This is a genomic window from Candidimonas sp. SYP-B2681 (genome assembly GCF_003971065.1).
In the GTDB taxonomy this organism is placed as follows: Bacteria; Pseudomonadota; Gammaproteobacteria; order Burkholderiales; family Burkholderiaceae_B; genus Pollutimonas.
Map to the genome: position 1 here is coordinate 288,099 of NZ_RYDV01000005.1, position 57,671 is coordinate 345,769.

50 protein-coding genes (1 of these 50 only partly in view) are annotated in these 57,671 nt (G+C 55.2%); 16 read left to right on the top strand and 34 right to left on the bottom strand.

Features of this window, described 5'->3' with window-relative positions; translation table 11 throughout:
- Positions 1 to 16 precede the first annotated feature (16 nt).
- From kdsA to ftsB, 5 genes are all read left to right on the top strand, one after another.
- Positions 17 to 859: a 3-deoxy-8-phosphooctulonate synthase gene (gene kdsA / locus EKL30_RS12565; RefSeq protein WP_126707564.1), complete on the top strand. Its 843-nt coding sequence runs from the start codon at positions 17 to 19 to the stop codon at positions 857 to 859.
- Between the two features lie 193 nt (positions 860 to 1,052).
- Positions 1,053 to 2,675 carry an MFS transporter gene (locus EKL30_RS12570; protein WP_126707565.1) on the top strand — a complete coding sequence of 541 codons (1,623 nt, stop codon included), beginning with the start codon at positions 1,053 to 1,055 and terminating at the stop codon, positions 2,673 to 2,675.
- Entirely contained in the window at positions 2,672 to 3,121 is a 450-nt protein-coding gene (locus EKL30_RS12575) for a MarR family winged helix-turn-helix transcriptional regulator (RefSeq protein ID WP_126707566.1), read from the top strand. The genes EKL30_RS12570 and EKL30_RS12575 overlap by 4 nt, the downstream gene beginning before the upstream one ends.
- A 201-nt stretch (positions 3,122 to 3,322) precedes the next feature.
- Entirely contained in the window at positions 3,323 to 4,609 is a 1,287-nt protein-coding gene (gene eno, locus EKL30_RS12580) for a phosphopyruvate hydratase (protein ID WP_126707567.1), read from the top strand.
- Between the two features lie 49 nt (positions 4,610 to 4,658).
- Entirely contained in the window at positions 4,659 to 4,988 is a 330-nt protein-coding gene (gene ftsB, locus EKL30_RS12585) for a cell division protein FtsB (protein WP_126707568.1), read from the top strand.
- Here ftsB and EKL30_RS12590 read toward each other — a convergent pair.
- From EKL30_RS12590 to EKL30_RS12655, 14 genes are all read right to left on the bottom strand, one after another.
- Complete coding sequence (locus EKL30_RS12590) at positions 4,985 to 6,082, bottom strand: TadE/TadG family type IV pilus assembly protein (protein WP_126707569.1); 1,098 nt, start codon at positions 6,080 to 6,082, stop codon at positions 4,985 to 4,987. The genes ftsB and EKL30_RS12590 overlap by 4 nt on opposite strands.
- An 84-nt stretch (positions 6,083 to 6,166) precedes the next feature.
- Positions 6,167 to 7,090 (bottom strand): Hsp33 family molecular chaperone HslO, encoded by a 924-nt coding sequence (locus tag EKL30_RS12595; protein WP_126707570.1) that lies wholly within the window; start codon positions 7,088 to 7,090, stop codon positions 6,167 to 6,169.
- Positions 7,091 to 7,148: 58 nt separating this feature from the next.
- Positions 7,149 to 8,828, bottom strand: a complete 1,680-nt coding sequence (locus EKL30_RS12600) for an acyl-CoA synthetase (RefSeq protein ID WP_126707571.1) — start codon at positions 8,826 to 8,828, stop codon at positions 7,149 to 7,151.
- Positions 8,829 to 8,938: 110 nt separating this feature from the next.
- Positions 8,939 to 9,466 (bottom strand): RDD family protein, encoded by a 528-nt coding sequence (locus tag EKL30_RS12605; RefSeq protein WP_126707572.1) that lies wholly within the window; start codon positions 9,464 to 9,466, stop codon positions 8,939 to 8,941.
- 126 nt (positions 9,467 to 9,592) lie between these two features.
- Positions 9,593 to 9,778 carry a hypothetical protein gene (locus EKL30_RS12610; RefSeq protein ID WP_126707573.1) on the bottom strand — a complete coding sequence of 62 codons (186 nt, stop codon included), beginning with the start codon at positions 9,776 to 9,778 and terminating at the stop codon, positions 9,593 to 9,595.
- Positions 9,779 to 9,867: 89 nt separating this feature from the next.
- Positions 9,868 to 11,343: a class I SAM-dependent RNA methyltransferase gene (locus EKL30_RS12615; protein WP_126707574.1), complete on the bottom strand. Its 1,476-nt coding sequence runs from the start codon at positions 11,341 to 11,343 to the stop codon at positions 9,868 to 9,870.
- A 13-nt stretch (positions 11,344 to 11,356) separates the two neighbouring features.
- On the bottom strand, positions 11,357 to 11,773 hold the full coding sequence (locus EKL30_RS12620) for a CopD family protein (protein ID WP_126707575.1): 417 nt from the start codon (positions 11,771 to 11,773) through the stop codon (positions 11,357 to 11,359).
- Positions 11,774 to 11,777: 4 nt separating this feature from the next.
- Positions 11,778 to 13,076 carry a glutamate-5-semialdehyde dehydrogenase gene (locus tag EKL30_RS12625; protein ID WP_126707576.1) on the bottom strand — a complete coding sequence of 433 codons (1,299 nt, stop codon included), beginning with the start codon at positions 13,074 to 13,076 and terminating at the stop codon, positions 11,778 to 11,780.
- A gap of 77 nt (positions 13,077 to 13,153) precedes the next feature.
- Positions 13,154 to 14,212, bottom strand: a complete 1,059-nt coding sequence (gene holA / locus EKL30_RS12630) for a DNA polymerase III subunit delta (RefSeq protein ID WP_126707577.1) — start codon at positions 14,210 to 14,212, stop codon at positions 13,154 to 13,156.
- Positions 14,213 to 14,216: 4 nt separating this feature from the next.
- Positions 14,217 to 14,888 (bottom strand): LPS assembly lipoprotein LptE, encoded by a 672-nt coding sequence (gene lptE, locus EKL30_RS12635; RefSeq protein WP_126707578.1) that lies wholly within the window; start codon positions 14,886 to 14,888, stop codon positions 14,217 to 14,219.
- A 7-nt stretch (positions 14,889 to 14,895) separates the two neighbouring features.
- Positions 14,896 to 17,553: a leucine--tRNA ligase gene (gene leuS, locus EKL30_RS12640; protein WP_126707579.1), complete on the bottom strand. Its 2,658-nt coding sequence runs from the start codon at positions 17,551 to 17,553 to the stop codon at positions 14,896 to 14,898.
- Positions 17,554 to 17,760: 207 nt separating this feature from the next.
- Positions 17,761 to 17,928: a 50S ribosomal protein L33 gene (gene rpmG / locus EKL30_RS12645; RefSeq protein WP_073108878.1), complete on the bottom strand. Its 168-nt coding sequence runs from the start codon at positions 17,926 to 17,928 to the stop codon at positions 17,761 to 17,763.
- Between the two features lie 32 nt (positions 17,929 to 17,960).
- Positions 17,961 to 18,197, bottom strand: coding sequence for a 50S ribosomal protein L28 (gene rpmB, locus EKL30_RS12650; protein ID WP_073108873.1), 237 nt, complete (start codon positions 18,195 to 18,197; stop codon positions 17,961 to 17,963).
- A gap of 113 nt (positions 18,198 to 18,310) precedes the next feature.
- Complete coding sequence (locus EKL30_RS12655; RefSeq protein WP_199748557.1) at positions 18,311 to 19,507, bottom strand: Bcr/CflA family multidrug efflux MFS transporter; 1,197 nt, start codon at positions 19,505 to 19,507, stop codon at positions 18,311 to 18,313.
- Positions 19,508 to 19,623: 116 nt separating this feature from the next.
- On the opposite strand from EKL30_RS12655, the gene EKL30_RS12660 reads away from it, so the two are divergent.
- From EKL30_RS12660 to EKL30_RS12675, 4 genes are all read left to right on the top strand, one after another.
- Positions 19,624 to 20,880, top strand: coding sequence for a class I SAM-dependent methyltransferase (locus EKL30_RS12660; RefSeq protein WP_126707580.1), 1,257 nt, complete (start codon positions 19,624 to 19,626; stop codon positions 20,878 to 20,880).
- Between the two features lie 425 nt (positions 20,881 to 21,305).
- Positions 21,306 to 22,286: an ABC transporter substrate-binding protein gene (locus EKL30_RS12665; RefSeq protein ID WP_233583087.1), complete on the top strand. Its 981-nt coding sequence runs from the start codon at positions 21,306 to 21,308 to the stop codon at positions 22,284 to 22,286.
- Positions 22,287 to 22,392: 106 nt separating this feature from the next.
- Positions 22,393 to 23,244 carry a proline/glycine betaine ABC transporter permease gene (locus EKL30_RS12670; protein WP_126707582.1) on the top strand — a complete coding sequence of 284 codons (852 nt, stop codon included), beginning with the start codon at positions 22,393 to 22,395 and terminating at the stop codon, positions 23,242 to 23,244.
- Between the two features lies 1 nt (position 23,245).
- Positions 23,246 to 24,517, top strand: coding sequence for a glycine betaine/L-proline ABC transporter ATP-binding protein (locus tag EKL30_RS12675; RefSeq protein ID WP_126707583.1), 1,272 nt, complete (start codon positions 23,246 to 23,248; stop codon positions 24,515 to 24,517).
- Here EKL30_RS12675 and EKL30_RS12680 read toward each other — a convergent pair.
- The 15 genes from EKL30_RS12680 to EKL30_RS12750 all read right to left on the bottom strand — a co-directional run bounded on the left by EKL30_RS12680 (position 24,514) and on the right by EKL30_RS12750 (position 42,439).
- Positions 24,514 to 25,938: an MATE family efflux transporter gene (locus EKL30_RS12680; protein ID WP_126707584.1), complete on the bottom strand. Its 1,425-nt coding sequence runs from the start codon at positions 25,936 to 25,938 to the stop codon at positions 24,514 to 24,516. The genes EKL30_RS12675 and EKL30_RS12680 overlap by 4 nt on opposite strands.
- The gene (locus EKL30_RS12685) at positions 25,938 to 27,689 is read right to left on the bottom strand and encodes a glycosyltransferase family 39 protein (protein WP_126707585.1); all 1,752 of its coding nucleotides are present in this window, start codon (positions 27,687 to 27,689) and stop codon (positions 25,938 to 25,940) included. Before EKL30_RS12685 ends, EKL30_RS12680 begins: the two co-directional genes overlap by 1 nt.
- Before the next feature lie 95 nt (positions 27,690 to 27,784).
- Positions 27,785 to 28,054 carry a type B 50S ribosomal protein L31 gene (locus tag EKL30_RS12690; RefSeq protein WP_126707586.1) on the bottom strand — a complete coding sequence of 90 codons (270 nt, stop codon included), beginning with the start codon at positions 28,052 to 28,054 and terminating at the stop codon, positions 27,785 to 27,787.
- A 221-nt stretch (positions 28,055 to 28,275) separates the two neighbouring features.
- Positions 28,276 to 29,934: an FAD-dependent monooxygenase gene (locus tag EKL30_RS12695; RefSeq protein WP_126707587.1), complete on the bottom strand. Its 1,659-nt coding sequence runs from the start codon at positions 29,932 to 29,934 to the stop codon at positions 28,276 to 28,278.
- A 12-nt stretch (positions 29,935 to 29,946) separates the two neighbouring features.
- Positions 29,947 to 30,840 carry a sulfurtransferase gene (locus tag EKL30_RS12700; protein ID WP_126707588.1) on the bottom strand — a complete coding sequence of 298 codons (894 nt, stop codon included), beginning with the start codon at positions 30,838 to 30,840 and terminating at the stop codon, positions 29,947 to 29,949.
- A gap of 31 nt (positions 30,841 to 30,871) precedes the next feature.
- Entirely contained in the window at positions 30,872 to 31,807 is a 936-nt protein-coding gene (locus EKL30_RS12705; protein ID WP_126707589.1) for an ABC transporter substrate-binding protein, read from the bottom strand.
- A 15-nt stretch (positions 31,808 to 31,822) separates the two neighbouring features.
- The gene (locus tag EKL30_RS12710; protein WP_158618414.1) at positions 31,823 to 32,608 is read right to left on the bottom strand and encodes an ABC transporter ATP-binding protein; all 786 of its coding nucleotides are present in this window, start codon (positions 32,606 to 32,608) and stop codon (positions 31,823 to 31,825) included.
- A 2-nt stretch (positions 32,609 to 32,610) separates the two neighbouring features.
- Positions 32,611 to 33,363: an ABC transporter permease gene (locus tag EKL30_RS12715; RefSeq protein WP_158618415.1), complete on the bottom strand. Its 753-nt coding sequence runs from the start codon at positions 33,361 to 33,363 to the stop codon at positions 32,611 to 32,613.
- Positions 33,364 to 33,580: 217 nt separating this feature from the next.
- Entirely contained in the window at positions 33,581 to 34,258 is a 678-nt protein-coding gene (radC, locus tag EKL30_RS12720; protein WP_126707592.1) for a DNA repair protein RadC, read from the bottom strand.
- 119 nt (positions 34,259 to 34,377) lie between these two features.
- A complete protein-coding gene (locus EKL30_RS12725) occupies positions 34,378 to 35,925 on the bottom strand; it encodes a M81 family metallopeptidase (protein WP_126707593.1) in 1,548 nt (515 codons plus the stop codon).
- Between the two features lie 17 nt (positions 35,926 to 35,942).
- Entirely contained in the window at positions 35,943 to 37,535 is a 1,593-nt protein-coding gene (locus EKL30_RS12730; RefSeq protein WP_126707594.1) for an ABC transporter substrate-binding protein, read from the bottom strand.
- Between the two features lie 46 nt (positions 37,536 to 37,581).
- Entirely contained in the window at positions 37,582 to 39,465 is a 1,884-nt protein-coding gene (locus EKL30_RS12735) for a dipeptide ABC transporter ATP-binding protein (RefSeq protein ID WP_126707595.1), read from the bottom strand.
- Positions 39,466 to 39,468: 3 nt separating this feature from the next.
- Positions 39,469 to 40,302, bottom strand: a complete 834-nt coding sequence (locus tag EKL30_RS12740; protein WP_126707596.1) for an ABC transporter permease — start codon at positions 40,300 to 40,302, stop codon at positions 39,469 to 39,471.
- A complete protein-coding gene (locus EKL30_RS12745) occupies positions 40,302 to 41,243 on the bottom strand; it encodes an ABC transporter permease (protein ID WP_126707597.1) in 942 nt (313 codons plus the stop codon). The genes EKL30_RS12740 and EKL30_RS12745 overlap by 1 nt, the downstream gene beginning before the upstream one ends.
- A 296-nt stretch (positions 41,244 to 41,539) precedes the next feature.
- Positions 41,540 to 42,439, bottom strand: a complete 900-nt coding sequence (locus tag EKL30_RS12750; protein ID WP_126707598.1) for a LysR family transcriptional regulator — start codon at positions 42,437 to 42,439, stop codon at positions 41,540 to 41,542.
- Between the two features lie 103 nt (positions 42,440 to 42,542).
- On the opposite strand from EKL30_RS12750, the gene EKL30_RS12755 reads away from it, so the two are divergent.
- Genes EKL30_RS12755 through maiA form a run of 3 tightly spaced genes read left to right on the top strand, consistent with a single transcriptional unit; the run spans position 42,543 to position 44,634 of the window.
- A complete protein-coding gene (locus EKL30_RS12755; protein WP_233583070.1) occupies positions 42,543 to 43,019 on the top strand; it encodes a peptidylprolyl isomerase in 477 nt (158 codons plus the stop codon).
- Positions 43,019 to 43,987: a 4-hydroxy-3-methylbut-2-enyl diphosphate reductase gene (gene ispH / locus EKL30_RS12760; RefSeq protein ID WP_126707599.1), complete on the top strand. Its 969-nt coding sequence runs from the start codon at positions 43,019 to 43,021 to the stop codon at positions 43,985 to 43,987. The genes EKL30_RS12755 and ispH overlap by 1 nt, the downstream gene beginning before the upstream one ends.
- Positions 43,987 to 44,634 (top strand): maleylacetoacetate isomerase, encoded by a 648-nt coding sequence (maiA, locus tag EKL30_RS12765; RefSeq protein ID WP_126707600.1) that lies wholly within the window; start codon positions 43,987 to 43,989, stop codon positions 44,632 to 44,634. Before ispH ends, maiA begins: the two co-directional genes overlap by 1 nt.
- Here maiA and EKL30_RS12770 read toward each other — a convergent pair.
- Positions 44,622 to 45,242 carry a 2-hydroxychromene-2-carboxylate isomerase gene (locus tag EKL30_RS12770; RefSeq protein WP_126707601.1) on the bottom strand — a complete coding sequence of 207 codons (621 nt, stop codon included), beginning with the start codon at positions 45,240 to 45,242 and terminating at the stop codon, positions 44,622 to 44,624. The genes maiA and EKL30_RS12770 overlap by 13 nt on opposite strands.
- A gap of 134 nt (positions 45,243 to 45,376) precedes the next feature.
- Between EKL30_RS12770 and EKL30_RS12775 the strand changes: the two genes are divergently transcribed.
- Positions 45,377 to 46,813 (top strand): YdgA family protein, encoded by a 1,437-nt coding sequence (locus tag EKL30_RS12775; protein WP_126707602.1) that lies wholly within the window; start codon positions 45,377 to 45,379, stop codon positions 46,811 to 46,813.
- Between the two features lie 69 nt (positions 46,814 to 46,882).
- On the opposite strand, the gene EKL30_RS12780 is transcribed toward EKL30_RS12775, so the two are convergent.
- Complete coding sequence (locus EKL30_RS12780; protein WP_126707603.1) at positions 46,883 to 47,254, bottom strand: hypothetical protein; 372 nt, start codon at positions 47,252 to 47,254, stop codon at positions 46,883 to 46,885.
- A 165-nt stretch (positions 47,255 to 47,419) separates the two neighbouring features.
- On the opposite strand from EKL30_RS12780, the gene EKL30_RS19365 reads away from it, so the two are divergent.
- Entirely contained in the window at positions 47,420 to 49,498 is a 2,079-nt protein-coding gene (locus EKL30_RS19365) for a methyl-accepting chemotaxis protein (protein WP_199748558.1), read from the top strand.
- Between the two features lie 67 nt (positions 49,499 to 49,565).
- Here the strand turns inward: EKL30_RS19365 and EKL30_RS12790 are convergent, their stop codons facing one another.
- Positions 49,566 to 49,946, bottom strand: a complete 381-nt coding sequence (locus EKL30_RS12790; protein WP_126707604.1) for a DUF4168 domain-containing protein — start codon at positions 49,944 to 49,946, stop codon at positions 49,566 to 49,568.
- Between the two features lie 657 nt (positions 49,947 to 50,603).
- On the opposite strand from EKL30_RS12790, the gene EKL30_RS12795 reads away from it, so the two are divergent.
- Positions 50,604 to 51,773 (top strand): aminotransferase class V-fold PLP-dependent enzyme, encoded by a 1,170-nt coding sequence (locus EKL30_RS12795; RefSeq protein ID WP_126707605.1) that lies wholly within the window; start codon positions 50,604 to 50,606, stop codon positions 51,771 to 51,773.
- A 64-nt stretch (positions 51,774 to 51,837) separates the two neighbouring features.
- On the opposite strand, the gene ycaO is transcribed toward EKL30_RS12795, so the two are convergent.
- Positions 51,838 to 53,550 carry a 30S ribosomal protein S12 methylthiotransferase accessory factor YcaO gene (gene ycaO / locus EKL30_RS12800; protein WP_126707606.1) on the bottom strand — a complete coding sequence of 571 codons (1,713 nt, stop codon included), beginning with the start codon at positions 53,548 to 53,550 and terminating at the stop codon, positions 51,838 to 51,840.
- Positions 53,551 to 53,615: 65 nt separating this feature from the next.
- Positions 53,616 to 54,164, bottom strand: coding sequence for a hypothetical protein (locus EKL30_RS12805; protein WP_126707607.1), 549 nt, complete (start codon positions 54,162 to 54,164; stop codon positions 53,616 to 53,618).
- 490 nt (positions 54,165 to 54,654) lie between these two features.
- Here EKL30_RS12805 and EKL30_RS12810 point away from each other — a divergent pair, with 490 nt between their 5' ends.
- Positions 54,655 to 57,671 carry the 5' end (the start) of a GH36-type glycosyl hydrolase domain-containing protein gene (locus EKL30_RS12810; protein ID WP_126707608.1) on the top strand. It continues 5,506 nt past the right edge of the window, so the window shows 3,017 of its 8,523 coding nt (coding positions 1–3,017); it begins with the start codon at positions 54,655 to 54,657; its stop codon lies beyond the right edge, outside the window.

A 57,671-nucleotide genomic window follows, 5' to 3' on the forward strand; every position in this document is an offset into this window, starting at 1 on the left:
GATATAAAGGAATAATGTGAAACTATGTGGCTTCGAAGCGGGTCTGGATCAGCCCTTTTTTCTGATCGCGGGTCCTTGCGTAATCGAATCGCGCCAGATGGCATTTGACACGGCGGCTGCGTTGAAAGAAATTACGCAGAAACTCGGCATTCCATTCATTTATAAAAGCTCTTTTGATAAGGCGAACCGAAGTTCCGACCGGTCTTATCGAGGTCCCGGCCAGGACGAGGGTCTGCAAATACTATCGGATGTACGCGCTGAGCTTGGCGTGCCCATACTTACCGATGTGCACACCATCGAACAGGTCGCCGCCGTTTCTTCTGTGGTCGACGTGCTCCAGACACCGGCCTTTTTATGTCGCCAAACAGACTTCATTCATGCTTGTGCCGCGTCGCTCAAACCCGTCAATATCAAAAAGGGCCAATTTCTGGCGCCGCACGATATGGCGCAGGTTGTTGCCAAGGCGCGTAGTGCCGCCATCGAGGCTGGTGGCGATGGTCAAAACATCATGGTGTGCGAACGGGGCGCCTCGTTTGGCTATAACAATCTCGTCTCCGACATGAGGTCTTTAGCCATCATGCGGGAAACCAATTGTCCGGTGGTGTTCGATGCGACGCATTCGGTGCAGTTGCCGGGTGGCCAAGGAACAACCTCTGGGGGGCAGCGCGAGTTCGTGCCCATTCTGGCACGCGCTGCTGTTGCGGTGGGGGTTGCAGGTATCTTCATGGAAACGCACCCCAATCCTGATCAGGCCCTGTCCGATGGTCCGAATGCAGTGCACTTGGATCAGATGGCTGCGTTACTCGAATCGCTTGTTAATATCGACGGCTACGTTAAGCGCAGCGGCGTATTGGCCTGATAGCGTGTGTTTTGCTTCGCCGCGGGCTGGCGCATCCATGCGCCATGTTCCCGCTGGCTTACGTGTAGCGTATTCGACATGTGCAGCAAATAGGTAACACACCGGCTGTAAACTTTCTCGATTTTCTTGTGGACTGCCGGTTCGTTCCCTAGAATAGTTGACTTATCAATCATTGATCGATCAAAGGCTGGTAATGTCTTCTGAGTCTGCTGCACAGTCCGCCGACACCGGACGTGTCTTATCCGTGCGCCGGTCATTTCTGGCCATGATGGGACTATGTTTCGTCACGATGATGGTTGCTGTCGATCAAACCGTCGTGGGCACTGCCTTGCCGACGATTGTTGCGGAACTGAACGGTTTCGAGCTCTACGCCTGGGTGGCGACTGCCTACCTGCTTACGTCGGTTATCACCATTCCCATCTTCGGACGCCTTGGCGATTACTACGGCCGTAAGCCCTTTGTTGTTACGTCCATAGTGCTATTCATTTTCTCATCGGCCTTATGCGGCATGGCGGACACGATGCAGCAGCTGGTGCTTGCGCGTGCATTGCAAGGAATCGGCGGCGGCATGCTTGTGGGTACAGCATTTGCCTGTGTTCCGGATTTGTTCACCGATACACACGTGCGTTTGCGCTGGCAGGTCTTGCTAAGCGCGGCGTTCGGGATCGCCAACGCATTTGGGCCGTCTTTAGGCGGGTTTCTGACTCAATTCCTGGGTTGGCGTTCTGTATTCTATGTCAACCTGCCTATCGGGATCCTTAGCCTTTATTTTGTCTGGCGCTTCCTTCCACATATGCGTCAAGTCCAACGCCAAAAAATTCGTCTTGACTGGCAGGGGGCGGTACTGATTGCCTTAGGGCTGGGAAGCGTTCAGGTGTTTGTCGAGTTTCTGCCGGTCTATGGCGCAAGCGGATATATGGTCTTGCTCGGCGTGCTGGCAGTGGCTTCATTTGTCGCGCTGATCTATTGGGAGAAGCATTGCCCCGAACCGTTGCTGCCTATGGAGATGTTCAGGAATAAAAGTCTTGCTGCCTTGTTCTGTCTTTCCCTGTTCACCGGTTTCATTATGTTCGCCTTGCTGTTCTATCTGCCTTTGCTTTTACAGGGTGGATTCGGCCTTACGCCTCAGGAAGTCGGGTTGATGATCACACCTTTGGTTGTGTTTATAACAATAGGCAGCATTGCGAATAGCCGCATCGTTGTCCGTCTTTCCGTTCCGAATCGCATTCTGTATTTAGGATTCGGATTATTGGCGATGGCGTGCCTGGGTTTGGTGTTTTCTCATAAAGCCACTTCGCCATTGCTTGTAGTGCTATATATGATGATGGCGGGTTTGGGCCTGGGTTTCATTATGTCGAACCTTACCGTCTTTGCTCAGGAAAGCGCCGGACGCGCTTTTCTTGGAATTTCTACTGCATTGCTGCAGTCGGTGCGCTTGATCGGCGGAATGATAGGTCTTGCGGTGGTCGGAACACTCGTAGGGCACCATTACGCGGGGTCGGTACGGCAGTCGGTTCCTGAAGGAAAAAATACGTCATGGCGAGCGTTGCTGGAAGATCCCCAAGTACTGGTCAGCCAGTCAGTGCATAACGATTTTCTGAATAATATGCGTGCTTTGGGATTGCAAGGGGAAGCATTTATCGAAACGGCTCGACTGTCGCTCGTCTCGGCGGTTCATTTGGGCCTTCTTGTCACGATGGCGATTGCGTTGCTCGCTCTAGTGTGGGTATACCGGGTACCTGTCATACGGTTTTCGCGTTCGGCTACGCTGGTCAAGGTGTCAACTGCACAATCCCCTGACAGAGGTGAGTCGTGAACGAGCTTCCGCAATTGCAGGTTATGCAACAGTTGGGACGCACCTATCGCGTCCTGTTGTCGTCCTTCGAGGCGAACATTGGCCATTCCATGCCGCGCTGGCGCATTCTGCTGCACTTGCATCAGTTTGGTGAAGCTTCGCAAAAGAAACTTGCACTGGCTCTGCGAATTGACCCGGCGGCACTGACACGTCAGATCAAAGCCATTGAAGCGAAGGGTTGGGTAGAGCGTCACACCGATGTCACCGATAATCGCCTGACCAATGTGGCATTGACGACTAAGGGCAAAGAAGTCGTTCAGCGGACCATGCCTAGGCGTACTGAGTTCATCGAGAAGGCGCTTAGCGACTTGTCGCCCCAAGATATGAAGGACCTTGGAAGGATGTTGGCTGTCCTTGAGCGGCGCCTTCGCGAGGAAGCGGCCAAGGCTTCAGGCGTCGATTCCTGATGGCGTGTTGCAGCCTAAGCGATGAAAGACCTCGTTATGAACGGTGACAGATCATAAAAATTCTAATCTTTTGAACTCTGGCGGGCTGCGCGGCGTCGAGCCCGGGTACAATCGGTCGTTTGCGCTTGTCATCGCCCTCTATAGGCTGGCAAGCGCTACTCCTTACGCAAAACCCTACATTCAGGCAGGACAGTCAATATTATGAGTGCAATCGTAGATATCATTGGACGCGAGATTCTCGACTCGCGCGGCAACCCAACCGTCGAATGCGATGTGTTGCTTGAGTCAGGTGCAATGGGTCGTGCGGCTGTACCTTCAGGCGCGTCCACCGGATCGCGCGAAGCGATCGAATTGCGCGACGGCGATGCTGGCCGCTACCTTGGTAAAGGGGTCCTGCGGGCTGTCGAAAACCTGAACACCGAAATCTCTGAAGCGATCATGGGCCTGGATGCCCAGGAACAAACATTTGTCGATCGTACCCTCATTGATCTTGATGGTACGGAATCAAAAAGTCGCCTGGGTGCAAACGCTATTCTGGCAGCCAGCATGGCCGTTGCACGCGCCGCGGCCGACGATTGCGGCTTGTCGCTGTACCGCTACTTTGGTGGCAGTGGCCCGATGTCGATGCCGGTGCCCATGATGAACGTCATCAATGGTGGTGCGCACGCCAACAATACACTCGATCTGCAGGAATTCATGATTCTGCCGATCGGGGCCAGCAGTTTCCGCGAATCGTTGCGCATGGGCACTGAAGTCTTTCATGCGCTCAAGGGCCTATTGCATAAGCAAGGGATGTCTACTGCCGTAGGCGATGAAGGTGGCTTTGCCCCGAACGTAGCCAATCATGAAGCAGCCATTCAGCTTATTCTTCAGGCCATCGAACTAGCAGGATACGAAGCTGGTTCGCAGATTGCGCTTGGGCTAGACTGCGCAAGTTCCGAATTCTATCGCGACGGCAAGTATCATTTGGCGGGCGAGGGCGGCATTGCCCTTACGTCACAGGATTTTGCCAATCTACTCGCCACCTGGTGCGACAAATACCCCATCATTTCTATCGAAGACGGCATGGCCGAGAACGATTGGGAAGGCTGGAAGGTGCTGTCTGATCAGTTGGGCAAACGAGTCCAGTTGGTGGGCGACGATTTATTCGTTACCAACACCAAGATCCTCAAGCAAGGTATCGACCAGGGTATCGCGAATTCCATCCTTATCAAGATCAATCAAATCGGCACCCTGACCGAAACCTTCGCCGCCATCGAAATGGCCAAGCGCGCAGGCTATACCGCTGTTATTTCCCATCGCTCGGGCGAGACCGAAGATACTACGATTGCTGACATTGCGGTGGCCACGAATGCCATGCAGATCAAGACCGGTTCTTTGTCGAGATCCGACCGTATGGCTAAATACAATCAGCTATTGCGCATCGAAGAAGAACTCGCCGAGGTAGCGTCCTACCCTGGTCGCGACGCTTTTTACAACCTGCGCTAAGTTAAAGCCAAACGACCCGGTTCTATAACCGGGTCGTTTGGCGCTCGACATGCGATTGTTATTGATTGTTCTGGTGCTGCTGACCGCCATTACCCAATATCCACTTTGGTGGGGAAAGGGCGGTTGGCTGCGCGTTCAGGAACTGGAAAGAAAATCCGCCAGTCAGCAAGAAACCAACGAAGCACTGATTGCGCGCAACAATGCGCTACAAGCCGAAGTGCAGGATCTTAAGTCCGGTAAGGCCGCCATCGAAGAGCGGGCGCGGGGCGAACTGGGAATGCTGAAGGACGATGAAGTCTTCGTTCAAATATTGGCGCCGAACGAACACGAGCCCGAGATAAAACCGCAGGCGTCCAAGCAAAAGGGCAAACGGCCTTAACCGCAACATAGAATGACGCCGCAAGCCGGGTCATCGGGCGCGGTCGTCAGGCCGCCAACATTATTTCCATGGCCCCAGGGGGGCGATTCAACACGTTGAGCTGTCACGCTTGGGGTAGAAGGGCGGGCAGAAGCCGTTGGGGCTTCAGCGCCTGCAGATGGCGAAGGTGAGGCCGTGTGAACGGCTGCCTGCGGGTGATTAAGACACCACAGGCCGTGACACGATGGCGCCGGCGCAGCCGCCGTGTGGGGTTGGGCCTGCTGACCGACAATTTTACCGTTGCGGGAAGGCAGCGGCCAATTGACGGGATGTGACTGCATGACCAAGGCCACGTCTTGCACAATGGGCAAATATCCGCCGAGGGCCATGGCGTGTGTGGCATAACTTTTATTTGGTGTGCCGAGCTTGCGTATCAAGCCCTTCATGCCGGGGAGCACCGGTTCGTGCAAATAGGTAAGTCGCAGCACCAGCGTGTTGGCCTGCAGAATGGTCATACCGGATTCAGGCCCACGGCCGTCGGGCCATCCTTGGGATCGCTTTCGTTGATCTTGTTCGGCAATATAGTTGTTGTTGATAGCGGGGAGGCCGGTCTGCTGCATGATCGACAAGGACGGATCGTGAAAATCGGTAAAGGCACTGGCGGGCGGGGAGATCACTTCGATGCGCCAGGGTGCCGCGCCGGTTGCCTGGCGACGCTGGTTTAACGCAGCGTCCAGGCGTTGCCTGGCAGTATTGGCTTTGGTCGCGGGTACGAGCGGCAACAAACCGTGCTCGAAGGCTGCTTCAATCGTCGCAGGATTGGCATGCTGCGTGATCGCTGCACGACCGGCCTCTAGAAGAGCGAGGCTTACCGCTTGCTTATGAAAAAACCATTGCGTTATTTCGATGCTGCCCAGTCCAAGCAGCAAGATCGGCACCGATACGACAGAAAATTCAATGAGACTTGCCCCGGATTGCCGTGCAGGCTTGCATGCTGCCCGAGCTGGGCAGGCACTGGCGCGTGCCTTGTGCCGACGAGTATGGCGCTTGACGGTTGGCGGGAGGCGGCCACGGGGCGGGGAGGCATGGGCCAGAAAGGCTCGAGATCGGAACATTGAGCCAGTGTGCTCATGTTCCGATGCGGCGTCGAGTGTGGCAAATGCTTATGGCAGGAATGGTCCCGAGCGCGAGGCGGCGCCTTAATGAACCGACTTGCGATCGTTGTGAGAGGTATCCAGATTTTCGACAAACAAGCCAGCGCAATCGATGGCATCAAACTGGTAAGGCTTGCCGCAGAAGCTGCAGGAAATATCGATCTGGTCGCGCTCGCTCAGGATGTCTTCAATTTCATCGCGGCCCAGCATACGCAGCATGTTTGCAACTCGCTCGCGCGTGCAAGGGCAATGCCAACGCACTTCTTGGGGTTCGAAGGCAATCAAGTCTTCTTCCCAGAATAAACGATGAATAAGTGTATCGGTATCCAACGACAAGAGCTCGTCTGATTTTACGGTGCTAGCCAGATGGCAGACTCTGGTCCAGGTTTCGTCGCGTGACTCGTGGTCGTCATTTGCCGTTCCGCCGTGATTGGGCAGCCGCTGTAGAAGCAGGCCCGCTGAATTCATTGGGTCTGACGCCAGCCACATTCGGGTGTCAAGCTGTTCCGAGTTGCGCATATACCATTCCAGCACTTCAGCGACCGACTCGCCTTCAAGCGGAACAACGCCCTGATATGGCTCAAGATCAGTCGTGTCGCGGTTGGGGTCGAGGACCACAACAAATCGACCTTTCCCATTTGCATTCAATAAAGACTGCAAAGTGCCATCTGTCGGGATATCGTGGCCCTCGCGCAGGGTTACGGTGGCGCGGATGGAAAGGTCGGCGGTGCATTCCACCACAATCAGCGCAATGGGGCCATCGCCCTGCAATTGCAGAACCAGCGATCCGTCGAACTTGATATTCGTGGCCAGGAGCACGGCCGCCGACACCAGTTCACCCAGCAAGCGCTGTACGCAATCGGGATAGCGCTGGTGTTCAAGGCCGGCTTGCCAGGCGGAGGTAAGCTTCACGGCCTGCACCCGAGTGCTGTGATCCGGCAATAAGTACTTTTTGAATTTATCTGTCATGGGGAAATTTTAGCCCATAAGCAAATGTTGTCTTGCCACCGGCTGCGACAGCCTTGGACTACGGCTTACTTGGTAACTTTTCCGGAAGGTTGCTGCGCTGCCGTTCTCGAGCTCGCAACACATGTCGGCGAATTTTACCGGTGCTCGTCAATGGAAGGCTGTCGACAAACTCGATCTCGCGTGGCATTTGATAAGGGGCCAATCGGCTTTTGACGTGCTCTTGGAGCTCTTTTTGAAGGTCCTGCGTGTCGCGACCTTGGGCGGTGTTACTTAGCACCACATAAGCTTTGATGAGTGTACCGCGGGTGTGGTCCGGTTTTGGTACGATGGCCGCATTGGCGACCGCCGAATGAGCCAGCAGGCAATCTTCGATTTCGCCCGGGCCGATTCGATAGCCCGAGCTTTTGAAGACATCGTCGCTGCGCCCTGCGTACCAGTAGTATCCATCTTGATCTACCGACGCCAGGTCGCCGGACAAACACCAATCGCCGATGAACTTGCCTTGCGTGGCGGCTTCGTTGCGCCAGTATCCCAGGAATAGCACCGGATCGGGATGTCCGTGTATGTCGTAACGGTTCAGTGCTATTTCGCCAATGGTGCCCGGTGGGCATGGCTCGCCATCGGGATCCAGGACGGCAACTTGGTGCCCCGGGTAGGGCCGTCCGATGCTGCCCGGTTTTGCTGGCCATTTGTGGCAGCTGTTGCCAACCAGATAATTCATTTCGGTTTGCCCGAACATCTCGTTAGGAGTGACTCCCAGCGCTGACTCACACCAGTCGAATACGACTTCGCCCACGCTTTCGCCGGCGGCCATAATGGCGCGCAAGACCAGCTGATAGCGTTCTCGCGGCTTGGGAATTTCTTGCATCATTAGCTTAAGCGCCGTAGGGAACAAAAAAGTATTGCTTACCCGATAGCGTTCCATGATTTCCAGCGAACGAGTCACCGAAAAACGCCCTAGCGTGCCAACGATAGCGTGCCCAAAGTACAAGGTGGGAAGCAGAGCGTCCATTAGGCCGCCCGTCCAGGTCCAGTCTGCCGGGCTCCAGAAAACGTCTGCCTTTTTGGGGAACCAGTTCTGCGAGGCGACAAAGCCAGGCAGATTGCCGATAAGCGCGCGATGCGCAAGCAGGGCGCCCTTGGGGGCGCCCGTGGTTCCGGAGGTATATAGCAGCAAGGCCGGGCTGTTTGCCTGCGTTGCCACGGGCCTGAAGGTTATGGGTTGGCGTGCTAGCAGCGTGCGCCACGGAATAACCGTTTCGTGTTGAAAATCAAGTGCAACGACTTGGGTGAGTAAAGGACATTGCGATTGGGCTTGAAGCAGGTCGTGTCCCGTAATGTCGTCTACGATGGCGACCCGGGCCTCGGCATCGCGCAATCGGATCGCCAGCCCGTCGGCACCGAACAGAGACGACAAAGGCAATGCAACGGCGCCGACGCTGAAGATCGCCATATACGACGCGACGGCTTCAGGACGCTGTCCCATTACCATTGCGACTCGATCGCCGGGCTTGACGCCCATTTTGATCAAGCCATTGGCCAACTGGTTCGTGGTTTCGGAGAGTCGCGAATAGGTCCAGACTTCGCGCTGGCCGACTTCATCTTCGTGGAAGATTGCTATTCGTCGCCCTTCGACCGGGCTTTCCGCCCAGCGGTGCACACACGCCTGTGCGATGTTGAATTGTGAAGGGACAAACCACTGGTAAGTCGGGTAAAGCTCCGAATATTGGTCGTTCATTGTCTTTTCAACTAAGCATACAGAAGGCGCAAGCTCCTTTATCTGCAAGCATGAACGACAAGCAGGATCTGTGCAATGCTTATGGCCTACAAACCTGAAGACACTAGGGTTTATACGGGGGGGCGAAACGCTTTCTGTACGTTGACCAATCGCGTTCCCAGCAGGCGGTCGTGCAGGAATTGCTGGTCGCGGTCGAACCAGCTATAGATGAAGATGGTGAACGGCGCAAAAACAATAAGAAGGTCGGTTGAGCTATAGCCGGTAAGACGCGAAGCGCCCATTACCAGCAACGCCGCCAGCAATGGTATGGGCCATAGCAGCACGTAGCGGATAATGAGCGTGCCCATACCTGGCGTCCTGCCATCACGGTCTACTAGCCGTATATTCCAGGTTTTCATAGGCAGGGTTTGTCCGCCTTTGTGCCAGCACGTAATGAAGTACACGCCGATGATGGCGAATACGATTGCCTGACGTGCATGCCGGAACATCAATGCATGGCGGCTTTGCGTCAAGGTGTCGAAAAGATAACTGGCTAGGAATATGACCCCGAACAGCAACACGGCTTCGTACATCATGCATGCGAAGCGGCGCAGACGACTGGGACTTGCGGAAAGCGGGGTAAGGGGATCAAGAGGCATTGCTAAGATTATATGGCTGAGGGAAGCCCGCTATTATCCCGCAATTACGCGACGGACAAGAAAAAAGCCGCAATAGCGGCTTTTACGAACGAATGATCGCTTTACTGCTGAAATTTCGCGGCGAACTTAGCGCGCGGATTGAGCCTTCGCGGCAGATACGGCTTTGTTACCTGAAAACAACGAAGCCACTTTAGCCGACAAGTTTTTGACAGCAGCAATGGGCTTGAAGCGGAATTGCTCTTCGATGGCTTGCATCATCAGCTGACGTTCGAGTTCGTCGGTTAAACGGGTTTCTTTGTCTACCTTGATCATGACTTACCTTTGTACTTGGATAAAGAACGAAATGTTCGGGTTTTCCCCATTATAGGGTTTACCCTAGTACAAGGCAAGGTTAGATTTCTTTACTTATTACGGTAACCGGCCTCTACCATCTCAAAGCTGAACAGGCGGCAATCCAGTGAACCGTTATACAAGGGGTAGCGCCGCAACGGTTTCAGACGTAAAGCGCGTGGCAGGTCCATGTCGCTGGAAATGATGCTTACGTTCCAGCCACTGTAGTTTTGTTTGAGGTTTTGGGCCCATGCGCGCCAAAGTCCGGTGTCTTCCTCGCTGGGTAAACGCTCGCCATATGGCGGGTTCGTGACCAGCCAGCCGATATCCGCCGCAGGTGGCACCAGCTTGGCATCACCGACTTCGAAACGAATCGAATCTGGAGTCAACCAAGACCGTTCCAGGTTCGCCTTTGCGGCATCGATCGCGGCGGGGTCGAGGTCGTATCCCACAATCGGGCTTTCAAGTCGCGTGGCGATGTGTGAGCGGGCCTCGTCCTTGATGTCGCGCCAATGGCGCGCATCATGGTTGCGCAGCCTTTCAAAACCGAAAGGACGCCAAATGCCCGGAGGAACACCCAATGCTATCCAAGCCGCTTCTATCAGTATTGTTCCGCTTCCGCAGAAGGGATCCATCAGCGCTTCAGCCGGATCCCAGCCTGAGAGCGCAAGAATACCCGCGGCTAGATTTTCGCGCAGTGGCGCCTCGCCCTTTGCGAGCCGCCAGCCCCGCTTGAACAGCGATTCGCCGGACGTGTCCAGATAGAGCGTAGCGCTGTCTTCGTCCAGAAATAGATGCACTCTGGCGTCGGGCCGGACGGTATCGATATCAGGGCGGGCTCCCTCGTGCTCGCGAAGGCGGTCGCAAATGCCGTCTTTGACGCGCAGATTGCAATATTGCAGGCTCTGCATGGGGCTGCGTATTGCCGAAGTGTCGACCCGTAAGGTTTGCTCGGCACCGAACCAGCGTTCCCAAGGGGTATCCATAGCGAGGTCGAGAATGTCGTCTTCATGGTATGCAGGACCATGTGCAACCTGTACCAAGACTCGCGTGGCGAGCCTGGAGTACAAGTTGGCGCGTAAGATCCCTGTCCAGTCGGTATGAAATCGGCAGCCTGCTCGTGCGGGTTCGGCATCGTCGAAGCCCAAGGCCTGCAGTTCGGCGACGAGTGCCTCTTCCAGCCCTTGCGGACATGGGGTGAACACGGGAAAAATCTCGGCACGAGCCGACCCGTGCGAACGCGAAAGGCCCCGACGCGGTTTTTCCCGAGCGTGTTCTTGCGTAGGCTGCGGCTGCGGTGTGCCAGCCTCGGGAATGGACTCGGTGGGATGACGCTTGCGCGACGGGGCCGGCTTTTCCATGTTCGCTCGGCTAGTCACCACCGCTGCCGGCGCCTGTACATTACGCTGCTGTTCCCGCTGGCGTTCGATCTGCGCGACTTGTCGCGCTCGTCCGCCTGCGCGCTTTCGGCGTTCGCCATCGGCAGGGGTAGATGGATCGACTTTTTTCTTCAGAGTGAGCGTCTTGCCCGTTTTGGCGTCGTTCATGGTTCTATAGGGTTTAAAAGGGTTTTGCTACGACTAAGGCAATAACGATCAGCAGCAAAATAACCGGTATTTCGTTGAACCATCGGTAGAACCGGTGGCTGTGGGTATTGGTATCGTGCTCAAATTTCTTCAGCATGCGTCCGCAGGCCAGGTGGTAAATGATCAGCAATATCACCGCTGTCAGTTTGGCGTGCATCCAACCTGACCCCATGCCTATCCCGTAGCCCAAGAACAGCCACAATCCAAATATCAAAGCCAGTATCGCCAGAGGCAGCATGAAGCGATACAGTCGGCGCGCCATGCCAATCAGGCACGTTTTAGTGGAAGCGTCGTGCACTTGAGCAAGGTTGACGTAAATTCTGGGCAGATAGAACAAGCCTGCGAACCACGAGGTAACGAACAGGATATGGAGGGTTTTAATCCAAAGCATAGGGCTATCCGCGCAATTGGCCGTCGCCGGCGAGGACCCATTTCATTGTTGTCAGGCCTTCAAGCCCGACTGGCCCGCGCGCGTGCAGGCGGTTAGTTGAAATTCCGATCTCGGCGCCGAGCCCATATTCGAAGCCGTCGGCGAAGCAGGTAGGCAGGTTCACGTATACGGAGCTGGAATCCACTTCGCGCTGGAAGCGGGTGGCTGCCTGCAAATTTTCGGTAACGATGGATTCAGTATGTTCCGAACTGTAAAGTGCAATATGGTCCATTGCTGCGTCAAGGCTATCAACCACGCGTATTGCCAGTATCGGCGCCAGGTATTCGGTTTTCCAGTCTTCTTCGGTGGCGCAAAGCGCCTGGGGCAATATGCTTCGGGTTCTATCGCATCCTCGCAGTTCAACGCCTTTTTCGGTAAGTGTTTGGGCCAGGCGCGGCAATAATTGAGCGGCAATGCTGGCATGAACCAACAGCGTTTCCATGGCACCGCAAATGCCGTAGCGATACGTTTTGGCGTTTACCGCTATGTCGTGAGCCTTATCCAGATCGGCGGCCTCGTCGACATAGATATGGCAGTTTCCATCCAGATGCTTGATTAAAGGTACTTTGGCTTCGGCGCTTAGCCGGGCGATAAGGCCTTTTCCGCCGCGAGGCACAATGACATCGATGAACTCGGTCATGGTAATAAGTTGGCCCACGGCGGCTCGATCGGTGGTGCCCACGACTTGCACGGCATGAGGCGGGAGGCCGGCATCGGCCAGGCCCTGCTGGATAATCGCGCCCAATGCAATATTCGAGTGAAAAGCTTCGCTGCCGCCGCGCAAAATGGTGGCATTGCCCGATTTGAGGCACAGTGCAGCGGCATCGATCGTGACGTTGGGTCGAGATTCGTAAATAATGCCAATGACGCCCAACGGTACACGCATCTGGGACACACGCATGCCGTTAGGCCGTATCGTTATTCCGTTCTGGCTTCCGATCGGATCGGGCATATCGGCGATTTGCAATAATCCGGTTGCCATGATGTCGATGGACTTATCGGTCAGTGTCAGCCGGTCAAGCAGAGCAGGGGCCAACTGATTGATCTGGGCTTGCGCGAGATCGCGTGCATTCTCTGCTTTTAGTTGTTCTTTTTGGTCGTGCAGACGACTGGCCATGGCCCTCAGCGCTTGCGCCTTGGCTTGACCAGAAGCGATCCGCATTTGTCTTGCGGCTAAGCGCGCCTGCTTTCCGAGAAGGTTCATATCGGAGGCATCTGGAGCGTTTTCGGCAATGGTATTGCCTGAATAATTTTGTAGTGTCATGGTAATGATGCAGAGTTTTGGCTTATACAGGAATTATCCCAGTATTCCGGGATTCCGTGGCAAGGGTTGGTGTAACGCTAACGGGAGGTACTTTTCGAGATGGCGATACGCAGCGCTAGCCGTCCGAGTTCTTCCCATGGGTCGGTCAGCCTACCCGGGACCTTCAGCCCTTTGATCAGCCGGTCGATATCGTGTGCATGTTGTACGGCGGCAGGCCACGTTTTTGCGGGGATGCGACTCAATGTCTGTCGCACCAAATGTTCGCGAGGCCCGAAAATTCGCTGGCGCCGCATTTCCGCCTGCAAATCCTGCCCTGCGGCCTGCGTCGCCGAAAGGCGGGCCAATACGCGGACCTCTTCGCCAATGGCCCATAGTACAAGAGGCAGTGCCTCACCCTCGGCGCGCAGGCCCGCAAGTACGGTGAGTGCCTTGGCGGCGTTGCCCGAGAGCATGGCATCGCGCAAGCCGAATACATCGTAACGAGCCACGTTGAGCACGGCTCTTTCTACATCGTTGGCGCTGATCTTGCCTTTCGGATACAGCAGCGCCAGCTTTTGCACTTCCTGGAATGCAGCGAGAAGATTCCCTTCCACTTTGTCGGCCATCCATTCCAGCGTGCCGGTGTCCAGCTGTTGTTCCTGGCGTGCCAGGCGCTGGCCAATCCACCGGGGCAGCTGTGCCCTGTCTACACTGCTTATTTCTACCCAGGTTCCCGCTTGTTCGAGACCCTGACACCACTTCGTGTTTCGCGTGGTCTTATCCAGACGGGGCAGGGTGATGATCATCATGGTATCGGCCAGCGTTCCGTGCTGGACCATACCGGAGAGCTTAAGCAGCGTATCACCACCGAGCTTGCCGGGCTTGCCTGTAGGCACCGCCACATCGACTAGCCTGCGATCGCCAAAAAGTGAAACGTTTTGAGTCGCAGCAATGACGGCAGACCAATCGCTGCGTGCATCCAGTATCAAGCTGATGCGCTCGCCATAGCCAGCTCGTACGGCGCCAGCACGAAGGGCGTCGACCGTCTCGATGACCAAGAGCGGTTCGTCGCCCGAAACGATGTAAAGACTGTCGAGCTGCGGCGGTGTCTTGGTTAACTGCTGTGCAAGACTGTCGGAATCCAGGCGGCGTCCCATAGCCCTATCGCGTGCCAGCGCCCGGGTCGATCTGCGGGATGCTCCATGGAGTTGGAACCGCGGTAGGATCAATTGGAGGCAGCGGCGCCGTACTGGCCGGAGTCTCTTCTACAGGCTGCGACCCGGCATCGGCGAAGGCATTGGCGACATCGGGCGAAGCCAGATGCCGAACTACACGATCAATCATGGATTGTTGCATTGCCTGGAAAATAGTGGCGATTTCACCCTGCTTGGCTTGAACAATGGAGTCGTCGTATGGAATCTCCCGGACTGACCGCAAGGTCGTCGGCGGCAAGATAATGTGACCCTTGGCATCGGTAAGCTGAAATACGAATTCAAGGTTCAACTCGTATTCTTCGACGCGACCTTGTGCGTCGATGGAAAGTTCTCGCAAGAATTGATTATTGGCCAACTGGATAAGCTTGGCCTGTGCATCGGCGGCCTCTTCCACGAATCGTGTGCGGGGCGAACTAGCGATAATGGCGCGACGCATGCCCGCCCCGAAGGCGGAGTTCTGGCCGATGTTGGTGTACAGAGTGGTAAAAGGCAGGGGTGAGACGCCTTTCATTTTGAAGCCACAAGCCGCCAATAGCAAGAAAATCGCTATGCAGGCGAGCCCGCGTAAGCAATGTTGCGTGGACAAGGTAAGCGAGGGCTTCAACGTTGGGCTTTGCATGCCTGAATTATCCGACAATGTTAACGAGTTTACCGGGCACGACAATAACCCGTTTGGGCTGACGGCCCTCAAGATACTTATGTGTAGCGTCGTGAGCCGCCGCGAGTTGTTCGATTTGTTCTTTCGTCGCGCCATTGGCGACCTTGATGGCACCGCGTAACTTGCCGTTGATTTGCAGAACCAGTTCGATTTCGTCAGCAATCAATGCCGCCTCATCAACGACAGGCCACGGGGCGTCGAGCAGGTCGCCGTAGGTTCGATCAAAACCGAGATCTTGCCAGAGCTGCCAGGTAATATGAGGAACCACGGGGTAGAGAACCCGCAACAGGATGGAAATTGTCTCGGACAATGCCCGCTTGGCAACAGCAGTGTCTGGCAGTGCAGCGGATTCCAGCGTGTTAAGCATTTTCATGCTGGTGGAAACGACCGTGTTGTACTGGATGCGCTGATAATCGTAGTCGGCCAGTTTAAGCAGGTTATAGATCTCGCGGCGCAGTGTCTTGGATGCCGCGTCGGCATCCGACCAGGCGCCGTCGCCACCGGTGACGCTTTCTATGGCGCCGCGACTGTTGTAGCAAAAAGACCATAGGCGCCGCAAATAACGATGGGCGCCGTCGACACCGGAATCCGACCATTCAAGCGTCTGTTCTGGCGGACTGGCAAACATGACAAAGAGTCGGGCGGTGTCGGCGCCCATGGAATCAATCAGCGATTGCGGATCGACGCCATTGTTCTTGGACTTCGACATGGTACCCATGCCGCCGTATTCCACAGAACTGCCGTCCGAAAGGAGCCGCGCGGTGGTGATGACCCCTTTGGCGTCGTAAATATTCTCGACCTCTTCAGGCCAAAAGTATTCGACTGCACCCTGTTCGGTTTTGCGCGAATAGATGTGATTCAGCACCATGCCCTGGCAAAGGAGGCGAGTGAAGGGTTCGTCGAACTTGACAAGGCCCATGTCACGCATGACCCGCGTCCAGAATCGCGCATACAGCAAATGCAAAACAGCATGCTCGATGCCGCCGATGTACTGGTCCATAGGCATCCAGTAGTCGTTGCGTTCATCGACCATGGCAGCGTCGTTACCGGCCGACGTATAGCGCATGAAGTACCAGGACGAATCGACGAAAGTGTCCATGGTGTCTGTTTCGCGCCGAGCCGCTATGCCACATTTGGGGCAATGACATGACAGAAACGCCTCGTTCTTGGTCAGCGGATTGCCGCTGCCATCGGGAATTAGATTGTCGGGAAGTACGACAGGCAAATCTTTCTCGGGTACCGGGACGGGACCGCAATCGGGACAGTGAATAATGGGGATCGGTGTACCCCAGTAGCGCTGTCTTGATATGCCCCAGTCGCGCAGGCGCCAGGTCGTTTTTTTCTCGCCCAGGTCTTTGGCTGCCAGGTCGGCAGCTACCGCGTCAACGGCGGCCGATGGCGTCAGGCCGTCGTACTTGCCTGAGTTGATCGTGCGACCTTGTTGTTTGTCGCCATACCAATCTTGCCACTGCCGGGTGGAGTAGGTCTTTCCTTCGACGGCAATGACGTCCTGAATGGGCAGACTGTATTTAATGGCAAAGGCAAAATCACGCTCATCGTGGCCCGGCACACCCATGACGGCACCATCGCCGTAGCTCATGAGCACATAGTTCCCGACCCAGACCGGGACAGGTTTGCCCGTGAGGGGATGTGCGACGGACAGGCCCGTAGGCATGCCCTCTTTTTCGCGCGTAGCCAGTTCGACTTCGGTGGTTCCGCCTTGCTTGCACGACTCAATAAACGACGCCAGTGCAGGATTGCTTGCTGCCGCGTGCATGGCCAGCGGATGTTCGGGGGCAACGGCACAGAAAGTGACGCCCATGATAGTGTCGGCGCGTGTCGTAAATACGTACATGCGGCCGTCTTGTATCAGTTTTCCGTTCTCGTCTTTGATGTCGTGGGGAAAAGCGAAGCGCACGCCTTCGCTTTTTCCGATCCAGTTTTCCTGCATCAGGCGGACCCGCTCGGGCCAGCCAGGCAAGCCGGATTTCACGTTTTCGAGCAGCTCTTCGGCGTAGTCAGTGATGCGCAAATAATAGCCGGGGATTTCCCGCTTTTCGACTGGCGCGCCCGATCGCCAACCCCGGCCATCGATAACCTGCTCGTTGGCCAATACCGTCTGGTCGACCGGATCCCAATTGACAACTTGAGTCTTGCGGTAAGCAATGCCTTTGTCCAGCATCTTAAGAAAAAGCCATTGGTTCCACTTGTAATACTTTGGATCGCACGCGCACATTTCCCGCGACCAGTCGACTGCCAGACCCATCGCCTTCATTTGTTTTTTCATGTAGGCGATGTTGTCGTACGTCCATTTGGCGGGAGGTACGCGGGACTTGATGGCGGCGTTTTCCGCCGGCATGCCAAAGGCATCCCACCCCATGGGCATCAGCACGTTATAACCGCGCATCCGCAATTGGCGCGTCATCATGTCATTGATGGTGTAGTTGCGGACATGACCCATGTGCAGCTTGCCACTTGGGTAGGGCAACATCGAACAAGCGTAGAACTTTGGCTTGGGCGAGCCATCGGCTGCCAAGGCGTTTTCTGTGACACGGTATGCGTCGCGTTCCTGCCAATTTTGATGGGAAGCTTGCTCGACGGCGTTGGGGTTATAACGTTCCTGCATAAGATCCGGTATCTGTGATTGGTTGCGCAAACCGTACATTATAGAATGCCTGATACAAAGACACTTTTTTGTGCGGAAAGTAGGGGGAAATAAAAAAACCCTGCCGGAGCAGGGTTTTCACAAGGAGCTAAATAAAATCAGCGCTTGCCAGAGATTCCGGCCGGGCCAGGCCGGTTCCGAGCACAGCGCGTGCGCGCTCTGGCCGCTTTATTTAAGCTTCATTTCCTTGTAGTCAACGTGCTTGCGAGCTACTGGATCAAATTTTTTGATCAGCATCTTTTCAGGCATGTTGCGTTTGTTCTTGGTGGTCGTGTAGAAGTGACCCGTGCCGGCGGTGGATTCGAGTTTGATCTTCTCGCGTATACCTTTTGCCATGTTTAGCTCCTTAAGATTAAATCGCGAGCGGCTTACGCACGCACGCCGCGGGCACGCAGGTCGGCCAGAACGGAGTCGATACCGTTCTTGTCGATAGTGCGCAGTGCGTGAGCCGAAATACGCAGGCGAACCCAGCGGTTTTCGCTCTCGACCCAGAAGCGGCGAGATTGCAGGTTAGGTAAAAAGCGACGCTTGGTTTTATTGTTCGCGTGCGAAACATTGTTGCCCACCATCGGGCCTTTGCCGGTAACTTGGCATACACGTGCCATGGTAATACCCCTTGATAATTTGCTTGATTCGGCCCCGCAACATAAAAAAGCGGTAAAGACAATGACCGTGGATCTGTAAAGCCTGACATTCTAATACGAAATAGACACCTAAATCAAGTCGCTTTCAAGGCTATGCGGCCGAATAACCACGACAAACAGGCGCATATTGCCAGGATGCCTGTGAGAGGTAAAGGCGAGGCGGTTTGCCAGATGCTGACTGTTAAACCAGCGCTTGCACCGCATAGCATTTGTAAAGTGCCCATAAGTGCCGAGGCGACGCCTAAGCGCTTGCCTTGTTCGGTCAGGGCCAATGCTGCTGCGTTCGGATTGACGAAGCCTTGGCTGGCCATAAAGCCCACCAAGCACAGCATTAAGGATAGTAACGTAATTACGCCGAGAATGGTCAGGAGCAACGCCGTCATGGTCATGGCGACCAGCGAAATCTGCGCTCTTCTAAGCAGCGTTTCAGGACTAAGGCGATTCAATAAGCGAGCGCTGACTTGAGCGGCCACGATAAGGGCTGCAGCATTGATGCCGAATAACAGGCCGAAATATTGCGGCGCCACGTTGAAGACTTCAATAAAGACACGAGGTGATCCAGCGATATAGGCGAACATTCCTGCGGAGCCGAAACCGCCGGCCAGAGTGAAGCACATGAATTGTCTGTGGCGCAGCAAAGCCCGGTAGTTGCGCGCAATGATCTTCATACCCAAAGGAATGACGCGATCCGGGTTAAGGGTCTCCTTCATGGTCATGACTACGCTGATCAGTAGTAAGGTAGCGCAGGCGGTCATGATGCCGAAAATGCCGCGCCAACTGCCGAAGGTAAGAATCTGTCCTCCCAGGATGGGCGCCAAAATAGGTGTTACCCCCATAACCAGCATCAAGATAGAGAGCGCCTTCGAAGCGTCGCGGGTGTCGAAATTATCGCGAATGACGGCACGCGGTATGACGAGCCCCGCGGCTCCGCCGAAAGCTTGGGCAATCCGCCATAAGGTCAGGTGTTCGATATCGCTGGTAAATGCGCAACCCATGGACGCCACGATAAAGATGAGCAGTCCTGCAATAAGAGGTTTTTTGCGGCCATAACGGTCGGCGATGGGGCCATAGAACAGCTGTGCCATGGCCAGGCCGAATAAATAGCTGGCCAATGTGCGTTCGACCCGACCGGGAGTCGTTCCCAGCCCTTGTGCGATGGCCGGAAAGGCCGGGAGATACATGTCGATGGCAAGTGGGCCTAATGCGGTCAATAGGCCCATCAGAATGAGCCAGCGCGGTATGACGGTCAGAGAGCTCGAAGCAGTCGGCATGTATCGAAACATTCGTAATCGAGTCTGATCTTAGCACGGCCGAAACTGGCGTTTCTTTCTCGGCCAATATGTGGCACTATTTTAGCTAACGATGGTTTCAATATAGGGAGTCCACCTTGAGCGCGGTCTTATCTGTTGTTGAAAGCAAGCTGTTTTCGTTACCACTTCCCGTACAGGTGATCATGCCTGACGGTCAGCATCTTGGTGCGAGCAACGCCAATATCCGGCTGACGATTAAAGATCGTTCTACCTTGGCCAATCTGGCGACTGGACAGGTCGGCGTACTTGGCGAGGACTATGTCGAAGGCAAATTCGATGTCCAGGGCTCCATGCGCGACCTTATGCGCCTGGCCGCAGCGATTTTGCCCGGTTCACCGATTGACGCCGCACGAGTTGGCCGCTTCACCGAGCTGATCCGGCGCCTGGTATCGGTGTGGCGCCACTCCATCGAACGCGATGAACGCCAAATTCAATTTCACTATGATCTTTCCGACGATTTCTACGCCTTGTGGCTGGATCCGCGCCGTGTGTACTCATGCGCCTATTTTCGAACTCCTGGTATGTCGATCGCTCAGGCACAAGAGGCCAAGCTCGATCACATTTGCCGTAAGCTCCGCTTGACTGAAGGCGAGCGTTTTCTTGATGTAGGCGCCGGCTGGGGCGGCTTGTTGCTTTGGGCCGCCGAGAACTATGGTGTCGATGCGACGGGTATCACGCTTTCCAGAAATCAGCATGCCTATGTAAACAAGCTTATCGCCGAAAAAGGCCTTGGTGGGCGAGTCCGCATGGATCTCCTCGATTACCGCAAGCTTGACGACAGCCGGCCCTACGACAAGATTGCGTCGGTGGGAATGTTCGAGCACGTAGGGCGCGCACAGCTGGCCGACTATTTTTCTAAGTTGCGGCGACTCGTTCGGCCCGGCGGGCTGGTGCTCAATCACGGGATCACGGCCGGTGGCATTGATAACGCCGAGCTGGGCGCAGGCATGGGCGAATTCATCGATAAGTATATTTTTCCCGGCGGCGAACTGACCCATATCAGTAGTGTCATCGAACGCCTTACCGAGGGCGGGCTGGAAGACCTCGATATCGAGAACCTGCGTCCTCATTATGCACGCACGCTATGGGCCTGGAGCGATGCTCTCGAGGCGCGGTTGCCGGAAGCACGGGCAACGTTGCAGGGTGCGCAGGGCGAACGCTCGTTGCGCGCATACCGCATGTATCTGGCGGGCTGCGCCATGGGCTTCGAGCATGGCTGGATAGCGCTACACCAAGTATTGGCTCAGCCGCGCGCACAGGGAGGTTCTGATGAACTCGACTGCCCTGCAGGTCAGGTCTATCCGTGGCGACGCGATTATATGTACGTCAGGTAAGCGCGCCGGTAAGAGCCGCGCTGCGCACTTAAAAGGGGACTACGTATCGAGAGGCATTCGCGTCGGATCTCCGTACCTTACGCAGGCGTCATTTGTAACTGGGTGATAACCCGGTTTTAATATCGGCTAATTTCTCGTAAACTGCTGCAAACCTCGCAGTTGATCAATCTGGCGTATGGTGGGTCTTAAGGCCCCATTACCTGTCAAACGAGTACTTCGTACTCTTCACGCTAGTGTCGGTATGTATCGGCGGTCATCCGTCTTCCGCACACCCCCTTAGCCCTGGCGCATCGTAGTGGTATTTCAGATGCGTCCATGTAACTCAAGGAGGCAAAACAGCCATGTCTATCCATGTGAGCTCTTCACATTTTACGTTCTCCGCGAACGTCCCTTCGCCATTCACGCGAATTGCCCTCGGCCTAGCAATGGCCACCGCATTGTTCGGTATCAGCTCTACAGGCAATACTGCGCAAGCAGCCGAAACGCCTAAGTGCGAAATCGATCGTCCGGTTAAATTTGGCGGCATGAACTGGGAGTCGAACCTGGTTTTGGTCGAAGTCGAACGTTTCATCGCTGAAAAAGGCTATGGATGCAAGACCGAAGTCCTTTCCGTTGAAACCCTACCCGCCCTCGCAGCGCTTGAGCGCGGCGACCTAGATATTAATACTGAAGTCTGGCTAAACAGCGTCGCCGAACCCTGGGCCAAAGCTGAGGCCAGTGGCAAGGTAAAGCGCATTGGCGATCTATACATGGGTGGCGAGGCGTGGTTTATCCCACGCTACACGGCCGAGCGCTTGCCCGAGCTGAAGTCGGCAGCCGACCTGCCTAAATTCAAAGATGAATTCAAAGATCCTGAAGAACCGTCCAAGGGCAGACTCTATGGCTGTCCGGCAGGTTGGGGATGCGAGGTTGTGAGCGGCAATTTGTTCAAGGCCTTGAATTTGGATGATACGTTCACCTTATTCTCGCCCGGCACGGGGGCTACACAGAAAGCAGCTCTTACATCAGCGTATCAGCGCAAGGAAAACATGGTTTTCTACTACTGGTACCCCACGCCTCTGGCGGGTTCCATGGATCTCGTGAAGCTTGATTTTCCCCCTTACGACAAAACGAAATTTGATTGCCTGACTGATCCGGACTGCGAGAATCCGGTGCCGTCCGCCTATCCCGATAATCCGGTTTTTACCGCTGTTTCCACCAAGTTTACGCAAGAGGCGCCCAAGCTGACCGAGTTCCTGTCCAAAGTTGCCGTACCTTTGCCGGTCATGGATAAGGTTATGGCGCATATGGAGGAAACCGAGGACGAGCCGAATGACGTCGCCAAGTGGTTTATGGAAAATAACGACCAGATTTGGAGCCAGTGGTTGCCGGCCGATGTGGCGTCGCGGGTAAAAGCAGCTCTATAGCACTCGTACGTCTTGCCACTCAGGTGGCAAGCCGGCCTTGCGCCGGAATCTTCATGTGACGATCGCTGCGGTCGTCACCTTTTACGAGTTTTACGGAGTTGATTTTATGTTTCCCGAAATTATTGCGCCTCGCGAGCTACGTGCGCCCATCGACGATTTTGTCGGCGGTATCGTGTCCAACTATTCGGACGTACTACGGGCATTTACTCAGCCCTTGCTCGATTTGTTGATCTGGATGGACCAGATCTTGCGGTCTGCACCATGGTGGGCCATTGTTCTGGCTGTCATGGGGCTCGCCTGGCTGGCCAGTCGCCGCATCGGTTTTTCGTTGGTGATCGGTGGCATGCTGTCATTGATCGGCGTCATCGGCCTGTGGGATGCAGCGATGCAGACTCTGTCTCTCATGATCGTGGCCGTGCTGATGTCCGTGGCCATTGGCATACCCATCGGGATCATGATGGCCAGCTTTAAATGGTTGCGCAGTATCCTGCTGCCAGTGCTGGACGTCATGCAGACCATGCCCAGCTTCGTCTATCTAATTCCCGTGGTGATGTTGTTCAACCTGGGCAAGATCGCTGCGATTATCGCGACCATCATTTATGCGGTGCCGCCAGTCATCAGACTTACCGATTTGGGCATACGCATGGTAGACAGCGAAGTACTAGAGGCCTCGCGCGCCTTTGGCGCCAATCGCACAAAGCAGTTGTTTGGCGTTCAGTTGCCGCTCGCCATGCCAAATATCATGGCTGGAATAAACCAGACCACCATGATGGCGCTGGCCATGGTCGTCATCGCGTCCATGATCGGGGTGCGCGGACTGGGTTATGAGGTTTTGCAGGGAATTAATCGACTGCAGGTAGGTCGTGGCGTCCTCGCTGGCCTCGCTATTGTCATTCTCGCGATTATTTTCGACCGGATCACCCAGGCGTTCGGGCAACGTCAGCATAAAGGAGCCTGATATGGCCAAGATCGAAGTACGTAATATTTTCAAGATTTTCGGGCCTCGTCCCCAGCGCTATCTGGAACAAGCCCGGGCAGGCATCAGCAAGGAAGAACTGCTGGCCAATAGTGACCATACCCTGGGCTTGCGCGATATTAGTTTGTCTATCGAAGAAGGCAGCATCTATGTGATCATGGGCTTGTCCGGTTCGGGAAAATCTACGCTCATTCGGCACTTCAATCGGCTAATTGAACCGACTGCCGGACAGATACTCGTCGATGATATTGACGTCATGACCCTGGGAAAAACGGCGCTGGAAAAATTCCGTCAGGAAAAAATGAGCATGGTGTTTCAGCGCTTCGGCTTGTTTCCCCATCGCACCGTAATCGAGAACGTCGCGTACGGCCTGAAGGTACAGGGTCTGGGCAAAGAACAACGCCGTGAACGCGCCCAGCACTGGCTTGAACAAGTGGGGCTGGCCGGTTTTGAAAACCAGTATCCTCATCAATTGTCGGGCGGCATGCAGCAGCGGGTGGGTCTGGCCCGTGCCTTGGCGACCGACGCGGAAATACTGTTGATGGATGAAGCATTTTCGGCGCTGGATCCATTGATACGCCGAGAAATGCAAGACCAGTTACTGCAATTACAGGCTCAACTCAACAAGACTATTGTCTTTATTACGCATGATCTTGACGAGGCCTTGCGCTTGGGCAACCGTATCGCCATTCTCAAGGGCGGCGAACTGGTGCAAGAAGGTACGCCTGAAGACATACTTCTTGCCCCGGCCGATGACTATGTTCAGTCGTTCTTGCAGGACGTCAATCGCAGCAAGGTCCTGAATGCTGCCCACGCATGCAACGAACCTTCACTTACCCTGACCATGCGTTCGCGACCTATCCATGCGGTAGAGCGTATGGCCGTGCGCAGTTTTGATTACACCGCTGTTCTTGACGGCAAGCGCCTGGCGGGTGTTTTGACCAGATCGGCGGCCGAGCGTGCCGCTCGCGATGGCGCGCGTGATATCGCCCGTTATGTTGAAGAGATGGCTTCGGTGCCATCGACGGCAGGGCTCGATGAGGTGTTGGGGCGCATGTTGCGCAGCACTGAGCCGCTTGCCGTAACGGGCGATAACGACGAGTTTTTAGGCATGCTTTCTCGGACCAAAGTTGTTGAGTTGGTTACGCCGGTTGTCGAGGGGACAGCCGGCGACGAAAGCGAATCGGTTACCGGGGACGCCTCGGCATCGCAACCAGAGGAAGCCGCGCAACAGCAGCATCGCGCTGCTGCCTAAATCGATCTTCCCGGGCGTGTTGTTCTTGCGTGGTGCCTGACAATATGCCCGTACCAACCAAAAAGCAGCATCGCCGACATACCAAGCCCTGCAAGCGCCATCAGCCACATGCTGGCGGCGCCTACAGGGCCGCCGGGCATGATTCGATCAATGATCGGTTGTAGTGCTCCGGCCGCGGGCCCGAAGCCCAGCCACCAGCCCCCGATCAGGCCCACTCCGGTCAGCGCAACGATCTGAAGCAACAAAGGGACGATGGCGACTTTGTAGGCGCGCAGCAAATAAGACCCAATGCATTGCATGGCGTCGCACAAATGAAACCAGGGAAGCACTTGCATTAAAGCGGCCGCTACCGTTGCGACTTGGATCTCGTTTGTGTAGGTGCGCAGTATGGTGGCTTTTCCGAAAATAAGAACGATCGCAGTCAGGCCTGCACCGGTGGCAACAATCGTTATGCCGGCCATCCCGGTTCTTCTGGCGCGTGGCATATCATTGGCGCCAATGGCCTGAGCCGTCAACGATGCGGTCGCTATACCTACCGCCATCGGCATCATGTAGCAAAGAGCGGCTAAATTTGCCATGATCTGGTGCCCTCCGGTGACATACATACCTTCCCGAGCCACTAGCAATGCCATGAAACTGAACGCGCAGATCTCGATAAGATACGAAGCGCCCATCGGGATGCCCAAGCGCAAAAGTTCTTTTTGACTGGCCCATTCGGGCTTTCCGAGATGAGGTTTGAAACGGCGAAAAAATGGATCATGGTAAATAACCCAAAGGCCGGCTCCTAGCATAAGCCATCCAACCACAGCCGAGGAAAGACCTGCGCCTGCCGCACCCATGGCCGGCAGCCCCAATTTGCCAAACATGAATATCCAGTTGAACAGCAGTTTGAAAAGTATGCTGACCAGATTTATCGCCATTACCGCTTTTGGGCGTGACACCGCTGTACACAGGGCATAAATGGCCCTGAAGATCAGAGTCGCGGGCAAGGCAAGAATCAGTGCCCGCAGGTACCAGGTGATTCCATTGCGAACAATCGGATCGACCTCTCCTGAAAAGGTAAGCCATATATTCGGGAACAGGAAAGTCAGTGCCCCTATGGCTGACAGCCCGAGGGCCAGCCATACCCCTTGGCCCCAGGCGCGTCCCACCTCAAGATATCGCTTGCCACCGAAGTGCTGAGCAATGATGGGTATCAAGGCATGAACCACACCCATCAGCCCAACGAACACGGTCAGATAGATGGAAACGCTAAGCGCCATGGCCTGAAGATCGGCAGCGCTGGCGTGTCCCGCCATGGCCGTATCGATGACGCCAAAAGCGATGCCTGCCCACGAGCTGATCAAAACCGGCCATGCCTGATGCAGGATTTCTTTCAGGTGAGGTCCGAAGCGCCCGCCTTTGGGACCCTGTGTCTTCATTACTTTTCTAAGCGCAGTAAACGGAATAGCTCATGGCGGTCGGCGCCGCGCGTGCCTTGCCAGACCACCGTGGCGGAGTCCGAGAACGCGGCGGTATCATCGGCTACGCTTTGGGGAGATGTTTGTTGCAAAATCAATGGGCAGCCCGAGTCATAACTGAAATTGATGGAGTTAAACACCAAAAACGACGACCTCTGACCGATGCCTACTGACAACGCGCGCACGCATTCGTTGGGTTTTTTGTTGATCTGCAATGCAGTTGCGAGCTGAGCCGATACCGCACGATAGCTGCGCACATAATCGAGTACGGGCATCCATAGGGTGACGAGCATCAGCCATGTCACGATAAGGCCACCGGCCGACAATACGGTGCCGCGCCACAGTGCCACTGGTTTGCTGTGCAGACGCCAGCGGACCAGCGCTATCCACGCCAGGGTGCCAAGGGCCGCAATGAACAGCGCGGGCCACGATATGAAGGCTTCGTAACCGCGGGTCTGGCGGGCGATATTGTGGGCGATCTGCCGTGGCCACCCTGTTTGCAGAGCAATCCAGCCTAGCCATACGGTGGCCGTAGTCAGCGAAAAGCACATTACGGCGAACCAGTCTAGGGAATTCACCACTCCGCGTCGCAAGGTGGGAAGTGCAAAAGCAGCAAGCACGGCAGCCGGCACTGCAAGCAGGCTGTACTCGGGCTCGAACACATCGGCCATGAATAGCATGGTGATAATCGGCCACACTGCAAACATCAGGGGTATCCAGATGTGGGGTGCCGCCAGCCACAAGCGCCAACGCCACAAGGCCAACAGTGCGAATGGCCACGTTGGCCACAGAAACCATGGCAAGTCGCGAAGCAAACTGACGACGACTTCATAGCGTGGCCAGGTGAACGAATGGATATTCCAAAGCCACCAATTGCGTGTCCAGTACTCGCTAAGCCGGTTGGCCGGGATCCACCATAGCAACATCATCGTAACGGCGATTGCCACGGTGATGACCAGCCATTTCTTTTGTTCCCATAAGGCGCTGCGGGGCCTGAAGCAAAAGGATACGGCCAGCATGATGGGAAGGGCGCCTATCCAACCCCGCGTCAGAAACGCAGCCCCGAGCGCCAACCCCAGGGTAAGGGCTCCGGACGCTGGTTGGTCCAGCATGCGCGCCACGGCGTAAAAGGCCAGTGCCTGGAACGCGATCAGTGCCGGCACCTCGGACGTTTCATGCATCCGCCATAGAATGCCGACTGTCGCGACAATGAGTAGCAAGGCGGCATCGGCGATCATGCGTCCGTAATCGCGCACGGTGGGTTCGCCGCCAAAGGGCAGGGCAAGAGGTTGCGGTTCGGGCCGGCGGCCCAGAAGGTAACTGCCGTACCACACGGAAGCGGTAAGTAATCCGAACCAAAGAAGGTTAGGTAAGCGCGACGCAATAATGGCCGCGTTGAGTGGCGTGGTGAAATGTTCGAATAATGGTCCGAACAGCCAGATGCTGAATGCCCCCACCCACATGGTCAGCGGGCCGTCCTGGGCGTGCGCCAGCACGCCGATTTGCGGCAGCAGCATGGCAGCGCCCGTGTCCTGCAAAGCCGTCATCATGGTGGCTAGGCCGACCACGTCATCGGTTTTCCAAGGGTCTCGAAAGAACAGCCCAGCCAAGATATAAATTACACCTACCACTACCAAGAATAGCCTGGGCAGTTTGACCGTTGCCGTTGCGGTTAAGCGGGCAGGAGTAGAAAGGGGGTCGCTCGAAGACACAGGGGTGCGCCCTTAAAGGATGGAGGGAACTATCTTAAATTAAAAAGGCAGCCCGGAGGCTGCCTTTCGCGAACACGGACGGATACCCTGTCGGCTTACGACGCCTTGGGAGTAACTGTACCTGTAGTGCGGGCAAAACGGGCACGGAATTTTTCGACGCGGCCAGTTTCGACAATACGCGTTTGTGCGCCAGTGTAAAACGGATGCGATTCCGAGGTAACTTCGCACTTGAACAAGGGGTAAGTCTTGCCGTCAAGTTCGACGGTTTCGCGGCTGTGTAGAGTAGAGCGCGAAATAAATTTAGTGCCTGTTTGCTGATCCAGAAACACCACTTCGCGGTATTCGGGGTGGATGCCTTCTTTCATGATGTATTCCTGTCGTATCTCGATAAGGGCGGGTCGCCAGCTAGTGAATTTACTAACCACGTATCCAAAGTAACGCAGCATTCTAACATGGCGTCCCCCCAGCTTCCAAGCCAAATTTGGGAGCGTATCCGTTGTAGTTGTTCGCAGGCCTCATGTCGCAGGTGGCCAGGTTATCAGGCACCGGTACCATTCATTGTAAGGGCAACTTCCCGAATCGGCGTCTATGCGGCTCGGTGTTCGGGGCATTGTTCCTGTATCAGGCCATCTCGGATTCGGTCGATTGGGGCATTCATCATTTCGGCAAGAATGCATGCACTACTTTCTATAAAGGTTTGCCAGGAGCCGGCGCAGGCGATGACGCGATCGGGCCGGACGAGTAACCATTGGCCCCGGTAGGATTCAAACAAGGGATCATAATGGCTATCAAGCACCGTGGCCGCACGTATTGTCTCGCCAGCGGCGCCCTGGGTCCACGTTTCGTTGGCGCCCTTTTCGTTGACGATTACGATCGTAGCGTCGAAGCGGCGTGCCTGAGATACGATCTGTTCCACGCCATGCTTGCTGCTTGCCACCCCTATCAGTGCAAAACCTGTGCCGGTCAGTTCGTCAAGCAGATGCTCTTCACCGTTGACCGACACCTTGGGGTTCGGATTGATACGACCGATGATGTCCTTTTTCTTGCCTTGCTCGGCGCCAGGTTGAACCAGAGAGGAGCGTAAAAACGGTCTGGGAATGTATTTCATTTCCCGGATGTAGCTGGTAGCGGCGGGAATCAGACGAAGCAAGCCAAAGAACGCATCGCGCATGAGCGACATCGGAATGGATTGAACCATTTGTAGCTTGCCATTCATGGTCGCCATCTTGATGGTCTTCAAGACGGCCTCCCAGCGCTCGGTGTTGTAGGTGTCGAGCAAGGCCTGTGGTGCGCCGTTATTAATAACGCGGGCGAGTTTCCAGCCGAGATTGTTGGCATCGCGAGCGCCACTGTTCATACCCTGAGATCCGAAGACTGGCATCAGGTGGGCGGCATCGCCAATAAGAAAAATTCGTCCGTGATGTAGTTTGGGGGCGATACGGGCACGGAAAGTGTGCACCACCTTGCGGATGATGTTGAGCTCATCGTAGTTACGCCAAGGCTTGAATAGATGACGAAGCGTGTCGTCATCAAGCAGGTCCTCGGCAGTCTCATCGTTTCGTAGTGAAAATTCGAATCGACGGCCATTCGGGGCGGGCATGCTGAAGAAGTTGCGCCGCCACCCCATTTTGGTCAGTGCCATGGGACTGGGGTCAATATCGTCAAGAACGTCGATGACGACGTGGCGCACACCGAACTTATCGACCTCGTCGAATGAGAGGTTCAAATGCTTGCGGCAAACACTATGCGCTCCATCGGCTCCCACCAGAAATTGACCATGAAAAGTTGATTCATTGCCATTCGCCTGTCTGGCAACGACTTGAACGCCAGTCTGCGCGTCGTCGTCAATACGGACTACTTCTTGATCAAACTTGACCGTGACGTAATCGGTCTCGACGGCGGCATTGAACAGAATTTTTTCGAAGTCGGGTTGATAGATCGCAGCCCGATTAGGGAAGCCGTGTTCAGTGATACGGCCGCGGACGAAACCCAAACGCAGTCCAAGCGGGGATACATAGTCGTAGGAAATCGGGTATTTGGCATGATGTTTCATTGCCATGCCCATGCCCATGGCGTGCAGCAACCTGAAAAACTCATCATCGATATTCAGCGCTTTCGGAAAAGGCGAAAGCGCCGGGTCACGTTCCAGGACGAGCGTCCTGACGTGATAACTGCCCAAAATGTTGGCCAGGGTCAGTCCGGATGGTCCTGTTCCCACAATGATGACGTCGTATTGTCCTTTCACTTCAGTTTGCCTTTAGTCAGTCGTCGTTGTTTCAAGCGGGAAGCCGTCGCGATGTGCCCATTCTGACAACGAGGCGTCGTAGAGCTTTACGTTCTCTTGTCCTGCAAGTGTCAAGGCGAATACGACCAGGCTGGCCGAAATTCCTCCGCCGCAGTAGGCAACAACATTGCGTCCGGGATTCAGCAACTGTTTGTCGCTCAGTATGGCGGTCATCGCGGGTACAGATATGAACAGCCCGGTTTCAGGGTCGACCAGACTTGCCGCCGGCACATTGACGCTGCCGGGGATATGCCCTGGACGTCCCCCGTGAACGCGGCTCTTGCCGGAAAATTTGTCAGGCGGCAGGGCATTGACCAAGGCGAGTTGCGGCTCGCCCAGACGCGACCGCAAGGTGTCGCCGTCAATGGCAAGATTACGCTCGGATGCGGCTTGCGCGTTGCCCGTCGGCCGTGGCGTGGCTTCGCCGCTCTCGGTGGGAAAGCCAGAATGCTGCCAATAACGGAAACCACCGTTGAGTACGTAGGCGTTATTCAGACCAAATTGACGGAACATCCACCAGATGCGGGTGGCCCACCATGGGTTTCCTGTGCTGTAAACGACGACAATGCTGTCGTGGTTGACACCGAATTTGCGCAACGCCGTTTCGAACTCGCCAGCTGTCGGAAGCATGAAGTTATAGGGGCTGTCCGCATCTGAGAGCTCGGCTTGCAGGTCAATAAACTGCGCTGAGGGAATATGGCCTTGCCGAAAGGCATCGCGTTCGGCGACCACTTTTTCCACGCCGTTTTCATCAGCCACAATATTGGCCGTGCAATCGAACACCAGCACATCGCTGCGGTGAAGGTTGGCGGCGAGCCAATCGGCCTGTGCCAGCCCATTGGCCGGATGGAGAGAATTTTGAGTCATAACAGATGCTTCTATCTAAACGGGTCGGAGGTCAATTCAGGAAAAACTTGTTCAGCTGTTCTGCGGAGGGCTGTTCGCGAATCAGGCCGAGCTTTTTCATATTTCCTGCCAGAACGTCGGCTTCGGTGGGATAAAGCGCCGAATCCAGCACCACGCGCTCTACGCCAATCTTGACGATGTCTTGCGGAAAATCCTGCGACTTGGTCATGAATTCAATCCATTGCTGGGTCTGCTCGTTGAACTGCTTGGTGGTCTCGCTGGCAGCGGTGACGATGTCTTTGATTGCTGTGCCATTAGCTTCGATGAACTTGCTATTGGCAGCAACCGCATTGTTCACGCCTTTGAATGAGTTCTCGGCGATATTTACGGGAGGGTAGTACGCATAGCCTCCGCTTACCGCTGTAGCGCCAAATGGTTCGAAGACAGCCGAGCAGTCGACCGTTTTATCTTTCAATACTTGCAATACTGGCGGACCCGCCACTGCAAAGTTGACCTTCTTCACGTCCGCTGCACTTTGGCCGTGGGTGCGCAAGGCGTCATCCAGAAAAATCTCTGGGAAGCCCGCGACGACGCCTATGGTCTTTCCCTTTAGGTCGGACCAGTCGTTGATTTTGATATCGTTGTTGCACACCAGGTTGATGGCGCCGCGTGCCAGGCCCGTAATGAATTTGAACTTCGGTTCATTGTTCTTGGCTGATTCGGTGATCAGGTTGGCGTACCCTAACGAGGAAATGTCCAGATCGCCTCGGCTCAAGGCGATAGCGGCATCGGCATACCGTTGGAACTTTATGTATTCGAACGAATATTGGCTCCCAAGTTGCTGCTGTAGATTCAGTACTGCTGCGTCATGCAGCTGCGAGAAATACCCCACACGTACCTTGGTTTTTTCCTGGGCGTGCACCGCCGAGGTAGACAGCCCCAGCCCTAAGGCAACCGTGGCTGCGATGGCAAGTTTGTTAAATTTCATTAAAGAATCCTTAAATCAAAAGCCAAGATGGGTAAGCGCGATCAGTTTGAGTCGGTTAAATTCGGAATCCGTTACGCTGCGCGGATGCGGAAGGTCTACCGGAATCTCGACCGCAATTCGCGCAGGTCGTTGAGTGAAGACCAAGGTCCGATTGCCCAGGTAGATGGCTTCATCAACACTGTGCGTAATCAGCAAGATGGTGATGTTCGTGGCTTGCCAGATTTCAATGAGCTTCTGTTGCATTTTTTGTCGCGTCATCGCGTCCAGGGCGGCAAATGGTTCGTCCATGAGCAGAACCCGGCTATCGGTCACCAAGACTCGAGCGATCGAGGCCAGTTGGCGCATGCCGCCCGATAGTTGATGCGGCCATTTTTCGCCGAAGTCTTGCAGGCCAACAAGCTTGAGAGTGGACTGTATTTTGGCGACCTTCTGAGCTTTCGAGAGCTTGACGTTCTTTAGCCCGAAAGCCACGTTCTCGTATACAGTCAGCCAGGGAAACAACGCCGCCGTATCTTGAAACACAACACCTTGCAAACGTGAAGGACCGTCGATTGGCTCGCCATTCAAGGTGGCAGTGCCGCTCGAAGGGGCCTCAAAGCCCGCGAGGATATTCAAGAGCGAGCTTTTTCCGCAACCCGAAGGGCCCAGGATGCAAAGGAACTCTCCGGCACGTATTTGCAGATCGAGTCCGTCGATTGCGACAACGTCACCCGTACTGTCTCGATAGACCTTTCGCAGGTCGTTCACGGCGATTTCGGCCGCGACGTGTGCCGCTGTCGTAGAAATAAATGTTGTTTGCATGCTTATTTTGCCGTGTCCACGTTCCAGAATAAATATCTCCTGACGATCATCAGCAGTGCGCGATCCGACAAAAATCCGAATAGTCCTACCGTTGCCATGGCAGCCGCGACGACGTCCATGCGGTTGTAGTAGTAGGCGTCCCATAGGTCATATCCCAGCCCCGACTTGACTGCAACCATTTCTGATATCACCACCAGCATCCATGACAAGCCCATGGCGATGCGCGCACCGACAAGTAGTGAAGGCAAGGCGGCGGGAAGAACGATGCGCCATAGAATTTGTGCTGGTGTGGCGTCGAGCATGCGCGCGCTGCGCAAATGCAGCGTCGATATATGGCGCGCACCGGCCGTCGCGTTAAGCACAATAGGAAAGAATGCACCGATGGCAACCAACGCTACCGCCGCCGAACTTCCTATGCCAAAAAAGATCAGGCAAAACGGAATCCAGGACGCGGTGGGAATAGGGCGTAAGAGTTGCAGGACCGGGTCAAGCAAATCGGAGGCAAGTTTGGAGCGCCCGATAATAATTCCTAACGGTGCACCAATAAGCAAAGCGGCCAGAAAGCCCGCGGCGACTCGGGAACCGCTGTCCCGTAAGGAAGTAAGCCAAGTACCCGAGTAACGACCGGGTTCTCCGAATATCCATGTATCCAGGGCGGTGGCCACTTCGGTGGGGGCGGGAATAAACCCATCGCCGAGGCCATATTGTTTAACTAAAAACTGCCAGAGGATGAGAGCTAATAGGGGGGGAATCAAACGCCGGACAAACCTTGGCGTGTTTTGTATTGTTGACACGTAAACGTTGGTATTAGGGAAAACCATATTATAGGAAGCGATCCCCCACTACCTTAGCCAGATTGCTGGTTTGCTTATAGCCTATATGTATATAAAACAGCCTTTGATACTGGTTTTTTGTGTTAAAGGATGGGCGCGGTGAGTACACGAGCTTGAAAGAGTGACGCATTCAACTCGTTTATATCCGCCCCAGCTCGGCCAGCGATATCGCACCCGAGGCTGTGACGATAAGATGGTCCAGCAGGCGAATGTCTACCAAAGCCAAAGCATGTTTCAGGTGACGCGTAAGCGCCAAATCAGCTTCGCTGGGCTCCGCGATTCCGGACGGGTGGTTGTGGGCCAGAATTAGTGCGGCGGCATGGTGCCTGAGCCCGGCTTTAATGACTTCTCTTGGATATACCGACGCCTGTGTCAGTGTGCCGCGCGATACTTCTTCGGCGGTGATCAAGCGAAACTGGCTATCAAGGTAAAGCGCCATGCAGTGTTCGACCGCCAGGTGACCCAGTTTCGCTGTGCAGTAATGCTTGACACGTTGTGGCTGATCCAGGGCTTGTCCAGCCTTCAGGTCTTCTTCAAGAGCTCGTCGGTTTAACTCGTTAATGGCTAATAGTTCGCAGGTTTTCGCCGTGCCAAGGCCTGTGATGCCCAACAGGATTTCAGCATCGGCCGATAGCAGGCCCCGAAGACCGTTGAACCGTTCAATAAGCCGGTGTCCCAGACTGATTGCGTCGCATCCCTTGATACCGGTACGCAGAATAATAGCCAGTAGTTCGGCGGATGTCAGGACATGGGCACCATGGGCGATCAGGCGCTCTCGTGGGCGCTCAGCGTTGGTGTGCGGAGTTTGAAGTGTCATAAAAGAGCTCAGAAAATAGGGAGACTGCAACGATCCTCTACAGTGACAGATCGTTATCCCTATTTCAGGCCCAGTGCTAGTTTTTGTCCGTAAGGGCTCTTACGTAAAGCTCTGCTAGTTCAAGGCAGGGCAGGGCTTGTGGCCCAATCAGGCTCACGCCACACGGCATCGTCATCGATCGGCCATACAGGCCGTGGCAGCCTTTCGAAACGGATCTGCCGCAGATTCGGTGTCGTCAGGCCTGGACTATCGACATCATAAATGCGGTCATCCGCGAAAAACTCATCAAAACCGGCCCGGTAATGGCCCCGGCTTTTTACGACAACGCAGTTCGCTTTCGATATATCGATACCGTGCATTTCCAGCATTGCAGGTTCTGCTAACTGTCGCCTTAAGCTACCAACAACCACTTGCATTCCGGAGCCTGTCAATTCCAGCAGTGCGCTGGGTCCGAGCGAAAATTTCCGCCCCTGCAGTATTCCGCGCCGGCCCACGCCTGCCCCGTCGCTAATGTATAAGACCCTTGCTCGCGAGACGTAGCGGTGTGAGTATGTGCTTTCTTCACTGTTGAACACGGCGTCGAATTCTGCGCCTACGCCCAGTTCGTGAGCCTGTGCGGCAAGGTCTGGAGCAATGAATATCCCGAGTACCACGCCAGGCACGCGGGCTTGGTCAAGCGCCTTTAACAGCCAACTGGTGTTACCGCGCCCACCGCCACCGGGATTGTCGGCAACGTCTGCTAATAATATGGGATGGGCGATGGTTTGTGCCAGTTGTACTGCTTGCTCGACATTGACCGTGTCGGCTACGTAGCGGCCCTTGTCGGCCCAGGCAGCACGAGCCACGGTCAAGGCCGCCTGGCGCGCCGCAGCCAGATCGCCGCGGGCGGTGACGGTTATCGTCATGCCACACTTGGGCAGGTCTGAAAATACGAAGCCAGCCGCGACGGATACGTTGGCAATGGGTCCCTCTTCGGGCCTTTGCATCAGCGATGTTCCCAACGTGATCAAGTCGGCGTAGGGGCCTTTCGCCGATGACAAGGTGACCGATGGGGGGGTAAGCGGCAATCGTAGATAAGCCGTGACCAGTTTCGTTCCCGACTGAGTCTCGTGCAGCAGGTCGGCCGCTTCCGCCGCCCGTTCACGTTGGTCAATATGCGGATTTGTCCGGTACGAAATTACGGCGTCAAGCGCGTCGACGGTTTCAGGCGACACGTTGCAGTGCAAGTCGTAAGTGGCAACGACGGGGATGTCAGGTCCTAGAATGGATCGGATTTTCTCCATCAGGACTTTTTCGGTGTCGTCGACATGTTCCGCGGACGAGGCTCCGTGATTGGCAATGTACACAGCATCGACCGGCAGGGCATCAAGCAAGCGCTGTTCGACCTGGATAAGGAAGTCGTTCCAGACTTCAGCGCTGGCAGGCCCCCCCGGGGGCGCTGCAACGACGATGAGTGGTGCCGGAGTCCAATCGCCCAATGTGTCCATGCGTTGATAAAATCCTGGCACCTCGCTGGGCAGATGGCTCAGGCCTCGAGCCAGCGTCGTGATGTGATCGCCTTCCTCCCAGCATTGAGCCAGGAAATCTTCTTTCGAAGATACCGGGGCGAAGGCGTTGGACTCCAGGTGAAATCCTAATATGGCCACTTTGGGGCAGGTTTTACTCATGCAGTTCTCCGCAGGCCTTATGCTTTCTTTACCGTGTAAAAGAGCGACATCTGAGGCTGGAAGTGTTCCCATTCTTTGCGCAGTGCAGTCACCGGGTAGGTGGCACCCAGTGGAATATAGGGAACATCTTCAAAGACTTGAAGCTGGATTTCGCGGCAGATTGCTTTCTGTGCGGCCAGGTCGGGGGCGGCAAACCAATCCAGACGCAGCTGTTCCAGCTTTTCGCTGGTCGGCCAGCCAAACCATGCCTTCTTGCCGTTTCCGCGCATGGGCAGATGGCCCGCAGGGTCCAGATTGTTGGGACCCGTGTTTCCGGTGAACGCAACGTTCCAGCCGCCATTGGACGGAGCTTCCTGATTGTTTCGGCGCTGAACAGCAGTTCCCCAGTCGATCGCCTGGACGTCGACATTCATGCCCAATCGCTTGAACAAATCGGCCGTCACTAAGGCCGCAGCATGCCACGTGGGGAAGTCGACCGGGTCAAGTATTACGACGACCTCACCTTTATATCCGGCGGCAATGATGTCTCTTTTCGCCTTGGCCAGGTCTCGTTTTCCAGTCAGCTTTTCCATGCCAGCGTCGCTCGCCATCGGGGAGTCGGGCACGAATACACCACAGCGATCGTTCCAGAATTCGGGAAAGTCGGCGCCGTTCATTGCCGTCATGTATTCAGTCTGGTTAACCGACGCCAAGATGGCTCGACGGATGGCCGGATTATCAAATGGTGCATGCAGATGGTTGAAACGCATGACGCCAATCGTGGGCAGACTGCGCTTTACCAGCTTGATCGCTGGATCGGCTCGCAACGTGGGCAGGAAGTCGCTGTCGATCATTTCGACCCCGTCTACCTCGTTGGCCTGCAGCGCCGCGATGGCTGTTGCACGATCAGGAATGATCTGCCAGCGTACCTGATCCACGTGAGCAATCTTGGGTCCGGCAGTGAAGTCCGGAACAATGGCGTCTTTGCGGGGCTTGTAACCATCAAATTTTTCGTAGACGACTTTCGAGCCTGAAACCCATTGGTCGGCAACGAACTTGAAAGGACCGCTTCCGTTCATTTGCTTAAGGGCTACGGTCTCGGGGGTATTGGCCAAAGCTTCCGGCATGATGCAAGCCATGTTTCCCGATTGGCGAGCCAGAGCATTAAGAATCAACGGAAAGGGCTTGGTCAATTTGAACTGGACGGTTCTATCGTCCAGAGCGCTTAGTTCTTCAGTTACCAGAAACAGCGAGCGGCCCATCAGATCGCGCTTGGCCCAGCGCTTGAGGCTGGCGACGACGTCGTTGGCGCGCACCGGCGAGCCATCATGGAATGTCAAGCCCTCGCGAAGCTTGATGGACCACAGAAGGCCATTGTTTTCGCTTGTGTGGCTCTCTGCCATTTGTGGATGAGGCAAATACTGGGCGTCGAGTCCGTACAGCGTGTCGAATACGAGCTGGGCGTGAACCTGTGTGACCGCTGTTGTGGTGAACATGGGATCAAGAAGGGCCAGGTCGGCCTGAGGCACCCATCTGAAAACCGTTTTGGGCGACTGCGCCCATAAAACGTTGGGCATTGCGAAAGCAGCCGTTGCTGCCGACGAGGTAATCAAGAATTTTCTGCGATCCATCTTAGACTCCAGGATTAATTGATAGAGAGTGGCTGTCATACGACTCTTAGTACATGCCGCCGATCGGGTGTTGTGCTACATAATGGTTGTGGCCGACTTCTACCAGCGCGTGGACGGCGGGCTCGTCGCCCCCGACATCACGGACTGGGCTTGGAATATCACTGACTTCCAGGGTGCCTCGGCGGCGCTTGGCAGGATCCGCGATAGGCACCGCCTGCAGAAGCTTTTTGGTGTACGCATGTTGAGGATTTTCGAATATCGCCTGGCGCGATCCGATCTCGACGATCTGCCCCAGGTACATCACCGCTACGCGATGGCTTATGCGTTCGACAACCGCCATATCGTGAGAGATAAACAAATAGGCAACGCCGAGATCACGCTGTAAGTCGATGAGTAGATTCACAATCTGTGCCTGGATCGAGACATCCAGGGCAGAAACCGATTCATCGGCGATCAATACGCGGGGTTGGACCGACAAAGCTCGTGCGATACAGATACGTTGTCGTTGTCCGCCTGAAAACTCATGAGGCCAGCGGCTCATCATGGAGGCATCCAGGCCTACACGTTCAAACAGTTCCGCGACACGCCTATTCGCCTGGTCGCCATTATGCAGGCCATGAATCAACATGGGCTCCTTCACGCATTCGCCGACCCGCATCCGCGGGTTGAGCGAAGCAAAAGGATCTTGAAAAATAAACTGCATATCGCGTCGCAGAGCGAGCAATGAGGCAGGGCTATCCTGCCGCACTGTCTTGCCATCAAACTCGATGGTGCCGCCCGATGTCTTGGTAAGCCCCAGTAGCGAGCGACCGGTCGTGGTTTTACCGCAGCCGGATTCGCCGACCAGCGACAAGGTTTCACCGGCATGCAGGTCGAAACTGACCTTTTCAACGGCGTGCACCCGTTTCTTCACGCGAGAGAAAAACCCTCCACGCAGATCAAAACGCGTTACAAGATTGCGTACGCGCAAGATGGGTTTGTCAGACGCTTCATGTGGCGGCAACGCTGCCGGTACATCGCTGGCGTTGTCGCCAGTGCTCACCGAATCCGTTGTGGGTGAGAGCAGCTCGAAGCGTGCAGGCAACGAGGTCCCGCGCATTGCGCCGAGCTTCGGTACCGCCGCCATCAGGGCTTGCGTATACGGATGCGCCGGAGCATTGAAAAGCGCATTCACTTCGTTTTCTTCGACCACTTCGCCCCTGCGCATCACCATTACGCGATCGGCGACTTCCGCGACGACTCCCATATCGTGGGTGATGAATATGACCCCCATGTCCATGTCCCGCTGCAATTCCCGGATCAGCTGCAGGGTTTGCGCCTGGATGGTCACGTCGAGGGCGGTCGTGGGTTCGTCTGCAATCAACAGTGCCGGCTCGCATGACAGCGCGATGGCGATCATTACGCGTTGGCGCATGCCGCCCGACAATTCGTGCGGATAACGGTTCATTGCTGCCGCCGAATCCGGGATACGCACCTGATCAAGGATTCTGCGGCTTATCGCCGCGGCTGCGCGGGCGTCGCAATGTTGGTGCAGCTGGATGGCCTCTGTGATTTGCGCACCAATGGTGAACACCGGGTTCAATGAGGTCATCGGCTCTTGGAAGATCATGCCGAGGTCGGCACCGCGCATTGCCCGCATGGTGTCTTCAGGCGCCGACACCAGGTCAATGACCGATCCATCGGCGCGGTGAAAATTGATCTCGCCTCGGCTGATAACGCCGCCGCCAAACTCGACCAACCGCATTATCGTCAGCGAGGTAACGGATTTGCCAGACCCTGATTCGCCGACGATCGCGAGAGTCTCGCCCCGGTCTACGTGAAGGTTAAGAGACTTTACGGCCTGGAAACGTCCGGCGCCGCGTCCAAATTCCACGGACACGTTTTTAACATCCAGGACACGGCGGCTAAGGCTTGAAGACGCTGGATTCATGGGTTAGATCCTCTTGGCCATGCGAGGATCCACTGCATCGCGCAAACCGTCGCCGAGCATGTTGATGGCCAGAATAGTGATAGATAGGAAAATTGCGGGAAAGGTTATCAGGTGCGGCTTGATTTGCCACAGCGCCCGGCCTTCTGCCATGATGTTGCCCCATGAAGGAATGGATGGCGGGACGCCTGCACCGATGAACGACAGGCTTGCTTCGGCCAGAATTGCCACACCGCAAATATAGGTGGCCTGTACAGTCAGCGCGGCGATGGTATTCGGGAAAATGTGCCGAACAATAATGCGGGTACGGCTGGCGCCTGCTGCGACTGCAGCTTCGACGTATGGCTGTTCGCGCAAGGTAAGCACCAGACTACGAACCAGGCGGACAACTCGCGGTATTTCGGCAATCGTAATGGCGAGAATCACATTCTGCAACGACGCTCGTGTAAGCGAGATAAGGGCGATGGCAAGCAAGATACTGGGAATGGACATGAAGCCATCCATGATTCGCATTGCTACCGCATCGATCCATCGGACGAAGCCAGCCAGCAGGCCAATGGTCAAGCCGATTGCGGTCGACAGCAGCGCCACTGAAAACCCGACGGTGAGCGAAACTCTTGTGCCGTAGATCACTCGGGAATACACGTCGCGGCCCAGCAAGTCGGTTCCAAACCAAAACGTATCGCTGGGCGCTCGGGTGCGATGAATTGGCGAGAGCGCGGTCGGGTCGTTCGTGCCCAGCCATGGAGCAAAAATGGCAATCAGCACGAGCGCCAGTACGAGCAGGCCCCCAATGGCTACCGTTGGATGCTGCTTGATAAAGTGAGTATGGGTGCGCATCAGTATTTGATCCTGGGGTCAAAAACCCTATAGAGAAGGTCGACCGCTAAATTCACCAGCACGTATAACAGGCTGAAAAGCAGAATGACGCCTTGGATGATCGGATAGTCGCGCCGTAGAATCGCATCTACCGTAAGTCGGCCCAGTCCGGGAATGGAAAATACCGTTTCCGTAACGACAGTTCCACTGATGAGCAGCGCTACCCCGCTACCGATAATGGTAATAATAGGCACCGCTGCATTTTTCAAGGCATGCTTGAATAGGATGTCACGGTTGCCGACTCCTTTTGCCCGCGCCGTACGCACATAGTCTTGCGACAAGGTCTCTAGCAGGGTGGCTCGCGTAATTCGTGTGATTAACGCGACGTACACGCTTCCTAATGCCAGGGCGGGCAGCACCAATGTGTGGACCGATGCCCAAAACCCGCTGGTAAACGGCACATATCCCTGCACGGGGAACCAGCGTAATTGCAGCCCAAATGTCCATGCCAGCAGATAGCCAACGGCAAAGGACGGAACCGAAAAGCTGAACACGGCAAGGACCATGATTCCGCGATCATGCCACCGGTTATGTTTCCAGGCCGCGAAGGCGCCCAAAGGAATGGCCAGCGACACCGAGACGATCAAGGTCAGGACCATCAAGGAAAATGTCGGGGCCAGACGCTGGGCGATCATCTGGCTTACAGGCAGACCGGTGAACAGTGAAGTACCGAGGTCTCCGTGCAATACGGCCCAGGCCCAGTTTCCAAATCGAAACAGAAAAGGCTCATCCAGGCCCAAGGTCATGCGGATACGGGCTATGTCCTCCCGTGTAGCGTCTTCGCCGGCCAACAAGGCAGCCGGATCGCCGGGCGCTAAGTCGAGCAGGGCAAACACGAAAAGCGCAACGAACAACATGACGGGGATCGTCATGTACAAGCGCCGCAATGTGTAAGAAAGCATTGAATCCCTTTTGTAAACGCGAGTTGACGAATCGACTTTGCAAGCATGGCGGGCGCCGGATGCCCGGAGCTCGTGTTCGTTCAATCTGTATAGGTACCTAGCAAGCCCGACGATTCTAGAGAGTCGCCATTCTTCTAACAATGTCAATATTTATAAAAAAGCGTTGCGTTAATTAGATGGCTTGCGGAGAGCCGCGCCACTGTTGACGGTCCTGTAATGGGAGGCATCGAGCTTCTGGGGAATACCCCTAGCTGCGAAGCAATCTTTTTTCTGCGGAATAATGGCGATACGCCGTGCTACGCGTAGAAGTTGTCGATATGGCGAATCAGTAATTGCATGAAACGTGCAGCGCTTGATGGCAGTTCGCGCCGCTGCAGCGTTTGGATGTGCAAGTTCCGCTGATGCAGTTCACCATTCGAAAGCGGAATGGCAACCAGTTCGCCGCGTTCGGTCGATGCGAGCACCGTCAGATGGCTGGCAAAGCTGATGGCACCCCAGTCCCGGCAGAAATTCTGGATTGCGCCTTGATTGTTACTGGTAAGTGCAATGTCCAGCGAGATCTTTTCATGCATGCAACACAAATCTATGATGAAACGGATAGTGCTGCCCGGGCCCATGAGCGCTACCGGCCAGGGGACGATTTCATTCAGGGACAGCAGTTTGCGGTCGGCGAGTGGATGATTCGCCGCCATGACGGCATAAGCCGGTATGCGCCGCGCATACTGCACATGCACGCCCTCAGGCGGCGAAAGGTTATAGCTCAAGCCGATGTCGTCCTGGCCTTTTCGAACTCTTGCATTGATCTCTGCAGACTGCAAGATGGCTAGCTCGAACTGCACCGTAGGCTCTGTTTTGCGAAACTCGCCCATGACGCGGGGAAGCAGTTCGCGCCCGAATGCCTGATTGGCCGATAGCTTGATCAGCCTTTGTCCCACATGGCGTAAGTCGCGAATTTCGCTGTGAGCCCTTTCCGACTCCAGATGAGCCCGACGTGCGTAGGCAGCGAGCAGTTCGCCTGATTCGGTCAGCACCATTCCCCGTGCGTGTCGATCAAACAGTCTTGTTTGATATTCATCTTCAAGTTTCTGAACCATGCGGCTTATTGCCGACGGCGCGACATGCAGCTTTTGCGCGGCCACGGTTAACGAGCCTGCATTCACGACTTCCAGAAAGTAGATAAGGGCAGTATTTAACATAGGGACTGACTCAAAAAGAGAACGTAATCGTGCCTATTAGAGCAGGCATGCCTAAGACGCTCTAAAATAGCGGGAACAGCAACGATTATCTACGGTGAAAGATTTGACCTCTACCTCCGACGCGGCGAAAGCTTCTGTCCGTCCCGACTCTTACCTGACTTTGCACTATCGGATCGATTTAGTGACTGGCCCCGCCGCGGGGTCGGTATTCGCCAATACCTTTGATGGCCGGCCGGCCACGCTGCAAATGGGCATGGGCCAGTGGGCTCCCGGCATGGAGAACGCTCTTCTGGGTCGCCACGAGGGTGAACGTTTCGCCTTCGATTTGCCTGCGTCGCAGGCCTATGGCGACCGCAATCCTGACCTCTTGCAGCGGGTTACACGGGCCATGATGGCGGCCAATGCCGACCCCGAATCGCAGTTCGTACCGGGTGATATGGTGGAATTTTCCGCTCCTAACGGTGGGCGCTATTCCGGGATCCTAAAAGAATTGGATGACGCCACGGCCCTGTTTGATTTCAATCATCCTCTGGCTGGAGCCGACCTGCGTATTGAAGTGTCCTTGTTAGGAGTCCTGTAATGTCAGACCATAGTCCAGCTCAACCCGATCTCGAGGTTGTGCTTGCGCAACCACGAGGGTTTTGCGCGGGCGTTGATCGCGCCATCGATATCGTCGAGCGTGCCATCGAACTGCATGGTGCGCCCATTTATGTGCGTCACGAAATTGTCCATAATCGTTATGTGGTTCAAGACCTAAAACAGAAAGGTGCGATCTTTATCGACGAGCTTGACGAAGCGCCGCCGGGATCCATCGTTGTGTTTTCGGCGCATGGCGTCGCCAAGTCAGTTCGGACCGAAGCCGAGCAAATGGGCCTCAAGGTATTCGATGCTACCTGCCCCCTTGTTACGAAGGTGCACATCGAGGTCGCCAAAATGAGGGCCGCGGGACGCGAAATCATCATGATCGGCCACCCCGGCCATCCCGAGGTCGAAGGCACCCTGGGTCAGGCGGATGGCGGGATGTACCTGGTCGAAACGGCTGACGATGTTGCAGCGCTGCAGGTTAATGACCCCGAGAATCTTGCGTTTGTCACGCAGACCACATTATCGGTCGATGACGCCGCGACAGTGGCGCAGGCATTGCGCACCCGTTTTCCGTCGATTATCGAGCCCAAGAAAAGCGATATTTGCTACGCAACCCAGAACCGACAGGACGCAGTGAAAATCATGGCGCCGGACTGCGACTTGGTATTGGTGGTGGGCAGTCCAAATAGTTCCAACTCCAACCGGTTGCGCGAAGTGGCAGAGCGCAAGGGGGCTGCTGCATACTTGATCGACGGGCCGGAAATGATAGACCCGGCTTGGCTGGCGACCACTCGGCGGGTTGGTGTGACTGCAGGCGCTTCTGCGCCGGAAGTGTTGGTGAATCAGGTTATCGTGCGCCTGAAGGAACTTGGTGCGGCCTCGGTGCGTACCTTGGCCGGGACGCCCGAGAATGTGTCCTTTCCTTTGCCTAAGGAACTCTCCCGTAAAGTAAAGGAATCCTGATGAAATTGTATAGTTACTTTCGTAGCTCGGCGGCCTACCGGGTTCGAATCGCCTTGAACCTTAAAGGTATCGCTTACGAGACCATACCTGTCCACTTGCTTAAAGATGGTGGACAGCAGCTGTCAAGCGATTATCGTGATTTGAATCCTACTGGCTTGGTACCGACCCTCGCTGACGAGGATTGGTCTGTAGGCCAGTCAATGGCGATTCTCGAGTACCTCGAAGAAACCCATCCGGAGCCGGCTTTGCTGCCCGCGGATGCAAAAGAGCGTGCGCGAGTACGGGCGATTGCACAGTTCATTGCATGCGACATTCATCCATTGAATAATCTTCGCGTCCTGAAATACCTGAAACACGAACTGGGTGTCGACGAAGACGCCAAGAATGCATGGTACCGACATTGGGTCGAAGACGGCATGGCCGCACTTGAAGCCATGTTGGGTCATCACCCCGCCACCGGCCGGTACTGCCATGGCGATCAACCCACTTTTGCGGATTTATGCCTGGTGCCCCAGGTCGCCAATGCACGCCGAATGAACTGCAGCCTGGATGCGATGCCGATCATAGTGCGCATTGATGCTGCCTGCGCCGAACTGGATGCCTTCCAGCAGGCGGCACCCGCCAGCCAACCCGATTACGAAGGTTGATCGGATAATTTCGCGGTTTTTCTTAGCCATTTTCGGATGTAGTCGAAGCGGTCGAATCCCCAGAAGGGTTCGTCGTCTACAAAAATGAATGGCGACCCAAAGACGCCGCGGGCCATGGCGGCGTCGACTTCTGCTTTGAGCAAGGCTTTAATGTCTTCGCGAACCATGCCCGCCGCCAGTTCAGCGGTATCGATTCCGGTTTGCTCGGCCAGTTCCAGCACGATGCCTGCCTCGCCAATATTTTTCTGTTCGACAAAATAAGCGCGGAAAGTTCGGTGGGCAAATTTAACCGCGAGGCGCTCGTCGATTTGCAGCATATACAGCAGCGCCCGTGCCGCGTGTACGGTTCCGATAGGAAATGGATCAGGTTGCTGGTACGGGATATCGAACAGGTCTGCCGTACGCTGGAAGTCGTGTCGAGAATAGTCGCCCTTAAGTGGAACTTCCGTAAGCGGGGCAGACCCTGCAGCCTTGAACATGGGGCCCAATAAAATGGGTTTCCATTTCACTTTGCGATTGAATTCGGCGGCAAGGGCTTCGATTTTCGTGCTCGCGAAGTAGCCATACGGCGAGGAAAAATCGAAATAGAAATCCATATGATCAGTCATGTTTTATTACCGCCTCGCTGTAATGGGTGCAGGACACTTTCGCTGCATGGTATGCAGGTTTTGGCATTCGTGCAATCTCAGCGATAATTCTCGTCTGTGCGTGCTATTTGGCAGGTCTCTACAACGGGAAGACAATGAAAAAAAGTTCAGGCGTAATCGGTGCAGTAGTGATTCTGGGTGTCGCGTACCTGGGAACCACTTGGTATGTGGGTAAAGAGGCTCAAACAACGATAGAGCGCGTTGTCACGCAGGCCAATGGGCGTCTGGTGAAACTGTTGGGTCCAGACCTTAGCGGCAGTGGCTTAAAAGTAGAAATCACCAACTATCAGCGCCATTTTTTCTCGTCTGACGTGACCTATACCGTTCACATGAAAGACGAGGACGACAAGCCCATCGATCTTAAGCTGCAAGATCGCTTGCAACACGGTCCATTTCCTTTGGCCGCTTTGCGTTCCGGCGATTTCAGGCCCATGCTGGCATATAGCCGTGCCCAGTTGCTCGCTTCGCCAGCCAGCCAGAAATGGTTTGATAGCCAGCAAGGCGAGTCGCCGTTGATCGTGGAAACGGAAGTCGGCTTTGGCGGTTCGGGTAGTTCAGTCTGGACGTTCGCGCCGACCGAACTGGTGGAAGGAAACGAAAAACTGAGTTTCAGTGGCGGTGCGATCAATGTAAATTTCAGCAATGATTTCAACGACAATACAGCCTCCGGCCAGTTTGACGCATTGTCCCTGATCAACCCAGAGCGCGGGCAGAATCTTGCGCTGAAAAATATCAAGGGCAATAGCCAAACCACCGGCAGCAATAACGAAGTCACGACCCAAAGCACCGCAACCGTCGATGCACTGACGATCGGCGACGCCACCGAAGGGGCCGTCACGATCGAGAAACTGTCCATCAACCTTGATAGCCATCAAAAAGATAAATTGCTTGATGGCTCGCTACGCTATGATTTCGGCCGCTTGATGGTGGGCAACATAGACCTTGGCAGTGTATCGGTAGGAGGCAAGACACGGCAGCTGGACGTTGCAGCATTGGCTGCCCTTGCGACCGAATACGATGCCATTCAGGCGAAACATGGTGGTGCTGTAGACGAGGAATTGATACTAACCGCCGAGGAAGAGGCGCAGCTGCACAAAAGGGGCATGGCGGTCCTGGCATCAAACCCGAGTCTGTCGATTGATCCGCTGGTCTGGAAAAACGACAAGGGCGAAAGCAGGGCGCTGTTGCAAATCGATTTTGTCAGCCCCGCCAACACCCAATCCCAACCGACAGATGTGCTGCTGGCCGAAATTCTGAAACGAGTCAAGTTGGACTTCTCAGTGTCCAGACCCATGTTTCTGCAGGCTTTTGCGCAGGCCCAGGGCGACACCCAGCAGAAGCAGCAAATGGAAATGCTTGGCGCCCTTATTTATGATCAATACGTCGCCCGTTTCCGTGATGCGGGACTGGTTAAGGTTGATGGAGACGCAGCAGCCGCTAAGATCTTATACGAGAAAGATAGCGTCGAGGTAAACGGCCAGCTTATGCCGGTATCCGAGTTCATGCAGCGTGCCATGAGCGTACTGATGTAAACCATAAAAATGTGGTCCAGGGCAATCCTGGACCACGCGCTACATACTGCCTTATCTTCTGGATAAAAGTTACTCTTTCACCACGTGCCATACATTGCGAAAATTATCGCCTGTACGGTCGCCGGGCTTTGCATCCGATTTATACCGATACAGCGGTTTGCCGTCGTGGGCCCACTGCTTCGTACCGTCGTCTCGGGTAATAATCGTGAACTTTCCCTGAGGGCTAGCCCCTGCTGCCGCCGTAACAGGCAGCCAGTTTTCGGCACAGCCCCCCGTGCATGCGCTTTTTCCGCTATTCGCCGCATCCTTGTCAAATGTATATAGAGTCATTCCGGACTGATCTACCAGGATATTGCCGCTTTTCTTGATGGGTACATCTGCCGCCATCGCGCTGGTTCCGGCCATCAGCGCGAATGTCAATACTGCCAGTATCTTCTTCATTGTCGGCTCCTAAATGGGTAACGCACCTAGCAGACTACTCCTGCTCGAACGCAGGCCAAACGGGGGAAATCCCCTAGGTCGAAAGAGGTAAAGAGGGAAATAAGACAGCCGTTAATCCATATACGAGAAATGCGCTTTCATGCAAGAGCCATCAAGGAGACGGTCGTGAATAACACGAGAACACATAATGCTGGTCGGGAGAACAGTTGGTTGGCGAGGCGGTCACTAGCGGTAAGGCTATTCTTGGCGACGTCGATCGTGACCGTAGCAGTAATGGTCGCCGTGACCGGTATCATGGCGTGGCAAAGCCGGGCCGCTGCCATACAGACCGTACACCGTGAAATGACCTCCGCCCTGACAGGGGTGGATCAATCGCTACAGCTGGTATTTAGCAGCGCCAGTGCTCGGGCCAAAGAGCTGATTCCCGTGATGGAGCGCGAGCTGGGCGGGATCCCGGTGCTGGACGGCGGCGTGACCGATACCACTGAGGGTGGCGAAGTCCCTTTGCTGGTCGTCGGCGATCGCATCATCAATGGCGACATGGACACCTTGCTACGTATAAATGAAAATACGGGTGCGGATGCGGCAGTTATCGTTCGTTCTGGAAATAAATGGGTACGCGTCGCTACCTTGCTGCGTGATGCGCAGGGCAATATACGGCTGGGCAGTACGGTCGAACCCACCGACTTGCTGGCACAAACTCTCGATCACGGGGAACCCTACAGCGGCCTCGTGCAGCGTAACGGTACGTGGTTTGCGATGAGCATCCAGCCCTTGAAGGATGCCGCGGGAACGGTATATGGTGGACTGTCCGTGCGTTTGGATGTCCACGCTCAGGTCGATGCCTTGCTGCAGTGGATTTCCACTGCGGTTGTCTCCGGCCACGGCTCCTTGGGCATACTACAAAGGTCTGCCGACGGTAAAGACTGGATACGAATTGCCGGCGCCGACGGCAAAGCCGGCGAACGCTTAAGCGCCTCAATGTCAGCCCGAGACATCGAAGCGCTTTCCTTGTTGTACCAGCAAGCTAGTGGAGCCTCGCAGGTTAATTTAGGTGATGCGGCCACTTCAAAATTTATCGCCTGGCAGGCAGTAAAAAACTGGAATTGGCTGATGTACGGAATCGGCAATCAGAGCGACTTTTTACAGGAAAGCTACGATCACCTGCTTACCCAGCTTGCCTTGATGCTGGTGGGCACTCTGCTGATTTCACTGCTGGTAGGATGGCTGGCCTCGCGCACCTTGCGTCCTGTCGGGCAGGTTATCAGCGGTATGGAGCGGCTGGGCCAGGGTGACCTGACGGCGCACATACCCGACGTGCCGTCCGATAGCAAAAATGAAGTGCATGCTCTATTGGACAATCTCAGGAAAACACGACGTAGCCTCGAACGTACGATCGCTAGCGTTCGTGCAGGGGTGGACGAAATTAATGTCGGAGCCAGCGAAATCGCCGCTGGTAACATGGATTTGTCCAGCCGCACCGAGCAACAGGCTGCGTCGCTGCAAGAGACGGCAGCAAGCATGGACCAATTGGCGGCAACCGTAAAACAGAATACCGATCATGCGCGCCAGGCCAACAGCCTGGCAAATGACGCTTCCACAGTAGCCGAGCGCGGCGGCGCGGCGGTATCCGGTGTCGTGCAGACTATGCAGCGTATTTCCACGAGCTCAGGAAGGATCAGCGAAATTGTAGGAGTTATCGACAGCATTGCATTCCAGACCAATATTCTGGCTTTGAACGCGGCAGTCGAGGCAGCCCGTGCCGGCGAGCAGGGACGTGGTTTTGCTGTTGTGGCTTCTGAGGTGCGTTCACTGGCTCAGCGCAGTGCTGAAGCAGCTAAAGAAATCAAGAACCTTATCGAAGATTCCCTCACCGAGGTCAACGCCGGGGGCAGGCAGGTTGAAGCTGCAGGCGAGACGATGCACGAGCTATTGATATCGGTGCAGCGGGTGACCAAAATCATGCAGGAAATCGCAGCTGCGTCGGAAGAGCAGTCTGCTGGCATCGAACAGGTCAACCGTGCAGTCTCGCAGATGGACGAAGTTACACAACAAAATGCGGCACTGGTTGAGCAAGCCGCGACTGCGGCAGGCTCGCTGCAGGATCAAGCGAAATACCTGGCAGACTCGGTGGCTGTTTTCAAGATTTCACCCGATTCAATTATCGAGATGGAGGACGGTTTCCGTCATAGGGAACTGCCCAGCCGTGGCTTGAACCAGCCGCTAGCCGTGCAGTTCGTTTGATCTCTATGTCGGAACCATGGCCGCTCTAGCCGACCTCGCCTAGCCGGCCAACCCTGCTCGGCCGCAGCTACTTGACCATTTTTTGAACGCGTTGTACCAACTCAGGGTTTTGTTGCAATGCCTGATTCATGCCGTTGAATTGGTCAACGGTCATGCCCTCGTCGTGAACGGCCCTGACCATTTTCTCGTCGGCTTGTTCCAACACCTTGTTCCTGGCGGATTCATCATTAGACGCCATAACCTTGGGTCTAAACTCTTCCGAAATCACCGCGACTTTCTGCGAGGCAGCTACGAATTTTTGAAGCTGCGCGTCGGTAAAGTTGGGTGCCGCTGCGGTTATAGCGGCCTTGCCAGCGCCCGTGGCAGACTGTTGCGCCATGGCGGCGCCGCTAGAAAGCCCAATTGCGATCAGGCTGGCGGACAGGGTGGTGGTAATCCATTTTTGCATGCAATCTCCTTCAACTGCAGTGAATGACGCTCTATCATGACAGCAATTAAGTAGAGTTCAAGGGGAAGCCGGTAGAGATTCTTATCGAAGAGAAACGGTGAGTAACGCATCGGTCCAATGTGACCGCTCGCATTTTTCGAATCAAAACGGATGACTTTCGAGTCAGCTTGCGGCACTGAATTCCGCTCGCAACACCGGTATAGGGCGCCGCTATCTATAATAGGTATCTCCATTTACCCACGGTCTGTCAATTCCGCGTATGCTAATGGGGCCATATGGCATACAAATCAGTCGTTCAAGGAGTATTACCATGGCAAAAGGTCAATTACGCGGAAACAAAGAAGCAAAAAAGCCCAAGCAACCCCCAAAACCAGCGGTGCCTGCATCGCCATTTGGCTCGACGGCCGGTAAGGGTGGATCGCAGGGTTCGGACGCTAAAAAGAAGTAAGCAGGCTGTTTCCGTATCGGTACCCAGTCAGGGCGCTTCGGCGCCCGTTTTCTATGGAAAGCGCAGGAGCGCCATATATTCGCAGAAGCGTCCCTTGCTACCCAGGTGCCGTCTATCCGTATTGTTCCGCTTGCCAAGAATCGTTTCGTTAATCCGGCCTGCAGTGCAAGAATTATCGCCCAGTATTTGATTTGAAAAGGAAGAATTCGATGCTGGATATCGCTCGTATTCGTGCCGATACACCGTCTGCTGACGATCAAATTTTTCTGATGAGTGCGGGTTCCTCGTTGATGCCGCAGCCAGTCATCAAGGCGATGCAAGCTTATCTCGACCTCGAGGAAAGGATGGGAGGCTACAAAGCCTATGAAAGTGAAGAGCAGCGCATTGCTTCAGGATACGATTCAGCCGCTGCACTGATTGGCGCCCGCCCGGACGAGATCGCGTTCATGGAAAGCGCTACGGCAGCGTGGCAGATGGCGTTCTACTCGATGCCATTCGAGGCCGGCGACATCGTGCTAACCAGCGAAGCCGAGTATGGCGCAAACTATGTAGCCTTGCTTCAACTACGCCGGCGTTTGGGTATCGAGATCCAAGTCGTACCTAGCGATGAGGCAGGAGAAATAGATCTGGACGCCTTGCGCCGCATGATTACGCCGCGCGTTCGACTGATTTCGCTTACATGGATCCCCACCAATGGCGGGTTAACCAATCCGGCCGCCGAGGTAGGACGCCTAGCCCGCGATCATGGCATTGCGTATCTGTTGGACGCGTGCCAGGCGGTGGGGCAGTTGCCCGTCGACGTGCAAACCTTGGGTTGCGATATGCTGTCGGCTACCGGGCGCAAGTTCCTGCGTGGTCCTCGCGGTACGGGATTTCTGTATGTTCGCAAAGGCTTTATTTCGCGGCTTGAACCCCATACCATTGATCATTTTTCGGCTCTCTGGGTGGATCGCGACCGCTTTGAACTGCGCGACGATGCCCGTCGTTATGAAACATGGGAATCAAACTATGTGGCGCGCGCAGGACTGATCGCTGCCATGGATTATGCATTGAACATAGGCATGGGGAACATCGCAATTCGGTGTTCTGCACTCGCGAATCGATTGCGTGACGGCCTTGCTGAACTACCTGGGGTGCAAGTTTACGATCTAGGAAGGAACCCCTCTGCCATCGTCAGCTTTACGGTGGGAGCCAGGCCCGCGGAAGAAATCGTGACGCTTGCCGGAGAGGCGCGGATTGTGATTGGCACTACGCCACCGTCCAGCACACGGCTGGATGCTGAGCGACGCCATCTGCCCGCCCTGATCCGCGCGTCGCCACATTATTTCAACACCCAGGAAGAGATCGATAAAACGCTGGATTTTTTTCGGGCGTTATAGATTCAAGGCGTCCCGCCTTGGTGCAACGAATCCGGGCGTGGCAAGCCCGGATCGTCGCTCAAGATCACGCGAACAATTTATCGTACGCGGCAAGCAAAGTCTGGTGCATGGCGCTGCCCTGCATGTCAGTGCCCAATGTATCAAGGCCAAAGAAACGCTCGCTGCGATCTATTAATGCTCGAGCTTGACGTACCGTATCAGCGCCATACAGCAACGTCATCGAACGCTCGTAGTGTTGCGGTTTGTCGGTATTCATCAGGCTTTCGATGCATCGATACACCAGTCGGCGTGAGGGATCCAGATCGTTAAAGTGATGGATCCAGTCGCAGCCCTCGCGTATTGCTTCCTCGTCGCCCACCGCCAGCGCCAGCAATGTTTTCAGTTCGCCGATACGCAGCTGTTTCCAAGGCGTGCCCAATGGAATGGCTAGACCCAGGATCTCCCACAACGGGCGCTCGTTATTAACGTTCATGGTCTGCAGCTCGGCCAGTAGCGCGGCGGCTTCGGCTTCGCCTAGATCTGGCAAGCGCATGAGAGCGGGACGTATGGCATTGCCGACACTATTGTTTTCCCATTCCAGATCTTCCACAGGATAAATTTCAGACATTCCGGGAACCAGGATGCGACAACTGTATGCACCCTGTTCGCTAAAGTCTGAAACATAAATTTCCTTGCCTTCACCATGAATGCAATTGACCAACCAGTTGTAGTCTTCTTCTGTGGTGTTGCTGAAGTTCCATTCCGTGAAAGCGAAGTCCGGCGTGCCGCTCAGGAAGTTCCAGCTGATAACGCCGCTGGAATCGACGAAGTGAATTTCCAGGTTCGAGACTGAATTGATCTCGCTCATGTCGAAGCCCGGCTCTGGGAAGCCTTCCAGTGAGTCGAGCGCCCGTCCTTGCAGCAGTTCGGTCATGGCGCGCTCGAGCGCAATTTCGAATCGAGGGTGCGCTCCGTAGCTGGAAAATACGCCCTGATCCTTGGGATGCAACAGTGTTACGTTCATGACCGGGTACCGTCCACCCAACGATGCGTCCTTGACCAGAATGCCAAAGCCCGCTTTGCGCAGTCCAGCGATGCCAGCGGCAATATTCGGATAGCGTGCAATGACCTCGTCTGGTACTTCCGGCAGGCACATGCCCTGACTGATAATGCGGTATTTGATACTGCGTTCAAAAATCTCGGACAAGGCCTGCGTGCGTGCTTCCATCAAGGTATTGCCCGCTGCCATGCCATTGCTGACATACAGATTGCCGATGATATTTACCGGGATAAAAGCCTGGGTGCCATCGCGCAGCCGGGTGTAGGGCAGGGCGCAAATGCCGCGACCCACGTTGCCGGAATTCAGGTCTACCAGCACTTGGCTATCGATCTCGCCTTCGGGGTTGTAGAACGCATGCAGGTCCGAATTAAGCATTTCTGCTGGCCAGCTGCCATCTTGAGCGTGGGGAAACCATCGCTCCTGAGGGTAGTGCACAAACGGACGGTTGGCACGCGTCTCGCCCAGATAAAAATGGGTCCAGAAATAGTGAGTGCCCAGGCGCTCGAAAAACTCGCCGTAAGCGCTGGCTCGCGCCGCCAATTCGGTGGCGCCTTTGCCGTTGGAAAACAGCATGGGGCAATCGCTGTCTTTCATATGGGTGGACCAAATGCCGTCCACCTCGTGCAACAAAGAGGATTCCTTGAGGCGGAATCCGCGTGCTGCCAGCTTCTCCCGCATGGTTTCTATCGTCGATTCGAGGGAGGCGTCTTTGCCGGGAATAAAGCTTTCGATGAGCATGCGGGAGATCTCGGTGGGGGCAATAAGACGAAATGCAGACAGTGGTGAGTTGCCTGCACAGAAAGCTAAAAATGCAGTGCAATGATCTCCTCGAAAGCGGCCTCGGCCGACTTGCCGGTTCGCATCAAGTCGCTAATGACGGCAGAGTACTTTTGAATGCCTTCAGGCAAGGTTTCACGATTTGCCTTGAAGTACGCATATTTTTCATGCTCTACGGTATCAACGACCGGTGCAGGTGCGGTATAGCTGCTGCGAGTGCTGCCGCCACTGACACTGGCTGCGCCGGTACTAGGACGGCTAACACGTGCGCGAGCGGCGGTTTTGGCGCCGCCGCCTTTCATGACGGTTTTGACCGCTTCAAGGCTGAAAACGGCGGATAAGGTGTCGCTGACATTGCCGTCGGAATTCAGGCTCATCAATAGATTTTTTTTGTCGAAGGCCATTTTCTTGCCGGCCTTGTTGATCACCTGGTAGTTCGGGCGCTGGGCGTTGCCCGGCATTTCGAACTGCACGTTAGGTCCGTATGATTCCATTTTTTCAATGACGTCTTTCAGGAAATCGGCGCTCAGCGAGTCTAGATTGCCATTCCAGCGTTTGCTTCTTTTCGTGTTCAAGATGGGTGCTTCCAATACTGTTAACTAAATCCGGGGTCATATTTTACGCTTTGTTAAGGGAAAACCCGCGTCGTCGGAAATAATGCACACTAACTATTCTGTAACACACTGGGTCGCAGAGCCACTTAAAGAGGGTTAGCAGGCCTGCTTGTTCAATAAAAGCGACAGTTCTGGCCATCCTGTGCACCCCGCTATCGTTCTTCATGGTGCCCATTGCGTATGGACGAGTGCCTCGGATACGTCCTAATTGGGTATAGCGATTGCTTTATAGCGGTGCAGCAACCAAGAATATGAACTGCTTTAGCGTTGGCCCGTCTTGGCATTTATGCCACGGTGGAATCCGTCGTTTTGCCAACCCTCATTGTGTTTTGTGGATAGCGGCGTATGCTGACTTTTTGGGCAAGGCGGTCTGATGTTCGGACGACCAGCGATTGCCAAGATCGTTTTTCTGAAGCAAGACCGTTGTACTTTCCTGTGAGGGGCGTGAATAATGCTGTCGGAGATTCCGCTTAAGGACAGGTTCTTTCAGTACTTATCACGTAGCCGGGCCAGAATGGGGCCATGGCATGACCGTGCTCCGGTAAGGGCGGAACTCTTTGGCATTGAGCGGCTGGAACAGCATGCGCAAAGTCTGGCCGCCGCCCAATCCATTACGGGCTCGCCGCCGCATGTTTCGTCGCTGCAGAAACGGCTAAACGAGAATGCCGCCGTACTACTGACCGTGTACCGAGGCAGTGCGAGAGAGCTCGAGAGTGGCCGCAGCATTGTTCCTGCTGCCGAGTGGCTGCTAGATAACTATCATCTGGTCGAGCAGCATGTTCGCGAAATCAGGGAAGACCTGCCTCCTGGCTTTTACCGTCAATTGCCGAAATTGGCGGGCGGGCCATTCGCGGGGTACCCTAGGGTATTCGGCCTTGCTTGGGCTTTCGTCGCTCATACTGACAGCAACTTTGATCCCGACACATTGCGGCGGTTCATTGCGTCTTATCAGCGGATACAACCATTGGCGATCGGTGAGTTATGGGCGGTGGCGATTACGCTGCGTATCGTCCTTATCGAAAATCTGCGGCGCCTGGCCGACCAGATCAGCGACGGGCAGAAAGCGCTGGCTGATGCCGAACTTCTGGTGGCTCGACTTCTCGACTCAAAGAATGTTCAGTTTGTTCTGGAAACCAAGACCGCACCTTGGGCCGCCACCCCGTTGCCTGACTCGTTTGCTGCTCATTTGGCGAAACGCCTCAGAGACCTCGATCCCCGAACGACGCCAGCTCTCGTGTGGCTGGAAGAAAGGTTGACTGCACAAAATACGTCGATCGATGATGTGGTGCTGGATTTCCAGCAGCGGCAGGGGGCATCAAATGTGAGCGTGCGAAATATCATCACGAGCATGCGGCTGATATCCGATATTGACTGGACGGAGCTGGTCGAAAAGGTTAGCCATGTCGATGAACGTCTTCGCGAAGCGAGTTCTTTTGCGCGGATGGATTTTCCCACTCGCAATCTATATCGCAATGCTGTAGAGAAACTGGCACGCGGCTCATCTTTGTCGGAACTGGAGGTTGTCGACCGTGCATTGGATGCAGCACGCATGGCTCGGGCACAAACCAGTGACGAATTGCGCGCCCAGCGCGTCGGCGATCCTGGCTATTATCTTATTGCAGAGGGGCGCCCCGACCTGGAACGGGAAATTGGCTTTAAGCCGCCGCTGCGGCTACGTCTGAGTCGCTTGAATGTACGGCTGGGGATTCGTGGCTACGTAAGTATTATCTTATTGCTTACGGCGGCGTTTCTCGGGGCAGCCCTTTCGGTCCTTTGGATTCCAGGTATGGCGATCGGCTGGCTAGCTGTATTCTTGCTCGCCGCTTTTTTTCCGGCAAGCGAGCTTGCAACAGCACTCTTGAATCGGGCCGTGTCGTGGACCTTCGACGCCGTTATATTGCCGGGACTCGAACTGAAGGGCGGCGTCCCGCACACGTTAAGAACGCTCGTTGTGATACCCACACTGCTTAGCAGTCGCGGCGATCTTCTGGAGCAAATAGAGCGGCTCGAAGTGCACTATTTGGGGGACGCAGGCGGCGACCTGTCTTTTGCCCTATTGCTTGACGGCATCGATGCAGACCGGGAAGTCGTTCCGGGCGAAGAGCAGCTTCTGGCAGTGGCGGTAGACGCGTTTAAAGAGTTAAACAGCCGCTACGGTCTAGGACCCGCCGGTGACCGCTTCGTTTTGCTTTATCGTCGCCGGATTTTTAATCCGAGCGAGAATAAATGGATGGGATGGGAACGCAAAAGGGGCAAGCTTCACGAGCTAAACCGACTGCTGCGCGGAGCCACTGACACCACCTTTATACCGGTGGGACAGCCTTCCATCGTGGTCCCGGCCGATGTGCGCTACGTGATTACGTTGGACGCCGATACGCGACTACCGCGTGACGTTGTCCTGCGATTGGTCGGCAAGATGGCGCATCCTTTGAATAGGCCCTTAATCGACGCTGCTCAACAGAGGGTTGTTAAAGGGTATGCCATTTTGCAGCCCCGCGTTACCCCAGCACTTCCTATAGGGCGCGAAGGCTCCATCTACCAAAGGGTTATCTCAAGCCCGGCCGGCATTGACCCTTACGCGGCGGCCATTTCCGATGTTTATCAGGATCTGTTTGGGGAAGGTTCCTACACTGGCAAGGGAATATATGATGTGGATGCTTTCGAAGCGGCGTTGACCGGGCGCATTCCCGAAAATGCATTGCTTAGCCACGATTTGTTCGAAGGCGTGTTCGCTCGCGCTGGGCTGGTCTCGGATGTCGAGGTCATCGAAGAAGCGCCATCGCGCTACGATGTCGCGGTTAAGCGCCAGCACCGATGGACGCGCGGCGATTGGCAGCTTGTTCCGTGGTTGTTCGACTATCGTAAGGGCGGTGCGACCATACCTTCCGTCGGACGCGGCAAAATGCTCGATAATTTGCGTCGTTCATTGATGGCACCAGCCTCAATGGTTGCGCTGGTTTGCAGCTGGTGCTTGCCCATGCCTGCGAGTGCATGGGGCACTCTGCTTATTCTTGCCTGCATTAGTGTGACGATATTCCTGCCCGCGCTTTTTTCTATAGTGCCACGGCGCAAGGGAATCGGTCTGCGAAGTCATATGCTAGTGTTGGCAAGTGATTTTCGTCTCGCCGCCATACAGACGCTCCTTGCCCTTGTGTTCCTCGCCGATCATGCGTGGCGCATGTGCGATGCCATCATCAGGACATTGATACGCCTATTCATCACTCGCCGTAACCTGCTTGAATGGACAACCGCGGCCCAGTCTTCCGGGGGGCCCTTACTGGACCTGTGGGGATTCTATAAAGAGATGGCGGGGAGCACCTTGCTCGCTTTGGTATTGACGCTGTCAGCGGTTATCTTTGTCCCAGCCTCAGGGCCGTTGGCCTTGCCGTTTATTCTCTTATGGGCTAGTGCGCCGTGGTTTGCGTTATGGGCGAGTCAGCCGCAGCTGGAACTGCGAGAAAAAGAAAT

What these genes read in the sequence shown, in the direction of transcription:
- EKL30_RS12570 (WP_126707565.1), top strand. Translation starts at nt 1,053, where the DNA reads ATGTCTTCTGAGTCTGCTGCACAGTCCGCCGACACCGGACGTGTCTTA.
- eno (WP_126707567.1), top strand. Translation starts at nt 3,323, where the DNA reads ATGAGTGCAATCGTAGATATCATTGGACGCGAGATTCTCGACTCGCGC.
- ftsB (WP_126707568.1), top strand. Translation starts at nt 4,659, where the DNA reads ATGCGATTGTTATTGATTGTTCTGGTGCTGCTGACCGCCATTACCCAA.
- EKL30_RS12590 (WP_126707569.1), bottom strand. Translation starts at nt 6,082, where the DNA reads ATGTTCCGATCTCGAGCCTTTCTGGCCCATGCCTCCCCGCCCCGTGGC.
- EKL30_RS12595 (WP_126707570.1), bottom strand. Translation starts at nt 7,090, where the DNA reads ATGACAGATAAATTCAAAAAGTACTTATTGCCGGATCACAGCACTCGG.
- EKL30_RS12600 (WP_126707571.1), bottom strand. Translation starts at nt 8,828, where the DNA reads ATGAACGACCAATATTCGGAGCTTTACCCGACTTACCAGTGGTTTGTC.
- EKL30_RS12605 (WP_126707572.1), bottom strand. Translation starts at nt 9,466, where the DNA reads ATGCCTCTTGATCCCCTTACCCCGCTTTCCGCAAGTCCCAGTCGTCTG.
- EKL30_RS12610 (WP_126707573.1), bottom strand. Translation starts at nt 9,778, where the DNA reads ATGATCAAGGTAGACAAAGAAACCCGTTTAACCGACGAACTCGAACGT.
- EKL30_RS12615 (WP_126707574.1), bottom strand. Translation starts at nt 11,343, where the DNA reads ATGAACGACGCCAAAACGGGCAAGACGCTCACTCTGAAGAAAAAAGTC.
- EKL30_RS12620 (WP_126707575.1), bottom strand. Translation starts at nt 11,773, where the DNA reads ATGCTTTGGATTAAAACCCTCCATATCCTGTTCGTTACCTCGTGGTTC.
- EKL30_RS12625 (WP_126707576.1), bottom strand. Translation starts at nt 13,076, where the DNA reads ATGACACTACAAAATTATTCAGGCAATACCATTGCCGAAAACGCTCCA.
- holA (WP_126707577.1), bottom strand. Translation starts at nt 14,212, where the DNA reads ATGGGACGCCGCCTGGATTCCGACAGTCTTGCACAGCAGTTAACCAAG.
- lptE (WP_126707578.1), bottom strand. Translation starts at nt 14,888, where the DNA reads ATGCAAAGCCCAACGTTGAAGCCCTCGCTTACCTTGTCCACGCAACAT.
- leuS (WP_126707579.1), bottom strand. Translation starts at nt 17,553, where the DNA reads ATGCAGGAACGTTATAACCCCAACGCCGTCGAGCAAGCTTCCCATCAA.
- rpmG (WP_073108878.1), bottom strand. Translation starts at nt 17,928, where the DNA reads ATGGCAAAAGGTATACGCGAGAAGATCAAACTCGAATCCACCGCCGGC.
- rpmB (WP_073108873.1), bottom strand. Translation starts at nt 18,197, where the DNA reads ATGGCACGTGTATGCCAAGTTACCGGCAAAGGCCCGATGGTGGGCAAC.
- EKL30_RS12655 (WP_199748557.1), bottom strand. Translation starts at nt 19,507, where the DNA reads ATGCCGACTGCTTCGAGCTCTCTGACCGTCATACCGCGCTGGCTCATT.
- EKL30_RS12665 (WP_233583087.1), top strand. Translation starts at nt 21,306, where the DNA reads ATGGCCACCGCATTGTTCGGTATCAGCTCTACAGGCAATACTGCGCAA.
- EKL30_RS12670 (WP_126707582.1), top strand. Translation starts at nt 22,393, where the DNA reads ATGTTTCCCGAAATTATTGCGCCTCGCGAGCTACGTGCGCCCATCGAC.
- EKL30_RS12675 (WP_126707583.1), top strand. Translation starts at nt 23,246, where the DNA reads ATGGCCAAGATCGAAGTACGTAATATTTTCAAGATTTTCGGGCCTCGT.
- EKL30_RS12680 (WP_126707584.1), bottom strand. Translation starts at nt 25,938, where the DNA reads ATGAAGACACAGGGTCCCAAAGGCGGGCGCTTCGGACCTCACCTGAAA.
- EKL30_RS12690 (WP_126707586.1), bottom strand. Translation starts at nt 28,054, where the DNA reads ATGAAAGAAGGCATCCACCCCGAATACCGCGAAGTGGTGTTTCTGGAT.
- EKL30_RS12700 (WP_126707588.1), bottom strand. Translation starts at nt 30,840, where the DNA reads ATGACTCAAAATTCTCTCCATCCGGCCAATGGGCTGGCACAGGCCGAT.
- EKL30_RS12705 (WP_126707589.1), bottom strand. Translation starts at nt 31,807, where the DNA reads ATGAAATTTAACAAACTTGCCATCGCAGCCACGGTTGCCTTAGGGCTG.
- EKL30_RS12710 (WP_158618414.1), bottom strand. Translation starts at nt 32,608, where the DNA reads ATGCAAACAACATTTATTTCTACGACAGCGGCACACGTCGCGGCCGAA.
- radC (WP_126707592.1), bottom strand. Translation starts at nt 34,258, where the DNA reads ATGACACTTCAAACTCCGCACACCAACGCTGAGCGCCCACGAGAGCGC.
- EKL30_RS12725 (WP_126707593.1), bottom strand. Translation starts at nt 35,925, where the DNA reads ATGAGTAAAACCTGCCCCAAAGTGGCCATATTAGGATTTCACCTGGAG.
- EKL30_RS12730 (WP_126707594.1), bottom strand. Translation starts at nt 37,535, where the DNA reads ATGGATCGCAGAAAATTCTTGATTACCTCGTCGGCAGCAACGGCTGCT.
- EKL30_RS12735 (WP_126707595.1), bottom strand. Translation starts at nt 39,465, where the DNA reads ATGAATCCAGCGTCTTCAAGCCTTAGCCGCCGTGTCCTGGATGTTAAA.
- EKL30_RS12740 (WP_126707596.1), bottom strand. Translation starts at nt 40,302, where the DNA reads ATGCGCACCCATACTCACTTTATCAAGCAGCATCCAACGGTAGCCATT.
- EKL30_RS12745 (WP_126707597.1), bottom strand. Translation starts at nt 41,243, where the DNA reads ATGCTTTCTTACACATTGCGGCGCTTGTACATGACGATCCCCGTCATG.
- EKL30_RS12750 (WP_126707598.1), bottom strand. Translation starts at nt 42,439, where the DNA reads ATGTTAAATACTGCCCTTATCTACTTTCTGGAAGTCGTGAATGCAGGC.
- ispH (WP_126707599.1), top strand. Translation starts at nt 43,019, where the DNA reads ATGTCAGACCATAGTCCAGCTCAACCCGATCTCGAGGTTGTGCTTGCG.
- maiA (WP_126707600.1), top strand. Translation starts at nt 43,987, where the DNA reads ATGAAATTGTATAGTTACTTTCGTAGCTCGGCGGCCTACCGGGTTCGA.
- EKL30_RS12770 (WP_126707601.1), bottom strand. Translation starts at nt 45,242, where the DNA reads ATGACTGATCATATGGATTTCTATTTCGATTTTTCCTCGCCGTATGGC.
- EKL30_RS12775 (WP_126707602.1), top strand. Translation starts at nt 45,377, where the DNA reads ATGAAAAAAAGTTCAGGCGTAATCGGTGCAGTAGTGATTCTGGGTGTC.
- EKL30_RS12780 (WP_126707603.1), bottom strand. Translation starts at nt 47,254, where the DNA reads ATGAAGAAGATACTGGCAGTATTGACATTCGCGCTGATGGCCGGAACC.
- EKL30_RS12790 (WP_126707604.1), bottom strand. Translation starts at nt 49,946, where the DNA reads ATGCAAAAATGGATTACCACCACCCTGTCCGCCAGCCTGATCGCAATT.
- EKL30_RS12795 (WP_126707605.1), top strand. Translation starts at nt 50,604, where the DNA reads ATGCTGGATATCGCTCGTATTCGTGCCGATACACCGTCTGCTGACGAT.
- ycaO (WP_126707606.1), bottom strand. Translation starts at nt 53,550, where the DNA reads ATGCTCATCGAAAGCTTTATTCCCGGCAAAGACGCCTCCCTCGAATCG.